This window comes from Mucilaginibacter sp. PAMC 26640, from assembly GCA_001596135.1.
Taxonomy (GTDB): Bacteria; Bacteroidota; Bacteroidia; order Sphingobacteriales; family Sphingobacteriaceae; genus Mucilaginibacter.
The window spans coordinates 3344943-3402613 of record CP014773.1; the positions used below are offsets into that span (position 1 = coordinate 3344943).

Here is a 57671-nt window from a genome sequence, read left to right on the forward strand (position 1 = left end):
CTTCGATGAGCAGATTAAGCCCCGTATGAGGGATAATGACACCTATCTTGGTCACTTAAAGCAAGCTGAGATTCAGTCATATATGCAAGGTGCAGCGGCAATGGTCAATGCCGTTCGTTGGGAAGAGCCATTTGGTCTTACTAACATAGAAGCCATGTCCTCTGGAGTGCCCGTCGCCGGTTTCAACCGCGGCGCCTTTGTTGAATTGGCAGATGTTGAGAGCGGAGTTGTTGCCGTGCAAAAAAACGTACCGGCCCTTGCAAAAGCGATTGAAGCTGCAATGCTACTTGATAGTGCCAAAGTGAGGCGCCGCGCAGATACATTTTCTTTACGATCGATGACTGAGCACTACCTAAATCATTTTGAGAGATTACTATGAAAATACTTTTAGTTGCCGGGCCATCCGTTTCCCTGCGCGAACCCTACAATGGAGGTACGGAAGCCTTTATAGTTGAGCACGCGAACGAGTTAGTACGGCTCGGTCATATCGTCGATGTAATAGCAAAGGATGCCGATGAAAAAAATCTTTTTCAAGTAATTACGTTTCCTGAAAGTCCGCTCAGTATGAAAGATAGTTCGTATCGGCCGTGTACAGAAGCGCTTGGGCAGCAACACTATCAAACCCTACAGTTTGGCATGTTTGACGTTAGTGTTTACGACGTTATTCATTATAATTCATACATACCGGAGATTTACGCTATCGGTGCGCTTTTTAAAACGCCTGGCGTACTCACATTACATTTGCCGCCGACAGAGCGGTTTATACTGATGTATAAGTTTTTTATTCAGCATGCGCCCGTTATGCCGATCGGTATTTCAGGCCGAATGAGTGAACAATGGAAGGCATTTCTTGGTCAGGATGTGGAAGTAATATTAAATGGAATAGCTATAGAAAAGTGGAAGCTCAATCCCCGTAACACTGACGGATATCTGCTTTGGAGCGGGCGTATTGCAAAAGAAAAGAATGTTGAAGCGGCTATCCATTTGGCTAATCATTTAAAGCAGCCACTTAAAATAGTTGGTGCCATTTTCGACCAGAAATATTTTGATGCTCATATTCAGCCACAGCTAAACGAACGTATTGAATACATCTCCCACATCACTCAGCTGCAATTAACGCATGTAATTGCTGGTGCTTCATCATATCTGGCAACCGCTACCTGGGAAGAGCCTTTCGGGTTGAGCACAGTAGAGATGCTTGCAAGTGGTTTACCTGTAGTAGGTTTTACTTCTGCTATACCGCCGGAGCTGAGGGACGGTAATGTGGCTATAGCCGTCGATTCAGATAACTGGCGTGATTTGATAAAGCCCTTAGCTATTGCAAAACAAGCAACACCTGAAGCGTGCCGTGCCTTTGCAGCGCGTTTCGATATGGCGAAAACTTCCGCTGCTTATGTAAGCGTCTATCAACGCGTCGCAAAAAACATCGGGAAATGATGAAATCCAGTATATTTTATTTCGTACATGCACACGGTAATGGCCATAAGGCAACATTCCATATGTTGTATCCGGTGTTGTCAGCCTTTTTTGAGGTGATCGTGATCACAACTAATAATGAAATAACCAGTTACCTGCATGAAAGGTATGATGTTCGTGTGCTGGAACTTCCCCCGAAGTATCCGGAGGGCTACAAAATACCAGAGCATACGTTCTCCAAAGCTTTTGAAGTTACGCCGTATGCGATTGAACCCGCAGCGCGGGGTTTAACGGTTGCTCAGGCGATAGCGCGCTACAAGCCAAAAGCTTTCTACTGCGACGGTGTTCCGGAGTTGGCGATCATGGTGCGGGGCATGGGTGTCCCGGTAGTACTAGTGCACCTGCCCGGAAATATCATGACCGATCCCACCCAGGTCTTTGCTCATGAACTGGCGGATCATATCGTAGCTCATTTTCCTTCATTTTTGGAACAGGGAAGCTATAAATATACTTCCAAAACCTACTACAGCGGTTATATGTCACAGTATGCTGAAAAAGGTTGGGGCCAAACCCGCTGTACACCCGATCGGCATGTAACCATTGTTTTGGGTTACGATAATTATGAGGAATCGGTACTGCAACGGATTACAAAAGACCAGGACACGGAGTTTACGATCATCGGTAATAAAAGGGAATATGATTTAAATAAAAACTGTAAGATGCTTGGCCGGATCAAAGACATTCGGGAAGTGATCACTGGAAAGGTAGTGATCTCTGCAGCTGGTCAAAACACGATCGCAGAACTTTTGTCTCTCGGAAAAAGTATTATCATGCTCCCGGAAGATAGGCCGTATGACGAGCAGGTTGTACATGCAAATGTGCTGGCTGAACGAAATGTGGCCTTGCTGGCGCATGAAAATTTTAGCGCTGAGCAGTGGCAACAAGTTGTGCAGCAAGCGAAAGAATTTAGGCCTTTATACGAAAATTTAGTCAATGCGTCTGCCCCCGAGCAAATAGCGCAAAAAATGAAACATTGGTATGCCTGAATTTAGTGTCGTAACAATCGTAAAAAAAAGGCGAAAGCAATTAGCCAATCTTCTTGAATCTATAAGCGCATCAACAATACTCCCCTGCGATGTACAGGTTGTTTGCATGGACGAACCGGATAGGATCGCAACTCCTGCCGGTTTAAATTTGAACATCCAGTCTATTGAAGATACCCCACAGCTACCGCTAGCTGCTGCGCGAAATAGGGGGATAGGCGCTACCCAAACCGATAACGTCATATTTATAGATGTAGATTGCATCGTATCGCCTACGTTATTTGCTAATTTACTGGCAGGTTTGCAAGCGGACAAAATAATTGCTGCCTATCCATTATATCTGCCTGCGGTGCCAGAAATAGTAAATTACGCAGCGCTTAAGCGCCAGGCAGTGAGCCATCCCGCCAGAGAGCACATACCTGCCGGACAGGCCGTTGAACATTTAAAATTCTGGTCGCTGATATTTGCTATCCAAAAGCAAACTTTTAAAAAAATTGGTGGCTTCGATGAATCGTTTTTAGGATATGGGGCAGAAGATACAGATTTTGCCATGATGTTTGATCGGGTAGGCGTTAAGCAGATTTTTGTACGCGATTACATTCTACATCAATATCATAATAAGCATGATCCACCGCTAAATTACTTTGAGTCAATTATTAAAAACGCTATCCGATATCAACAAAAATGGGGTGTTTTGCCGATGATGCGCTGGTTGAAAGCATTTGAAAAAATGGGACTGATAAAAATTGATGAGGCAGAAAACATCACTGTATTTCAAAAACCTACAGACGATCAGATAAAAAACAGTCTTTCGCTTTATCCTTATTGATTCCTGACCATTTTTTTCGAAAGCTTATTCATAAGCTTGGTATCAGGTAATGATGTGTGACTGCATCAATGCTATACCGAGCTATATAGAGCAGGTGGTTTTTGCAGGCTATAGTTCGAAAGTAATTTTCAGGAGTTGATGACAGTGTTTCTACCCTCACAATTACCTATTGTAGTTTTTGTTAAATATGCTAATTGTTATCTTCTAAATCTGCTATCTGTTGTTCCAATTTTGGGATGTTAATTACGCGAAGATTTAGTACGCATAAAACCATCATCACAGCGAAAAACGTAAAGGAGATTTCCCAGCTGAAACTATTTTTTACAGGGCCGATCAGCGCTGCACCCACCATAGAACCCACCGCGCCAATGGTCATGTAGAACGTAAATTGGCTGGCAGAGACGCGCTTGGAGCAGCATTGCATGGCAATTGCAAAAACACCGATCTTGGCAAACGCGTTCACCCAGCGGTAGATGATAATGTAGCCATATAAATAATTTGTGTTGTGCCAGTACTGATGTAGAAAGCTCAGCAACAACGTTTGCGCGCCAATAAAAAAGAAATAGATATAAATCATCCGCTTCATACCGAAACGCTCAATTAGCCAGCCGCCCAGCAAAATACCTGCAACGCCGCCGGTTAAGTCTGCCACTGCAAATGCGTTTGAATAGTATACATGCGTCCATCCGGCAACTTTAACAGCAAATATGGGTAGCAGCTTTTCGAAGTAGTTGTAGGATCCCTGTGACAGAAACAGCAGCAGTGCAAGTAAGAAAGCGTTCCTCAGGCTAAATGCAGCGTAGAGTGAACGATACATATCCATCCAGCTGTTTATCTGGATTTGCTCATTGCTTTTGTTCGCCTTCCCCTCCGACCAGGGAAATAGCCGCTCCTCCTGATGTTCCCTTATAAGAATCGGCACAATTGTAATTAAACCTACTATAGAAGCAATAACGGCTGTAGAAATAAAGAAACTATAACGTTCCAGCAGCCATGTGCTTAGCGCCAGTGCAAAGGAACTGCCGATCATCCGAGCGCCGCCCATAAAGGCGTTTGCACGGGCTTGTTCCTCTGCAGGTATATTATCTACTGCTAAGCCGTCTGTTGCGGCATCTTGGGCCGCCCCGAAAATTGATACCAAAAACCCGCCGGCTATGAGTAAAGATAAATGATTCAATGGGTCTTTTACAGAAGCCATAACCAGCAAGCTTAAACACAAGCCTGTTTGGCATATTATTACCCAGGGCCGCTTGCGGCCCATGGGTAGAAAGGTATACCGATCCATCATCGGTGCAATAAAGAACTTAAATGTCCAGGGCATGGCGCAGGCTACATCGAAGGCGCCAATTTCTGTGACGGATTTATTGTTCATAGCCATCCAGGCCGGTATGCCGATGAATAAAATCCCCATAGGCAGCCCTTCAGCAAAATAAAGGGCTATGAAGGTAAAATATCTTAACGAAACACGCTCCGCTAGAGAAGACAATCGGATGTTTAATTTCATAAGCAGTAGCTAAATTTTCCTGTCCTGTTAAGGGAATATGGAAAGTTTGGTAAATTGGTCAGCAAGTGGTTTGGGCACATTCGGATTGGTATTAATTTCAACCTGCGGATAGATAAACCGCTGTGGTTTTTGTGTGCCTGTATGTAGCGGGATTGGCAACTGTACCACAGGAACAGCAGTAGCTAAGCGCCGATAATCATTGAACGCCTCATACTGCATCAGGAAACAGATATACCGTTGTGAAATAATTTCGTACAGCATGGCTCCCTGCAAGTCAACAGGATTAGTGTTGTTGGCTAATCCGCCAGGGCCAAAATCAGCCAATGTATAGGCATCATATCTGCGGCCGGTGCTACCAAACGTACGGCCGTTATATATGCCGCTATTGAGGCTTGCTCTTACCGTATTGAGTGCGATCAAAGCATCATTATATTGACCAAGGCGCGCCTGTGCCTCTGCCAAAATCAATTGGTTCTCGTAATAGGTTAGCAGCGGCTGCGGGGCGCTGGCTACAAAGGCGCCATCAACCGTATTGGCGTCAAGGTTATCGGTGCCAGTGACGCCGGTTTTAAAAAAGTAATTGTATAGCGCCGTTTCGTCTGTTTTAGTGTTGGCAGAGTGGATGCGTGATTGCAGGAGGGTTGGTAAGTAAGCGCCATTAAATCCGGCATCGCCGATGCGTGACACGGCAAAAAAATCATAGTTCTGGTTAATATCAACACCTATACCTGTACCATGAGGTATCAGCGCATCCGCATCCGCTCCGGCGATGCCCTGCTGTGCGTATTTAACAGCCTGTGCGTAATCGCCGGTATGCAGGTACAAGCGTGATTTTAGCGTATTTGCCGCAGCTTTCCACTTTTTTACATCTCCTTTGTAAATAAAATCTTTGGTTGGATAGGCAGAGCCGGTGTTGGCAGAAAGATTCATAACCGCATTGTCCAGCGTAGTTTGCAATGCTGCATATACGTTCAACTGTTTATCAAATACAGGGGTAGGGTACCGGGCGGCATCAAAAGCCTGGCTATAGGGCACATCGCCATATAAGTCGGTAGCTTTGGCTATCACTAAGGCCTCCAGCACCTGTCCTATACCTTTACCCCAGGCATTCCCCGCAGAGTCTGCCTTTAACTGCATCAGCCGTGCCTGTCCGGCTACCGGATACAACGGGCTCCAGGTAAAGTTTTGGGCCGACACAATGTATTGCGCATAACCCAAGTGTGCACGGGCTAACCCGTTCAGTTCTCCGGCCCACATCGAGGCGATGCGCACATCAGTGTCCTCGTGCAGCAGGCCCACACCCAATAAAGTGCCCCCCATCAGTGTGGGCAGGTCGACATTGGTAACCGCATTGGGATTACTATCGATGTCGGGATTGTTAAATAGTTTTTTGCAACTGGTTAGCACGCTAACGGTGAAAGCAGCACAAAATATCATTATAGTAGTTAAAGTTTTCATATAACAGCAGGGAGGCAGATTAAATGTGATTAATATCTGATTTGTATCGAGAATAATAAAGAACGGGTGTTGGGGTTATTGAACCAATCCTGCCCGCGCGACAAACCAGCGCCGGTAACATTGGTTTCCGGGTCAACACCGGTATACTTTGTCCATAGCGCCAGGTTCCTTCCTGTAAGGCTGAAATCTACAGCAAAAAGGTGTGTGAAATGTTGAAAGCCAGTTGAGTTTAAGGTATAGGTAAGCGTTACCTCACGCAGGCGGGTGGCGCTGCCATCTTCCACAAACTGTTTGTAAGATGCGGTGTTGCTGGCTGAGCCACGGCCCTGCCACCATGCCTGATTAATGGCTACCGGACCGGCACCAAAATCAGTTAGGTAGCCTTGGAAAGAGGTGCCTGCCGGAATTAAACTACCATTTACATCGCGCACACCGCCAGCAGGCGCAATGGTTGTACGCCCCTGATCTCCATGCGTACCTATGCTATATAGCGAACCGCGGGTTCCGTTAAATACGGCATTGCCGGCTACCCGGCTGAACAGTACATACAGCGACAGTTTTTTATAGGACAATGTAGTACCCAAACCGCCCTGCCATTTTGGATTAGGGTTCCCCACAATTTCATTGCTGATACCCGGCTGCGGAAATCCATTCTTATCCAGAACATACTTGCCCGATCCGTCCTTGAGGAAATCGGTAGAATAAAATACACCGAAAGGCTGACCAGGTATGAGAGAAGCCAGTTGCAAAAATGCATCGGGTAGGGTGTACACCGTGGCGCCGGCCAAAGAGTTCACTTTATTGCGGTTGGCTGAAAAGTTAGCCGATATATTCCACTTAAACGCGTTATGATTTATAATATCGGCTCCGGCATCCAGCTCAATACCCTTATTCGATAGAACCGCGGCGTTGGTATTCCGAACGGTAAAACCAGTTTCGTTGGGTACGTTAAGGGATAGGATGGCATCCTTTGTTTTATTGGTGTACACCGTACCCGAGAAAGTCACCCGGTTATTAAACATCCGCAGATCAAGGCCCAGTTCGGTTTCAGTTTTACGCTCCGGTTTTAAATAATCGTTACCTTCAACAAGGCTTCGGCTGTAACCACCACCATAAAGTGCGCTGGTAGATGCCAGGCCGCGGGTAAATGTATCCCCGTATACCGCAGGGTTAAATACGGTAAAGTTTTGGTAGGGTTGGGGCTGTATACCTACCTGCCCCCAGGTAAAACGCAGCTTTGCAAAGTCAAGAAAGGGAAGCCTGCTAAAGGCCTTTAACTTGGTCAACTGCCAGGCCAGCGCTGCTGATGGGAAAAAGAAGCTACTTTTGGTTTTGTTTCCGAAAGTAGATGCGCTTTCATCGCGACCGGTAAGCGTAAGGTAAAACATGTCCAGTGCCTCCAGGTCTGTTTGCAGATAGTAGGCATAGGTTCTGATCAACGACGTGCTGTTTCCGGCAATCAAATTCGAATTGAGGGCATTGGTTAATATATCTGGTGCCGTAGGCACAATTAAATTTGTAATAGCATCCGAGCGTGTGCTGCGGCGCCTGTTATTATAGTTGAAGCCTGCGAGCAGTGTACCCTTAAGCTTGTCGCTCCAGGTCTTTTTGGCACTTGCAAATACATCGGTATTGAACTGATTTTCCATCAGCAGGTTTTTAGACAAGTAACCATTTAGAAAAGTGGCTGAGTTCCGCGCAAAGCGCTCTGTACGGTCATCACTAAAATTATCAATGCCCGTTCGTCCGGTGATATTCAACCAGGTAGCAGGCGTGACATTTAATTCCAGTGTTCCGGTAATGCGGTCTACATCACTGCTGTTGCGGTTATTGTACAGATTCCAGATAGGGTTTGCGTAGATCGTTCCCAAATCTTTACCTAAAGGATTGCGGTAGGATACGTGCGCATTTTGGAACACTTCGCCGGTAGTGCTGGTATAGGTTCCCGTATAATAACGCTTGTCAAAATCAGCTGGAGTGCGGGTAGCGCCCAGCATGAGCCCGTCCACATTGTCACCTTCTTGATTACGCAGAGAATTGATGTTGGCATATCCGATATTAGCTGATCCCCGCAGCCAGCTATTAAATTTAGTCGTAGCATTAATACGGGCGTTATTGCGCACATAACGGCTGAATGCTTTGGTAATTCCATTTTGAGTAAGGTTGCCATAGCTCATCAAAAATGTTGATTTGCTGTCGCCGCCACTCAGGGTCAAATTGTTCTCCCAAAAATGACCGGTTTGAAATATATCTTTATAATGGTTATAGGTATCCGTAGCGTTCTTACCGCCATGTGGGTTACCCGCGCTGCCCGGTGCGATGGCATACCGCTGCGATCCATCCGGAAATGCAACAAAACCCTGATAGCCTGCTGTGCCGGGCGCATTAATGTAAGTATCACCACCACCGGTGCGTGAAGAAATTAAATCTCCAAAGCTCACCTTATTACCTTGGTTATAAAAGCCACCCGACCCTTGCCCGTACAGGGACTGCAAGGGCGGCAATTTATTAGCCCGGTCAAACGAAACGGTAGATTTATAGGTAATGTTCAATTTCCCATTAGTGTTTCTGCCGCCTTTGGTTTTAATAATGATAACGCCATTAGCGGCTCTTGTACCCCACAGGGCAGCGGCCGAAGCACCCTTTAGCACTTCCATGCTTTCGATATCTTCAGGATTGATATCATTGATGCGTGATTGCTGAACAATACCGTTTGCCGCTGCGGCGCCAAAATTATCGTTTGCGTTGCTTACTGGCATACCATCTATAATGAATAGCGGCTGTGCGTTACCGTTGATGGTATTTTGGCCGCGTACCTGTATATATCCACCAGAGCCGGGATCGCCGCCGTTCCGTGTTATCAGAACGCCTGAAAGTTTGTTGCTCAGGCCTAATAACAAATTAGCCTCGCCACTCTGCGCTACGCTTTTACCCTTTACCGTAGAAACAGACGAGGCAAATTTATCGCGCTGCGTTTCAATGCCGATAGCATTAACAACCACTTCATTCAACTGCTTATTACTCGCCGTTAATTGAATATTTATTGTTGTTTGTGTGCCAATAGTTAGCTCTGCAGCCTGCATGCCTACCTGTGAAAATACCAGTATGCTTGCGCTGGACGGAGCACTTATTGAATAACGTCCCTCAGCATCTGTCATAGTGCCGGCAGTAGTTCCTTTTACCTGGACCGAAACACCTGGTAATATTGCACTTGTTTCCAAGTCTGTAACCTTTCCGGTAACCATAATGCCTTGTGCATGGATCTTTGAGAATGAAAAGAAGACGACGATACTTATTAGTAAAGTTTTAATCATAAATAGTAATCAGAAATAAATAAAATAGAGATGACTGTTGTTTTTGGTGTACCTATGATATAGCTTTTATATATATAGATAGATTTGAAAAAAAAGGTCAAATGTAAAAATTTTAATTTAAAGTTGCCCTATAGACTTTATTGCGAATAAAAATTAATTTGTTTTTAAATAAATTTCAGCGTTACGCATAAATCGGTGTATTGATCTATGGTTTTTATCAAAGCATTGCATACAGGCGAAACCATTAAGCTTAAGCTTTTTAGGTGTGGGTTGGAACATTATAAGCAAACCACCCATATTTTGAGAAAATATTTGATTACTTTTAGGCATGAGTATGGTAGGTAATTTACTTAGGGTAACAAATTCTGAGCTGCAGGAATACTTAAAAGACAGTTCGTTATTGGAAGATCGAATCTATAACGATGAAATTGACGATATAAAATTAACGGACATTGATACGGCCTGGGAAGGCATTGTATTTTTATTAACGGGCCAGTGCATGGCCGAGGCTGACCACCCTCTCTTAGCTGTTCTATTTAGCGGTCGGGTTATTAATGAGGACCAGGATTTAGGCTATGGGCCCGCCCATTATGTGACGCCTGAACATGTAAAAAATCTCCACGATCAAATTTCAAATTTTACCATTGCTGATTTGAAACAAAGGTTTGATCCGTTAAAAATGACTGGATTAGGTGTTTATCCGGAAATTTGGGAGGAAGGAGAAGAAGCGTTTAATTATTTAAACGAATATTTCGTGACCGTACAGCGAGTTTACCATAAAGCGTCAAGTAACAACGAAGCGATCATTACATTTTTAAGCTAAGGCAGGAGAGCCAGGTTGAGCGCTTTAACCACGGGTCTTGCTTTGAATAAAATTTAAAAAGTAGTTTCCTATTGGGGTGTAGAAAAAGGTCAAGAGACTTTTGACAGACTTTTTTAATTAGGAGCGATAAAAAATGAAAAGCCATACGATATTGCCCGAGAGCTAATAACGACATCTATTAAATTCTCAATTGTAAATATTATTGGCGATTGGTTAAGTGAACTAGTCAGCATTGCATTCAAAGAATTACCATTACCAAAACCCCAAGAGAAAAAATAAACCCGAAATAAAATGGGCTGCAGCTAATATGGCACTTGCGCCCCTTGACTTGTGCGAGTGGGCAGCTCCGGGTAAGATCATGTCGCATTCATGAATTTCGCCCACATTACTAGCGGATCAAACGGTTTACATTAATCAAACATGGCAAACGATAATATTTGGAGCTTTGCTTTGCAGGTAGCTTCCGGCTTTTCTAACATCCCGGCTATTTCGAGTTGATTGGTTAGGCACGAGTACGCCGCCCAACAGGTCTGCGTTGCACAATAGCGCCAGGATGTTTCTGCACCATGATAGGGCATTTGGCACTCCGGTTCAAACTTCTCTAATACCAAAAGTTCTTTCCGGCCCCTTGGCACTAAACTTTTCAAATGCTGTGGGGCTTAAACAGGTAAACTCCTTAAAATCTTTCGCTAAGTGCTGGTAGTCATAATAACCAAGGTCTATTGCTATTTTGAACCAGTCTCTTTTGGGTTGAGCATTTTTAATCTTCATGGCATTTTCAAACCGCGCTATCCGTCCGTATAATTTAGGGCTTATACCTTCCCGTTCTAAAAATTGACGGTAGAACTGTCGTTGACTTAAACAGGCCTGCCCCGCAAGCCAATCCAGTGATGAAGCATTGGGGTTTTTTAATAAATACCGACTCACTTTATCGATAGGCAATGCGACTTTCTTCGACCTGCCGACCAGGTAATGTAAAAAGCCTTCTACAACACCGATCATCTCTTCGTGATGTAAGGTGTTGGCCAACCGTTCATTCACAAGTCTAATTTCTTTGGAAAAGACAGCCTCCGCATCTATCAAAGTATTAGTTAGTTCGTATGAGGGGATACCTGTAAGCCTAAATAAAGCTCCCGGCTGAAAAACCACTTGAAACACGAAGAAATTGCGTCCTACGTGCCTGTTGGTTGCGATTAAATGCTGGCTGTTAATTCTTGATCGTGGCGTATCTATCAGTTTACCATTAAATCCATATTCTACTCTTTCAGGGTCACGCGGTGTAAATGACAGGGAGTTTTCTGCCCTTGGCCAGTAAGCTTTAATGGGCAACTCGGCCATGCTGGCCGGGAAATGACAGCCAAGGATCTGGTAGAGCCTGACATATTCACCTAATGATGGGCTGGGCAGCCGATAATCGTAAGTTGACATGAGTGCATATTTTACTTAATAGCTAATGGTGGCCCCACGATTCTCATGTCGTGACTTTCGAATATTCTTACGGCTTCCGCCGACGTAGCATTTTGTTTTAACGCACTTAAAGCTCGGAAAAAATCTTCCATTTTTCCGGCTGGGGTGAAAAAATATAAATACCGTCCCTTTTCGCTCAACTGCGCGGGGGCATGTGATGTATTCCGGGGAATAAAGATGGTATCGCCGGGGAATAAGTGAAATTGCTTGTCGCCCAACTGAAAAAGAAGCTCGCCCTCAAGGATATAAAAAGCCTCATCCTGCGCAGGGTGGATGTGAAGTGGCGGGCCGCCTTTTACGTAGCCAGTGTACTCACCAACCGTTAATACCCCACCGGTATCTTTGCCGGACAACTTGATATCTATTGGACTGTTGCCTACAAGCATGGTGTGCTCGTTAAAGCGATTTTTGCCTTTTTTTAATACAAAGCCTAATCTGCTCGTCGAAGTTGCAAATAAATTTCGTACAGACGATAATAATAAGGTTATGATACTGGTTGTAATTAAAAATTTTCTGCGTTTCATATTTTTTAGAAGTTTAATATCAAAGATGACGATCGGACACAGCATATTACTGGTACACAATGGCCGTAATTGCCGTTTAAAGTACCGAGCCTGCCCAAAACCTGATCGAAATATGGTTTAAAGAAGCCATCAATATTACAAGCACCGCCGCCAGTCAGATGCTTACTTAGAAATCGACACACAGCCTTAAAGCGTTTTTGCAATGCGGAAACCAAGCCCGCTGCTCCTGTAATTAGCAATGGTTGATCCAACTGCCGGTGCCCAGTTCCTGGACGAAGATCTGATCATCGCTGGTGGATCGCCCCAGTCGCCACCCCGGCATACCCGGTATGCATCCGATACGGTACCGTTCATAAAAGCCAGTTCCCCGGTAAACTTCAACTTTGATTTTATTTGATAGGCAGAACCATCCAAGGCTTCACCATAGTAGGAAGGTGTTAAAAAATCTTGTACATATTGCAGCACATTGCCGTGCATATCATAAAGGCCGAAGGCATTAGGCGGAAAAGCGCCTGCAGGCGACGTTCCAAGCCATTTATCCCTACCTGCGATACGGCCGGTACCGCAGCAGGCGTCTGATCCAAAATTAGCATGGTCATGACTTGCAGTTGGTCCCCATGGATACGCTGTAGCGGTTCCTGCCCGCGCGGCATATTCCCATTCTGACTCTGTTAAAAGGCGGTATTTTCCGCCGGTCTGCCTGCTAAGCCATTGCACATAATCAATAGCATCCTTCCAGGTTACACAAACTACAGGGTGATTGTTGTCCTGAGGAAAGTTTACTTTTCTCCACGAAACGGATGAGTCAATGATCATGCCTGTTTTGCCTGCAATAGCGCAGCCCGCGGTAGTTTGCCGGTGAGTGGCAGATACGAACTTCGCCCATTGTCCACGGGTTTTATCGAACTTGCTCACGGCAAATTGGCGGATTGTGACCTTCCTTTGAGGCATTTCTTCCGGGTAAGCTCCTGGCTCATTTGCCGGTGCGCCCATCATAAAACTTCCGGATGGGATGACCACCATTTCCGCATAATCTTTTCCGTCATTGAAAATTTGGCCAGGGATGTCATGATTTTGAGTGCATGATAACAAGGGTAATAAAAGCAGGGCCAGTAATTTGTCTTTTCTCATGATAATGGTTTATTGCTATTAATGGAATATGCCTGTAGGCAATCAATTTAACAAGCCTGATTTTTGTTGGTTCTTTTCAACTTTTCGCTTGAATATTTCCTTCCAGTTCAGTAGTAATTCCGGAACAATAAGAGCGAAAAGCATCAATGACCAAAGAATGATACTGAAATTATCGGGAGTTATTCTGCTGTAAAAAGGAAATGGGTTCGGCACCCGTGATAAGACAAAGATCAAGGTGATTCCATAACTTCGGCTCATCCACACTTTGTGTGTGGAGATTTGCCGGTTAACAGCGGTCACATAAGCGATCACTGTCGTCAAAAACCAGAGAACAGCCTGAGCTGCTCCTGCGGATTCGAGGTAAATTCCGCTGCCGGGCACCGGATATTTCTCTTGTATAATGATCGCCAATATGGATGCCGGCAAAACAGCACACACATATATTGTTCCCAACTTGCGGTGTAGCGCAGGGTAAGCTCTGCGCATCCTCGACGAGAATTGTAAAGGCCCGATGACAAGGGCAGCCATCCCGCATAAAGCATGAGGGAAAATGAGCCATAGCATTTCTGCCATGCGCTTGTGAAAAATATTGTTTATGCTAATAAGTGGCCACTCCGTAAAGTAAAGTACAGATAAAAACAGTACGCCAATAAAGATATATAACCTGGTTTTACTACTTAAAGGTAATATCAGTCCGCGAAGTGAACTTGTTGGTGGATTGGATTTGTACCTCATGGTTAACTTTTGAGCACCGTAATAGTGTTTAACAAAAACTGTTACTAAGGGGGTATTGACGTGATTAGTGAAGTAATTTATCAGCCATTGAGCCCGTATCGCGCTATTAATGGTTGTCTTTTTTCAGGGTAAGTCGTTATGCCGAACCGTGCATCAAGCTCGGCCGTCCGTTTGGCAACACACGGATCAGCCGGTGTCAAATTATTTTTGCGCATTTCAGGAATGATCCGGTGAAACAGTTCTTCAAGAAAATCCTCAAAGTTTTGGTTAAAATACATATCAATAAAACGAAGTGGTTTATCCGAGGCATTCCAAAAAGTATGCTCAATCAACCGGGGCCGGAAGTGCCAGCCTCCGGCCATTATTTCTTCCGCTTTACCATTTAACCAAACTGTTGCTGTACCTTCCAGTACCAGCATAAGTTCATCAAGTTCTGCATGCACGTGAGGTGCTGGCCCCATTTGCCGTGGTGCTACCGCGGCTTCTACACAGGAAAATTGCTTGTTGGTTTTTGAGCTTCTAATCCAAGTGCGAATGTCCAGACCACCCGGCCCGGGCTTCAACGGCGCAAGGGGCGGTAAATAAAAAGGTTGCCCTAACTGCGATATATTTGTGACTGATGTTCCCACTGCGTTCGAGGGTACGCCTCCAAATCCTAAAATAGCGCCTACAAGTGCCATTTTTTTAAGACTCTCCCGTCGGCTTTTGTTGATCTGCTCTTTCCTGTTTTCCATGAATGGTTATTTGAATAAAAATCCGCTTTTGATTGATTGGATGTCTATTGTAAATTTATGGAAGATAAAAGTGACGGAGTGGTATAGAATGGACATTCTTCATTTAACTATCTAAAGTTCTGGTATTTAAATGCAGGTGTTTGTGACAAGATCTAAGACTCATTCAAATTCCCTTCGTTCCCCATGCTGGCGCAAGCGTAGGCTAAACCTAAATAATCAGTCTCACCGTCGCTTCAATCCTCTGGCTTCACCCTTGCATCCGTCATTGTATCCCGCCTGTTCACACTTAGACAGCCGAAAGCTAACACGCCAACTGTTAAAAACCATTTATAGATATTATTGTCTTATTTTACAATCCTCAATTCAACTAAAAACCTAACCAATGGCTTCCGATCAAAATTTTGTGGACTTTGCTATCGACCAAATCAAAAATGCAGGAGAAATAACCGCTAAAAAAATGTTTGGCGAATATGGCATTTACGCTGACGGAAAAATATTCGGACTGATATGCGACAACAAATTATTTATAAAACCGACCATTTCGGGGCGAGAATTTATTGGTGATGTGATTGAAGCACCACCATACGAAGGCGCAAAATCAAGTTTCCTGATAGAAGAAAAAATTGAAAACAGTGATTGGTTGAGTGAACTAGTCAGCATTTCCCTCAAGGAATTACCATCACCAAAACCGAAAAAGAAAAAATAAACCCCTTGACTGTCGCGAGTATGCAGCGCAGCGCCGGGAAAGAACGTGGTGTACTCGTGAATTTCGCCTACATAACCAGCGGGTCAAATGAATTACTTTAATTAAACCCAGCAAACGAGGATAACTCGAACGTTGCTTTGCAGGTAGCTTCCGGCTTTTCTACAAACCAGGCTATTACGAGTTGATAGTCTAGACACTAGTACGCCGCCCACCGGCCTGCGCTGCATCCTAGCCCCAGCAGGGATTGGCCATCTGCCATGCCCAAAAGGCATGAATAACCTTATGCAATTTTTTTTCCTGATTTTTCCTACTCGGCTTGAGTGAAAATTTCTAAAGTTTCATCGCTGTAGTTTAAATATAAAGCATTTTTATTAGCAAATAAACTGTAACGTAATCGTACGGACTGTTCGTTAATGAACAGTCTATTGACTAATAATTCGTTAACACGTAACACTTTAGCTTGTTGGCTCAAAATGTGAGCGTAAAAAGGTTAACTGCTTTCCACTACTAACTTTAATAAACTACGACATGAATAGCATCGACATGAAAATCGCCTTTCGTACATTCTTAAACGGTAAGTGGTATAATTTTTTGAATATTGCCGGATTAGCACTTGGTTTGGCGGCATTTATTTTTGTAACCCTTTATGTTGATTATGAAACAGGGTATGATAAGTGGAATAAAAATGCCGACCGGGTATTTTTAGTGGAAAGGGAAATGCCCAATGGCCCATCGCCGTACACACCAGGGAAATTGGCTCAAGCTATAAAAAGCCAGTGCCCCGAAGTTGAAGAAACCGGGCGTACCAATACAGCATTGTTTCAGATCCCATTCTTTACCCCATCGGGAAGGTTTTTGATCAGGAAATGGGTGGGTGCCGACTATTCTATCGCTAAAATATTAGGGATCAAAGGGGAGGGGATAAATTTAGCCCCCAAAGGTGCAATGCCTACAGTTTTACTCTCGAAACAAACAGCCGGCGCACTTTTCCCCGGCAACGTTTCTTATCAAAATAGAACAGTAAATATGATGTCGAGATCCGGTATGCCAATGACGGTTGCCGGCGTAGCACAAGTAACACCCGGCAACACAAATTTAGTTTTTGATTGCATTGGCTTTAGCGAAGATATTACCCAGGGCAAAGACCAAAGCTATGCTAACCAGATTTATCAAACCTATTTATTGGTAAAGCCCAATACAAATTTAGCGCAGCTATCTAAAAAAATAGATAAGATTTATAAAGAGGCGGCGCTTGCAGATACCAGCCAAGTTGCAAGGCAAGGGCTGAGCCTTGGCGGTACACCCGCTATTTATCTAGACGCTTTAACAGATCTTCACTTAAGGCCTCACTACAGCTCTCATGTAAACGACCAGATAGTTAAGGGACTGATGGCTCTGGCCATTATTATTTTGCTGGTAACAGGTGTTAACTTTACCAATTTATATATATCGCAAGCAAACAAACGCGCTAAAGAAGTAGGTATAAAAAAAGTAAACGGAATTCTTAAGGGGCGGATTATCTTACAATTCCTGACAGAAATTTTTTTGCAGTGCCTTTTCTCATTATTTATCGCATTAGGGCTGGTAGTTATTGGCCTGCCGTATTTTAACAGCTTATTAGGGGTGAATCTGTTCATATCCGGCATAACTGTCAGCATTATCGCTCAGCTGGCGCTAACATTAATTTCGCTTACTTTACTGGCTGGGGTTTACCCGGCACTTGTAATGGGCGGATTTAAACCTGTTGATGTGCTTAGGGGCAACCAGTTTACTAATGGCAATACCTTCTCGTGGATCCGTGGCGGTATAACGGTGCTTCAGTTTACCTTTGCCATAAGTTTTATAATCATCCTGTTTGTTATTAACCAACAGGTTACGTTTATGAGGTCAGCAGACCCCGGATTTACCGCCAGGCAGGTAGTATATGTAGATAACCTTGGTATTTATAACGACCCTGGTAAGTTTGAATCGGTTAGAAGTCGCATTAAAGCTATTCCCGGTGTGAAAAATGTAACTGTTGCGACCACGGTCCCGGGGGGAATCATCCCCGCAACTTATGAATTTACTGTACAAAGCAAGGCTTATGCCATGCATACCATCGGAGTTGATTACGACTATTTTCAAACCTTAAACATTGCGGTAAAAGAAGGCCAGGTATTTTCTTCTTCGTTTCACGTTGATTCCTTAAATGCAGTAATAAACGAAACGGCAGCAAATGCGATAGGTTTAGCAAACCCTATTGGTACTACCGTAAGCGGATGTGGGGGTAATTACAGGGTTATCGGCGTAATTAAAGATGTAAAATCCAATGGGTTCGAACAGAATGTACAACCCACTGTGTATTTGATGAATGCCGGTGGTGGATTAACCAAAACACAAATCATGATAAGTGCTAACGCTAATGCTGTACCTGCTATGCTGGCAACTTTAAACCACCAATGGAGTAACATTAACAAACTTGACGGAGACAATTTTAATTATCATTTTTTAGACGAACTATACGGTCAGCTTTTTACAAAACAAGAGCAGTTACGCGCTGTGCTGATCTTTTTTTCGTCCCTTTCGGTTTTCATTGCTTCGCTGGGCTTTTTTGCTTCGGCAGCACAAGCTATCAGACTTCGCATGAAAGAAATCGCTATCAGAAAAGTATTTGGTGCAAACGGAAAGCAATTAACGGCAACATTAAGTAAGCCTTTTTTATACATTGTTTTAATTGCTAATGTGTTAGCTTGGGTTATCGCCTTTTTGATAGCAGAAAAATGGCTGGAAACATTCGCCTACCGCATTAACCTTTCAGTTGTTCCGTTTATCATAGCCCTGCTTATTTCGCTATTGATAGTTGCTATTACAGTATGTTTGCAAATTTTGCGCGCAATAGGGTTCAACCCGGCAATAAAGTTAAAGATGTAATCATTTTTTTGGGGAAATGGTCTAATCTTCGTTAGAATCAACAGGTCGAAATTATTTGTTTTTACAATAAATATTCAGCCTTTGGTCGGAGTCGTCACCGTACTGTAGGGCTCTCCATCTTCCGGCTGTCCAAGTGTAGAATTTAGACAGCCGGAGAACTAATAACGCAACTATTAAAAACCCATTTGTAAATATTATTGGCTTAATTTACACTAAACAATTCAACTAAAAACCTAACCAATGGCTTCCGATCAAAATTTTGTGGACTTTGTTATCGACCAAATCAAAAATGCAGGAGAAATAACCGCTAAAAAAATGTTTGGCGAATATGGCATTTACGCTGACGGAAAAATATTCGGACTGATATGCGACAACAAATTATTTATAAAACCGACCATTTCGGGGCGAGAATTTATTGGTGATGTGATTGAAGCACCACCATACGAAGGAGCAAAATCAAGTTTCCTGATAGAAGAAAAAATTGAAAATAGCGATTGGTTAAGTGAACTAGTCAGCATTTCCCTCAACGAATTACCTTCACCAAAACCCAAAAAGAAAAAATAAACCCGAAATGGAATGGGCTGCAGCTAACACGACACTGGCGCCCCTTGACTCGCGCGAGTATGCAGCGTCGGAACGAGCTTGGAGTACTCGTGAATTCCGCCTGCATAACCAGAGGATCAAACTATTTACTTTAATTAAACCCGGCAAACGGGGATAACTGGAGAGTTGCTATGCAAATAGCTTCCTGCTTTTCTACAATCCCGTATATTACGAGTTGATTGGTCAGGCACGAGTACGCCGCCCACGGTCTGTGCTGCATACTCGCGCCAGGATGGGAGTTGCTATGCAGGTAGCTTCCGGCTTTTCTACAATCCCGGCTATTACGAGTTGATTGGTTAGGCCCGAGTACGCCGCCCACTGGCCTGCGCTGCATACTCGCGCCAGGATGGGTATAATAATTAATACTTCCGGTATGAATTATTGATAGAAAATAAAAAGTTGTCTTATATTAGCTTAAACCTTTTCGCATGAGCAAATTACATATTAACCAAATAAAAAGTAAGATCACAGCATTATTTGAAGAACATTTAGACCTTTCCGATTTAAAAGCGACTGATAAAGAGCGGGAACATAAGATTGCAACGAGATGTTTGGCTGCTTTCGCGGTTTATTCAAATGTTGAATGTACGGCAAAAGAGGCGGCTGAAGCTGTTACAGATGGCGGAGATGATAATGGTATCGATGCATTCTATTACTCGCCTATTGAGAAACAAGTTTTAATTGTTCAATCCAAATTAAGTCAGGAAGGAACCGGTGAACCAAATTCTACTGAAATTGCAAGCTTCACTAAAGGAATTAGAGATTTGTTTGAATCAAGTTTTGATCGCTTTAATAATAAAATAAAGAAGAAGCAAAGACTTATTGAAAGTGCTCTAAACGCATATGATGTCAAATGTAGAATTGTATTTATCGATACATTCTTAGCACAAAGTCTTGGTGTGCACGCTCTTAGGCATATAGATGACTTACTAAACGAAATGAACAATATTGGCGATGACAATTCGGAACAAATAGTAACCTTTGTACGAATGAACCAATCAAAAGTGTACAACACATTAGGCAAGAGTGCTGCCGATCAGAGAGTTGACATTGAAATAAGTTTATCTAACTGGGGGCAGGTAACGGAGCCTTATAAAGCTTACTATGGTATGGCATCTGGTACAGAAATAGGCAATTGGTGGGCAACACATAATAAATTGTTATTTACCAGCAATCTCAGGCAATCTCTTGGAGTAACTGACGTCAATGAAGAAATTCAAAAAACGCTTAAAGAAAATCAAAGCCTTTTTTGGTATTATAATAATGGGATCACAATAACTTGTGATCGAATTGACAAAACAATGGCAGGCGGCGGTTCGCGCGAGTTTGGATCTTTTAAACTCATTAACGCAAGGATTGTAAACGGGGCTCAAACCGTAAGCACAATCGGAAGATTTTTCTCAAGCCATTCACCTTCAGTTACATTAGACGAAGTCAAAATTAGTGCCCGAGTTATCCAACTATCGGAAGCTCCTTTAGACTTCGGGAAAGACGTAACCCGTACAAATAACCGTCAAAATAGAATTGAAAATCGAGATTTTGTTTCTCAGGATCCAGAACAAACTAGAATAAAAATGGAGCTTGCTATGGATGGCATAGAGTATAACGTAATGCGATCGGAAAGTTATGCTTCGGGTAAGAAGTCGTTCGATCTTTCTGAAGCTACTGTCTCTCTAGCTTGCGCGTCAGGAATATCCACTTTGGCAGTGCAAGCCAAAAGCGGGATTGGTAGATTTTGGGAAAATATCGATAAAGGAATTTATAAACAAATTTTTAACCCGAATATTTCTGGCTATTACGTTTACAATTCAGTTAAACTAGTCAGAATTATTGAGGAAGTCATTAATAAAGAGATTCAGCAACTTCCAAAACGATCAGGCCGAAGTTATGGGCTATTAGTGCAAGGGAATAGAATGATTGAGATGCTAACAATTACTAAACTAGGAGTCCGTCCCTCTCTGGAAAAAATAGACTTTGAACCTAATTTGATTAATGTTGAAATCGTAACCAAAGAAGTCATAAGGGTAATTCGTACTTATATCGATCAAGAATATCCAGATAGTTTCCTCGCAACCTTATTTAAAAACTCTGGGAAGTGTGCGAAAATTGTAACTCACGTGAGAGCAACGCTAATTTAACCCCATAGGATTAGATTCTATTTACCCCCGACTTCTCATGCTGGCGCGGTTTGCGGCCGATTGATAAAGTGAGGCGCACTCGTGCTTATTCGCCATTGACAAGATGATATTGAAATTCCTCTCATCAGTTGGGAGGTTTACTAGCGCCAGTTAAGAGCTAATACGAGAAATTTTCGGAGTTCTGGAGTTTAAATTTTAAGTGCAAATCTGTAAGTTTGTAAATGATTACGAAAGATGAATTAATTGATAGAGGGTTTGACAATTCTAAATTATTTGACTATTTGGAATTGACTTTAAGGACTGTAGAAGTAAAAGCTATTGAAAAGAATAACACTTACGAGATACAAATAGCAGAAGCAAGTAAAAATAAATTCCTTGTACCAAATTGTAAAACTATTGAAGATTTGGATAAGTTAATTTATCTTTTTAATATTTGATATTTGGACAGCCTCTCGCTGGCGGCATCCGTGCTACGGGTCCGGCCCCCGTACCCCCCCACTAAACCCGATAGCAGTGTTAAGCCCGCACTAATGAGGCCTTGCAGCCGATAGCGGGGCAGAACCTAACCGAAGTACTCCTGCGCCTACTTTACAAAACAACGAATTACATGGTGGAGATGGCAAACCCGTCTCTGCCACTACGCTCTTTTTCAGCACCGCTCCCCGGGTAGGAATTTAGCTGCAGCCTGACAACCGCGAACTGCCATACGCTATTTCAATCCTCCGGCCTTTCCCTCGCATCCGCCATCCTTACAATCCTCGGCTCAAACTTAGCCAGTACTTCTACCAAATCGTGCTGTGCTGCCATTACGGTGTGGATATCCTTGTAAGCCATTGGCGCTTCGTCCATGTCGCTGCCCATCAGGGTGATGCGTTTATCAATTAAATTGGCAGCAATAGCGGCTTTGTCCAGCCTCTTAAACGCTGCGCTTCGGCTCATGGCCCTGCCTGCACCGTGGCTCGCAGAATTGATAGAAGAAGCGTCGCCTTTGCCGCGGACTAAAAAGCCTGGCGTGCTCATGCTGCCGGGGATAATGCCTAATACACCTTCGCCGGCCGGGGTTGCGCCTTTACGGTGTACCATTACTTCGGTACCATCGGCCAGTTGCTCTTTCCAGGCAAAGTTGTGGTGGTTCTCAATCCTGCTCATCGGCTTTACACCCAGGGCGCGGGCAATTTTGTTATGGATCTCGTGGTGGTTGGCGCTGGCATATTCGCCGGCCAGGTTCATGGCTATCCAGTATTCCTGTCCTTCGTCCTTATCCAGATCTAACCAGGCCAAATGTTTGGCTTCGGCAGGGAGCTTGGTTTTGGTCATGGCAATTTTGCTGTAATGGTCGGCCACGGTACCGCCAAACCCACGGGAGCCGGAATGGGAGAGGAGTGCCAGGTATTTGCCGGCAGGGATGTTTTCCAACGCACCTTCGGCTATAGTTAATTCGCCCCATTCCACAAAGTGGTTACCGGTACCGCTGGTACCCAACTGCGCATAAGCCTTATCTTTTAAAGAACGGATCACTTTGGTTTCGTTCCATGTTTTGCTATCGAACAAGGAACTGTCAAAGTAAGATTTGGTGGTACACCCCATCCCGAAGTAGGTGTTATCCACCAGCATATTCTTCAGCTTGTCCGTTTCGGTATCGATGGCTTCGGCAGGCAGATCGAATATGCTCAAACACATCCGGCAGGCAATATCCACACCCACAGCAAAGGGGATAATGGTATTGGCCGTGGTAGCCAGCACGCCGCCAATAGGCAGGCCGTAGCCCTGGTGGGCATCGGGCATCAAAGCCCCTGCCACGGCAATAGGCAACTGTATGGCGGTACGCATTTGCGCTAAGGCACCCACCTCAATGTTTTGCAGTCCCCACACCGGGAACTCGGCAATCTCCTCTTTCAGCTTAAAGTTGTTGCGTTCCTGCTTTACAAACTTGCCTTCCTTACGCAAGGCAATCACGTCATCGGCCAGGTTTTTAAACTTGCCGCCTTTCTTCAGGGCGTAGGGCATCGGGTCGTCTATCAGGGCTTCCAGGTTAGCGAGTATTTCAGCCTTCGGCATTACGCCGTGTTTAAGTAAACCGCTGGCCACCCGGCCAAAGTTCACCAGTATCTCCACATCGTTAATACCTAATGCCTTTAACTCGTTGTTGCCTATTTTAAGCCCCCCGGCCCCCTGAAGGGGGAGTGTTTTGGTGATATTTTCTTTTCTCATTATATTGAGTTTGTAATTTAAAAATTTAAATTCTCCGGGCCAAAAACCCTCTCCCCAGATCAGGAGAGGGGCGTTCGTGAACGCGTTCAGCCTTTCGACAGTACAAAGAGAAACATCAAGTGCGCAGTGTATTTGCGTAGTTAAAAATAAATTGTAAATTGTCGGAATCAGAATTTACAGAATGAACCCTGGAAGCTAAATTCTGTTCATTTTTGAATTCTGAAAATTCTGATTCAGACAACCATGCCTGTTAACCGCAACGCTCTCATCCGTTACCGCACTATTGACCAGTGCCTGCAAAACCGTTTTAAGAAATGGACGCTGGATGATCTGATAGACGCCTGCAGCGCTGCTATTTACGAATACCAGGGGATTGATACGGGTGTAAGCCGCCGTACCGTCCAAGCCGATATGGAGATGATGCGCAGCAATAAGCTGGGGTACGAAGCGCCCATTATTGTGGTTAATAAAAAATATTATACCTATAGCGATAAGGACTACAGCATTACCAACAGTCCGTTAAACCAGCAGGATATGCAGGTGCTGAGCGAAGTTTCGGGCTTATTAAAGCAGTTTAAAGGCTTAAACCACTTTACCGATCTGAACGAGATGGTGAGCAAGCTGGAGGATAAGATCTACAGCCAGAAAACACAAAGCACCCCGGTTATCGACTTTGAGAAGAATGATAACCTAAAGGGTTTGGAGTGGCTGGAAGTGATTCGCAAGTATATCGTAGCTAAGAAAACAATGTGCGTAACGTACCAATCTTTCAAGGCGCGCGAGGCCAGCACTTTTTGTTTTAGCGGATACCTGCTGAAAGAGTACCGAAACCGTTGGTTTGTGTTAGGCATCTCGCACCAGCGGTATAAACCCCTGCTTAACCTGGCGCTGGACAGGATCCAAGCCATCACCGCGCATGATGATGATTATATCGAAAATACAATAATCGATTTTTCCACTTATTATAATGACGTAATCGGGGTAACCAAAACACCCGGCCAGCGTGATGTGAAGGTAGTTTTTTGGGTTGATGCAAAAAATGCACCTTACGTAATCACCAAGCCCTTGCATAACACACAACAGTTATTAAGCGAGGACGAAAAAGGCAAAATATTCAGCATCCGTGTAATTATTAATTTTGAGCTGGAGCGGGAGCTACTTGGATTCGGATCAAAGCTGCGCGTGCTTGGACCAAAGATATTAGTGAAACAGATTAAAAAACAGCTGTACGAAACTTTGGAAAGTTATAAAGTCCCGGAAATAGAAAGTCCGCAGGAATGAAATCATGTTACTATAATCAAGATGCCTGCCCGACTTATCTTTTTTGATATCAGGAGCAAGTTTTCTCTACTGTCGTTGGCGTAAATATCTAGAAAATCCTAAAATTAAAATGATTTTGTGTTTAAATCTCTTCAGGGAGTAGCTGGATTCGTGTCATATAGCTCATCTATTTTATTGATCGCCCTAATATTGGTATCAAAATGAGAACAATAGTCGTAAACTTAAACTCATTTGCTATTTTTGTTTAAATGACCGAGCTGAACGAATACGAATGTGAAATGCTGGATGCAATGCTCGAAGCTTTCGGCATCCCCGATAGCCTGACGCGAAATCAATTGCTTACCCTGTTCGATCAGGACGAGGCCTCGGCTTTTGCCTTGGTTCAGATCCTCATTCGCGAAGGTTTGGTAGCAGAAACCGGCAAACACGGCGATTACGACCTGCCCGAAAAACTGGTGCTGAAACCTAAAGGCGATAAATTTTTAAAAGCTGGCGGTTTTTTAGGCCAATTCCACAAGGAGCTGGAAAAACCAGTAGAGGTAAATAGTACCCTAACCAAATTGCAGCAGCAAAATATGCGGCTGCAAAATGATAAACTATCTCACCAATCAGATCTGCTTGCGCTTGAAAAAAAGGTAGCAATGCTAAAAACATTGCAATATATCTGGTGGGGCCTGATCTTTATCGCGCTTGTTATTGGCTACTTGATGGGCAAACACAAATAAAAATGCAGCGGAATACTGCTCATCTTCAACCAAATTAATCTTCCAATCCTTTACCATTCAAAATTCGCGGAATACATTTCTCCACCCTGGCCTCACGGGTTTTAGCCTGTTTGGCGGCAGCAAAATAAAGATAATACCCGCGTTGACGCCCGGGAGTTAAAGCCTCAAATGCGGTTTTTAATAATGGCAGCTCATCCAATTTCGTCCGGAACTCATCGGCGACTGCAAATTCTGTGGTTTTCTTTAACGCTACCTGTAAACCGGCTTTTTCCACTTCTATCGCCTCGTAGATATAGGCTTTTATCACTGTTTCCACCTCCTGTATTTCGCTTATCCCCGTAAACCGGATCTGGCGCGCCGCCTGTACATTCTCCGTTTGTTGAATAAGAATTTTATGGACATCAAGCAGCAAAGCTCCCTTAAAAAATAAAAAGGCACAGTAATCTTTAAAGGTGTGGATCAAAACGATGTTATTATCACCGTAAGTATAGCAAGGGCAACCCCATTTCAACTCTTCGGTAAGCTGGCAGCTAAGGGCAATTGATCGCATCAGCTTAATTTCCTCCTGCCATTTTTTGGCCTTTGCAAAGTAAAAGTCAACTTTTAAATTCATGAACCTATTGCTTAAAGAGTTTAGTACAAACAGCAGTTGCGAATCATCATAAAGCTGATTCATGTTATAGTGGCATCGGAAATTTAAGCAATTTTTTGGTTTTTAGCATAAACAATGCTCGGTTGCCATATCAACTCCAAATGGGCAGGGAATTGGGATGATAAGCTAATTAAATATCCGTTTACAAACCTTAGATCAAACAAAAAAAGCGCTGAATTTTCAACGCTTTTTTTGTTTAAAGGGTAAAACTAACCGCCATCCTCAACTGAATTTTTCATGGCAGAGAGAATAGAAAAAGCGCCTTTTAGTACAAATTGGCGATCTTTTAATTCCGGCTTGTTGAAGTGGACTTCGTTCCAGCCATTTTCTTTAATGCCAATGGTAACCGGCACCATGCTGAATATGGTGTTCTTTCCTTTTTTATCTGCAAGGAAAGCGTACATTTTCCCCTCGAAGCTAGTCAATGCAGCGTCGGGTAACGCGGTGATGTTTTGCGGATTAGTTTCTATTGATGCCTGCAAGAACATATTTGGCAATAAATTCTTGTCGGTTTTTAAAAAGTGGCAATGCACAATAACACTGTGAGTGGTATCCAGCGCCTGACCAATTAAAATCACTTTGCCCGGGTATACCTTATCCGGCAGGCTGGGTAAACTGATACTTACTCCATTGCCTATAGAGATCTTTGGCATGTCCTGCTCAAAAACCGTTAGTGCGGCGTGGATGTCGCTGGTGTTCACCAGCTCCATCAATACGTCGGTTGGGTTAACGTAGCGGCCCACACTAACATTTACCTTGGAAACGAACCCGGAAATAGGAGAAACGATCCCTATAACCGACCGGATATTAGCCGCGGTAAGTTTATGCGGATCGATCCCAATCATCCGTAGTTTTTGCGCTAGTCCGGCGGCCTGTGCCTGTTCGCTGTTATATTCCGACTGCGATTGCTGGTACAACTTTAGCGGACTAGCCTGCTGCTGGCTCAGCACCCGCTGCCTTTCCAGTTCCTGCTTCAGAAAGGTTATTTTACTCATACTGGTTAAATAATCCTGCTGCATGGTAATATATTCCTGGTTGGCAACTTCTGCCACCACCTGCCCTTTATGAACAGGTTCGCCGGGGAGCATGGTGGTACGTTTTAGGAAACCACCCATAGGCACGTTTACAGCAATCAGGTTCTCCGGTGGTACATCCACCTGTCCGTTAACGTGAATGGTGCTTGATAAACGGTGCATAGGCAAGGCGCCGATATCTATACCGCCATTTTTAACTTGATCTGGTGAAAATAAAATGGTGTTACCCTTAGCCTTGTTTTGTTCCGGCGCGGGGCGTTCCTTATCTTTCTTATCCTCCTTAGATCCGCAGGAGCTTAGCAGGATTAATGCAATGACTATATGGTGAATTTTCATGGTTTTTCTTTTTGTGCCTGGTAATACCAAAGCGTATTGATGGTTTGATCTAATTGCAGCAGCGCTTCCAGGCGGTCGGTTCTTAGTTGAACGGACTGGTTATAAAGGTTAGCCCATTCCAGGTAGCTAATCTGCCCGTTTGTGAACGAAAGATTAGCGGTCCTTACCAATTCGGCCGCTTGCTTGGAGGCGAAGTTTTCATAGTAGCTCAGGGCTTGCAATTGCTGGCGGTAGTGCTGTATGTTTTGCTTCCATTGGCCCAGCCATTCGGCTTGCTTTTGCGTAAGGGAGAATTCGGCCGCCTTTTTCTGGTACGTTGCCGATCGGGTGGCTGCACGGTACTGCCCGTAAAATAGCGGAATGTGCAGGCCAAGCATGTACGAAGAAAACCGGTTACCCTGGGTTAAGCTTCGCGCGGCGTTGTTGATATCCGGGCCAACAAAGCTTTGGTTACTGTAGCTCAAACTTATTTCTGGCAGCGCCTTACTTCGGTTGAGCTGTACTTTGCGGTCGTAAATTTCAACTTTTTGCTTTACCTGTTTTATTTCCGGGTTTTGTAAAGTAGATGCGGAATCGGGAACAAAATCCGACTGCCAGGCCGGTACATTGCTATCCGCAGGCAAATATAATTCAGTGGTGTTCATCAGCAACTGTAGCTTATTTTGCAAAATGCCCAGTTCTGTTTGTACCACCTGGCGCTGGTTGCGCAGCATACCAGCTTTGGCCTGTGCACTGGTGAGGTTGATCTTAGAAGTTTCTCCGATGTTAAACCTCAGCTGTTCCAGCTTAATCACCTGGGTAAAAACAGAATCCTGCTCGGCCAGCAGCGCCAGTTTGGCTATGGCGGCGGTCATTTGTACATAAGTGTCCCTTACCTGGTAGGCCAGCTGGTTTTTTATTACCTCCTCCTGTAAGGCGGTATAACCGGTTTCTGCATTCAGGTATTTTTTTTGTGATGCATAGTAGCCCGGTAAGGCAAACGTTTGGGTAGCAGCAAAGCGGTTATCGTTGTTTGGGCTATTAATATTGCCCGCATCAAAGGTGATCTGCGTTTTGGCCATATCATAAGCACTGCCCAGGTTTGCCCGTGACGATAGCGTTTGATTTTGTGCCGCCTTTACCGTTGTATTATTGGCGATTGCCTGGCTAACCGCTTCATTAACGGTAACCGGTTTGCCAGGGGGCAACTGTGCGCGTGCAGTCAAAGCAGTCAGGATCAATAAAACAGGTAATATCAGTTTGATCGGGTTCTTTTTGTTTTTCTCTGTTCCTTCCGGATCAGGTTTGGACGCAAATTGTTTATACAAGGCCGGCAATACCACCAGTGTTAAAAGCGTAGCCGTAATTAAACCGCCAATTACCACTGTTGCCAGCGGGCGCTGCACCTCTGCACCGGCATGGGTGGAAATCGCCATCGGGAAAAAACCTAAAGATGCCACGGTAGCCGTCATTAAAACGGGTCGTAACCGGTTTGAGGTTCCCTGCTTTATCCGCTCGTCAGGGTCATCAATTCCATCTTTTCTCAGTCGGTTGAATTCACTGATCAAAACTATCCCGTTTAAAACAGCTACCCCAAACAAGGCAATAAAGCCAATGCCTGCCGAGATACTGAAGGCCATCCCGCGCATCCACAATGCGAATACACCCCCCGTGGCAGCCAGCGGAATTGCCGAAAATACGATCAGCGCCTCCTTGAACTGATTAAAAGCGAAGTAGAGCAATATGAAAATAAAAAGGAGCGAAGCCGGAACGGCTATTGCCAGCCGCTTTTTTGCCGAGTTGAGATTTTCAAATTGGCCGCCATATGCTACGTGGTAACCGGCTGGCAGTTTTAGTTTTTGCTGAACCGCTGCCTGCAGTTCGGTTACTACACCTTCAACATCCCGACCGCGGATGTTAAACGAAACCGAGATCCTACGCTCGGCATTCTCGCGCTGGATCTGATTTGGTCCATCTTTTATTTCGATGGTGGCCAGCTGACTAAGCGGCACCTGGTTGCCGCCCGGGGTATTCACCAAAAGGGTGCCGATATTAGCCAGGCTGCTGCGGGCTGTATCGGCAATGCGCAGCACCACGTCAAATTGTTTCTCTTCCTCGTAAATACTGCCGGCTTTAATACCCGCAAAGGTTGCATTAACAATATGGTTCACCTGGCTTACCGTAACGTTATACTGCGATAATGCCGCACGGTTATAATGCACCACAATTTGCGGTAAACCGGTTATCTTCTCGGTATAAACATCTGCGGTGCCTTTTACCTTGCTCACCAGGCTACTTAACTTGCCAGATAGGGTAGACAGCTGCTGCAAATCGTCGCCAAAGATCTTTACGACCACATCTTGCTTGGCGCCTGATATCAGCTCGTTAAATCGCATCTGTACAGGGTACTCGAAACCTACGTTTAAACCTGGGATCAGCGCCAGCCGCTTACCAATGGTATCCTGAAGCCCCTGATAATCGTTAGCAGTTTTCCAGGTGGATTTATCGTTAAGGGTAATAAACATGTCGCATTGTTCCAGCGACATCGGGTCGGTCGGAATCTCTGCAGAGCCGATGCGGCAGGTAATTTGCTGCACTTCCGGGAAGCGCTCCAGCTCCTTGCAGGCCATCTCCATTCCTTTAATCGTCTGTGTTAAGGATGTGCCCGGTAAAAACCGTGCATCCAGGGCAAAATCGCCCTCTTCCAGCTGCGGAATAAATTCGCCCCCAAGCCCTTTAAACACAAAGTAAGAGGAGCCTACCAGCAATAAAGCAATTAAAATGACTGTTTTTGGATGGCCGGTAGCTTTTGCCAGCAGCGGTGAATACCGCTTTTGGATAGCCGCCATCATTTTATCCGAGAAGCCATTCTTCTTTTCTGCCTTTTTCTTCATCGTCAGGGCGGTCATCATCGGAACATAGGTAAGCGATAAGATGAATGCACCAACAAGGGCAAAGGCTACGGTCTCCGCCATCGGCCTGAACATTTTTCCTTCTATACCTTCCAGGCTTAAAATTGGCAGATAAACCACCAGGATAATCACCTGGCCAAAAATGGCACTGCTCATCAAACGGGATGCTGAACTTTTTACTTCTACATCCACTTCGTCCTGAGAAAATTCCGGGTTGGCATGTTCGCTGATCTTCTCTTTAAAACGGTGCATTACACCTTCTACAATGATAACGGCACCGTCTACTATCAAACCAAAATCCAACGCGCCGAGGCTCATTAAATTGGCAGATACATGGAAGAGATTCATCACGATAAGCGCGAAGAGCATGGCCAGCGGAATCACTGATGCCACCACCAGGCCCGACCGGATGTTACCCAGGAATAGCACCAGCACAAAAATCACGATCAAAGCTCCTTCTATTAAATTGCGCTTTACGGTAGATATCGAGTTATCCACCATTTTGCTCCTTTCATAATAAGGGAGGATGGTAACGCCTTCGGGCAGTCGTTTCTTGATCTCCTCTATCCGCAGCTTAACCTCTTTTACTACCGAAAGCGCATTGGCTCCCTTAAGCATCAGTACTACGGCACCGGATACTTCACCATATTTGTTATTGTACATCGCCCCGAAACGGATGGCGCTGCCTTCGGCAACATTAGCCACATCGCCCAGCTTCAGTGGTACGCCGTTAACCATTTTTACGGGCATTGCCCGCAGGTCGGCAACCGAGGTAGCTAAGCCCTCTGTGCGAATGTAGTAGGCATTAGGGCCATGCTCAATGTAAGCACCACCTGTATTTTCATTATTTTGCTGTACGGCGTAGTAAACTTCATCTAAAGTAAGGCCCAGGCTTTTGATGCGCATCGGGTCTATCACTACTTCATATTGCTTCAGTTTACCGCCAAGGCTGCTTACATCAGCCACACCGGGTACACCCAGCAGCTGCCGTCTTACAATCCACTCCTGCATGGTCCGCAGGTCGGTAAGGGAGTATTTGTTTTCATAGCCCGGTTTCGGCACCACATAATATTGGTAAACCTCACCAAGGCCTGTAGTTACCGGGCCCATATCCGGTTCGCCAATGCCCGGCGGTATCATGCCTTTCAACTGGTTCAGCCTTTCGCTTACCTGCTGGCGGGCTTTAGTTATATCCACATTATCGTCAAACACCACGGTGACGTTGGAGAGGCCAAAACGCGATATCGAACGCATTTCTTTCAGCTGCGGCATCGACGCCATTAGCCTTTCGGTTGGCATTGTTATCAGGCGTTCCACCTCCGGTGCTGCCAGCGAGGGCGAAACCGTGATGATCAACACCTGGTTGTTGGTAATGTCAGGAACTGCATCCACAGGGAGTTTGCTGGCAGAAAATATTCCGCCGGCTATCAATAACAGGACAAATAACCCCACTATAAGCTTATTCCTGACCGAGAATTCTATAATTCGGTCAATCATATTTATTTGCTTAATATTAATAAAATATGCACAGCTTAAAACTGTTGTAAATTAAAGTATTAAACGGCTTTTGGAGGCTGGAAAAAATCTGACGGGTAGGCGGAAGGCATACCAAAGTCATGTATGGGCGGGTTGTTCTTAGGAACATAATTAGCCGTAGCGGCTAACCGGATACATAAAGGCGGCAATGATAAATGGAGCGACAGGAAATGCGTGTCAACTGTTTTAAAGGGTAACTGCATATCCTGCGCATAATCTGCATCTACAACAGTTTTGTCAAAATAGTGCATTTTAATAAAACCGTAGGCAGTGGTATCAGGGTATAATTGTTTATGCTGGATAAAATGTGCTACGAGCAAGGGTACTTTAAGCACCTCTCCAAATTGGGTACTCTGCACCATAAATATAAACAGTAAAAATTTAGCCATCCGTATTTTCATCAGCTGCACTTACCGTTTGTTTGTTGTTGATAGTTTAAAAATACGTTTGATGGGGTTTTGCAACATAATAACCTGCTTTGCATCTATATCAATATCAGCATTCAAAACAATTACGGTAAATATAGTAAGGATCGTTATTATTTACGCTGATTGTTCTAATTTGATATTACGAACACAAATTTAGCATATTAGTTTATTGTTTTAGTGAAGAGAGACGGGGTGTTCTACACACTGTAGTTTTAAACACTACAGTGAAATAATTTATTATTTTAGCCAATCATCCGGGCTTAAAAAGCCGATCGCTTTTTAGGGGTCCATAATAATTGCCTATTTGTATAACTTAGAATTCAAAATGAGATCAGTACTAATCGTCGCATTCATTTGCTTAAACGCCATTGCCGGGGTAGCCCAATCAAAAAAAGCCGCCGCAGAACCTTTTTGCAGTGCTTACTTATTCACCTACTTTACGGGTGACAAGGGTGGGGAAGCCATAAGGTTTGCGCTGAGCAGCGATGGTTATAAGTTTAAAGCGCTCAATCACAATCAACCGGTTATAAAATCTGCAGAAATTAGTTCAACAGGTGGCGTACGCGATCCCCACATCCTGCGGGGTGCTGATGGCAAAACATTTTTTATGGTTGCTACCGATATGAATACCGATAAATTTGGATGGGGCCCGGATTCTGCCATGGTGCTGCTAAAATCCACCGACTTAATTCACTGGCAATCGCATGTGGTGAACGTGCCCAAAGTCTTTAAAGAATTTGCCGGTGTAAACCGTGTTTGGGCACCGCAAACTATTTATGACCCTAAGGTTAATAAATATATGATCTATTGGTCTATGCGGTTTGGTGAAGGACCAGATAAAATCTATTATGCCTATGCCAACAAGGATTTTACAGGCCTTGCAACCGTTCCCAAACAACTGTATTTCAAACCGGATGGCGGTTCGTGCATAGACGGCGATATTGTAAAAAAAGATGGCAAGTATTACCTGTTCTTCAAAACCGAAGACAAAGGGAAAGGGATAAAAATAGCGGTATCAAATCAACTGACAACAGGGTATTTGCTGAATGATAAATATGTGCAACAGACCACATCGCCGGTTGAAGGCGCCGGCGTTTTCAAACTCAACAACAGTGCCGACTATATACTGATGTATGACCGGTACACCGAGGGCAAATACCAGTTTACCCGCAGCACCAACCTGGAGGATTTTAAGGTAATAGATAATGATGTTACGATGGATTTCCACCCGAGGCACGGCACGGTTATGCCTATCACGGCCGCCGAAGTGGAAACCTTAAAAAGCGCCTGGGGAGAATGAGCCTTTGATACCCTAACTCATTAACAATATTATTGTATGCTGTCTGCTCGTATTTTTGGAGCTGCGCGTTGCTCCGGCCCCTTGTGCTAAACGCTTCCAATTCCCTTTTGTAGTATCAGGCAGGTAAGAGCAAAACTTTTATTTTTTCACCACTATTATCTTTCTGATCAGGGCATCATTTGCTCCATTGGTAAGTGTTACCGCCTTACCATTTTTCCAATAAGTAGCTGTTGATCCGTTTGATGTTTCCGTGTATCCTCCTACATATATATCATTATCTGATAGTGCAATACTTAGTGCAAATGCGCCATTTGTATCATTATTAAGCATAACCGGGTTGCCGTTTTTCCAGTATTTGGCAGCAATTGATTGGCCGTTAGCACCCGGTCCAGATCCTGCCACATACACATCATTGCCGGCCGCAGCTATGGCGTATCCCCGTGCATCTTGTGTTCCGTCATTGATTGTAACGGGTGTCCCGAAGTTTTTCGAATAGCTGGTTTGAAGCTTGCCGGATGTATTATACGTTGCAGACCACGCCGCATAAACATCGCTGCCCGATACCGCTATAGACTGGTCGGTAGCGTAAGTGCTCCGGTCGGTAAGATCTGTCAGCTGGCCATTTTTCCAATAACAAACAATCGGCGAAGACACGTCAAGCGATCTTGTACCAATTACATATACATCATTATTAACTACGGCAATTGCGCTGGCAACGGCCCCAACGTTACCACTGGGCAAAGACATGGCAATTCCGTTTTTCCAGTATTTTGCAATGTAGTTGGAACTTCCATTTTGCGCCTCAGCGCCGGCGATATAAACATCATTACCTGCTATTAAAATATCATTCGCCATGGCATACTTGGTTCCGTCGGTAAGGTTAACACTCACACCATTCTTCCAGTATTTCGCTATAGATTTCCCATCACCAACAGACTGCGATCCCGCAACATACACGTCGCCGCCCAATATTGCCATACCATGTGCGTCAGACCCTGCTGAGCCCAATGTTATGGCATCGCCATTTTTCCAATAAGTAGCCATGAAGTTGATCCGTCCGGCTGCGTATACATCTGCCGTTGAGGCATCCCCTCCAGGCTGCGGAGAAGGGGTGTCACCTCCTTTTTTGTGACAAGCCGTAAAAGCCAGCGAAATAATTAATGAGGCCGCAAGGTAGTTAAGTAAACTTTTCTTTTTCATATTTCGTAAGGTAATCGTCAGTAAATCTGAATTGACATTACATGTTTAGTCGTAATTTGTTTTAATTTTTAGTTAATCATATTTGTTTTTATAGTTAAGCCTTTTTAACTATATATGGAATTGAAATTAACAAGGAGTATGGTCACCCCTGCAATTCTAACCAAACGATGATCTATTAACCCGCTTGAATGCTTCGGTGCGCCTAAAAAGGCAATCATTTGTGCAATGCCTGCGGCCCGCGCTTTCCAGGGCTTCGCGTTGCTCCGGCCCTTCGGGCTAAACCCTTCCAATCGCTATTGCGATGCTGCCGGGGGGGTGATTGATTGGCGTGGTACTCATAAGGGGTAGTGTGATAGCGGATTAAACAACAAGCCAAGCGCTACGTAGGAGGCACTTCTGACGGAAACCTTTATTGTAATAGTCTACCGATCTACTCAACAAACCACTCCACCAATTCTTCCCATTCCTTTTCCAAACTCACCTCCGGGCGCTTTTTTCCGGCTTTTCTGTACCAGTAGTCGGCGTTCCAGTTGTCGCCTTCTTTGCGGTGCAGATAGGCATGTACCCACGCCGATGCCTGGTCGTTCAGTTGATCTACCTGGGCATGGGCCTGGTGCCAATTGCCTTTGCCATCATACCAGAGGCTTTTTAGCTGTACCGAAAGTTGGCTATTTGGTTGGTCAGCGGTGAGCGACGATTTAAAATCGGCTAAAGTTTTCATGTTTTGCGTTAAATCCTGCAAGCAATATTAATAAAACATAGGTTTATACGGTAATTTATAATCGCTTATAGGATCTATTTTTAAACCTTGTGCGGATCGCCCAGCGGGTTTTCGGCCTGCCTGTACAAATCTGCCTCGCCTTCGGCTAATTTCGGCGGGATGCCTGGTGAGGGTACAGGTGTGTTAGTGCCATCATTTAGCGGCGGTGTTTTAACGGTTGTTCTTTTTCTCTTGGGTTTCGGCTCTTTCATACTTGTACAAGCATCGTGCTACCTTATTGTTTCAATAGGTGGCAGATGAACCACGTGCCAATCGGGCAGGGCCGTGATCTCCGCGTTAGGGGTAGTAGCGGATACCGGCCAGGTGGTTAAGGCCCGTGCAGTATGAGCGGATGACCCGGGCCGAAGGCAACGCCCTCAGTGTGAAGCCATTTTATTACCGTTTTTGATCCAATTTACCTACAGGTGTTTCACCATACGAATGTGAATCACCTGAAACAGCATATTGCCTGATAATCAGGTTTTTAGAGTTTTTGGTGAATCACCATTTTCAGCAATCGGATCATTAAATATTTAATCTTCAGTCAGTTAGATAAATGTATAATATACTTTAAAACGGAGTGAATCACCCTGCACCCTTGCCGCTAGTCTATAAGTATAATCCTGAATGGGGTTTACTTGTTGCAAACAAAATTCTCCAAAATACGCTGATTCATAAGTTAACGTTACTTATATAGTTTTCATTGAACATTATGTTTAATTTTGATTTTTCTAAAGTTTAGGTTCGTATAACCGAAAAGTCGTATTTTTATTCGGATTTAATTGACCACACCGGGTTACCGGAACACAAAAGCTAAGCGTATGAGTACCGTCCACAACAGAGATATCGGAACCAAGCAAAAAGCGCTTGCCATTAACCTGGATCCCACTATTTACGGTTCCTTTGCCGAAATAGGAGCAGGCCAGGATGTTGCTGCCAATTTTTTTAAGGCAGGTGCATCGTCGGGAACTATAGCTAAAACCATGTCGGCCTACGATATGCTATTTTCTGATGCTATTTATGGCGCCCAACAGGTGAAACGCTATGTAAGTGAAAACAGGCTGATAGCTATGCTGGAGCGTGAATATGGGCTGCTGATTGAGCGCCTGGCCGAGCAACGCGGCAATACCACTACTTTTTTTGCTTTTTCTGATACGGCCTCCGCACTTAATTACCACAAAACAAATGATGGTCACGGCTGGATGGGCGTACGTTTTCAACTGAAACCAAACGGCGAATACAACGATGTGGTGCTGCATGTTAAAATGCTGGATAACGACAATAACCTGCAGCAGCAGGCAGTGGGTATATTGGGGGTTAACCTTATATACGCTTGTTTTTACTATAACCAAAACCCGCCGGTTTTTTTGGCCTCGTTGATGGATGACCTGTCTAAAGACCGGATCCAGATTGATATGATCCGCTTTGAAGGGCCTGATTTTGTGAAGGTGGATAACCGACTGATGAGCCTGCACCTGGTAAAATATGGTTTTTCTGATGCAGCGGTTTTTGGCCCGGATGGCAATAACCTGCAGCCATCTGAAGTGCTTTATAAAAAGCATATCGTAGTGATCCGCGGGCGGTTCCGGCCGATTATCAACGTGCACCTGGATATGCTGAACACCGGCGTAAAGCAATTTATGCAGGAGCCGGATGTAGATAAGGATAACGTGATTGTAGTAACGGAGCTAACCCTGCAGTCGCTAAAGGAGCGCAACGCGGATGAAGCTGCGGAGATTGACGAAAAAGACTTCCTGGATAGGGTGGATATCCTTTGTTCGCTGGGGCAAACGGTGCTGATCTCCAACTTCCACGAATACTATAAGCTGGTCGCCTATCTGTCTAAGATCACCAAGCTTAAACTGGGCGTGGTGCTGGGTTATCCCAACCTGGAATATATATTTTCTGAAGAGCATTACAAGGACCTTGCCGGCGGGATCCTGGAGTCGTTTGCAACGTTATTTAGCCGGAAGGTGAAGCTGTTTATCTATCCAACCCTGCGCGATGGGGTGATTTGGAACTGCCTGCGTTTTTACCCGCCGCCACATTTGATAGATCTGTACCGATACCTGATTGCCAATAATAAAATTGAGGACATCAGGCACTACAAAGAAAGCAACCTGCATGTACAAACAGATAAGGTATTGGAGCTGATTAAGCAAGGGGCGCCGGGCTGGGAGGAGTTTGTGCCACCAGAGGTTGCCGAAATGATAAAGAGCCGATGCCTTTTTGGTTACCATTGCGAAGTGCCGGTAAACGAGGCAGATACCAACGATGATGCCGTTGTTAATGTAGGCTAAATTAAACCTGCTGATTCGATACCGCCTGGCTACATGGCTGATTTTAACGGCGCAGCCGTATGAAATTCTGTAATTCAAAAACTAAATGCTACTTTAGTTTATCATTTATCTATTTGAATTACATTATGCTTTCAACACCTTCAAAAACGTTTCTTTTAGGGGCTTTGCTTTCGGTGAGTATCGTTGGTACAGTTTCGGCACAGCAAAATACGGGGTTGCCGCCTGTGGAAACTCAAAAGCCTAACAGCGATTATAAATCGGCATTTGCGGGCCAAACCCGCGCGCCGGGTGTGAAAACCGCAACGGCCATCTCAGCAACCGTCATCAGCACCGATTTAAAACAACCATGGGGCCTTCGGGTACTGCCCGACGGTCGTTTTTTGATCACCGAGAAACGCGGCACCATGCGCATCCTCAAAGCCAACGGGCAAGCTGATAAAACCATCACTAATCTCCCCGCTGTTGTAAACGAGGGGCAGGGCGGCCTGCTTGATGTTAACATCGACCCTGCTTTTGCTACCAACCGCATGATCTACTGGGATTATGCCGAGTCGGTAGCCGATGGCTACATCCTGGCGGTAGCCAAGGGTAAATTAGCGGCCAACGAAAGTTCTATAGAAAATATTAAAGTGATCTACCGCGCCATCCCGGCTTACAAGGGATCCGGGCAGTATGGTTCGCGGATTTTGTTTGATAAGCAGGGTAACCTGTTTGTAAGCACCGGCGAGCGATCCGGCAATGACATCCGGGTAAAGGCGCAGGATCTGGGTGCCGCTATCGGCAAAGTGATCCATATTACCAAAGAAGGTAAACCGGTTGCAGATGGTCCGTTTGCGGGTAAGGCAGGTGCATTGCCCGAGATCTTTGCCTACGGTTTTCGTAATCCTGAGGGCATGACCTGGAACCCAGCCACAGGCGAGCTTTGGGAAGCAGAATTTGGCCCCCGTGGCGGCGACGAGATCAATATCGTACGTGCCGGCAAAAACTATGGCTGGCCCGTAGTAACGTACGGCATTGAATACAGCGGAAGCAAAGTAGGAGAAGGTATTCAGCAAAAAGAGGGCGTTACCCAGCCAATTTACTATTGGGACCCGAGTATTTCTCCGGCAGGTATCACCTTTTATACCAGTAACGTAATCCCCGAATGGAAAGGCAACCTTTTCGTAGGCGGATTAAGCGGCTCGCATATTGCCCGGCTGGTGATCAAAAACAATAAGGTAGTAGGCGAGGAACGCCTGGTTAGGGATAAAAATGAACGCTGGCGTGCCCTTGCCACCGGTAAAGACGGCGCCCTTTATGGTGTTACCGATGGCGGTAAACTATACAGGATAGGCAAATAGCTTAACGGGTAGCACATGCCATCTGGTACAAATAGCAAAGGCAGGGACTTTAGTCCCTGCCTTTGCTATTTGCTAGTCTACCCAGCAAACGAGATCTATCTCTGATTGGATCTCTGGGGGCAGCGACTGGTTGACCACATGTACGCTCACCAGTTTTTTACCCCTTATTTTTACGCAGTCCATAATATGGAGTGCACGCTCTTTGAAAAAAGCATGGTACCTTATTTCAATTGCTGCCAAATTTTTGACAGCATGTTCCCTGCTTTCCATTTTAATGAATTTTAATTTGTGGGGTGAAAATTTGTTAGTGCAGGATGTAGGAAAAATAGAGAGGGAACGGTAATTATTGCAGCACTTCGTCGACCTATATAATTGAAATATTTGCAGTTTGTTTGGCGATAAGGTAAAAAAATACAGTGGGGTGGATAGTTTTTAGCAGGGTAGAGGCTTCGGTTTTGTTACAAGGAATGAGTTGCAAACTTTTGATTTTGGCATAATTGTATTTTTGGAATCGTAGCCTCTTCTTCCGGCTAGGCTGTTGAGTAGTAGTATGCAATTCAGCAGCGTTTTTATTTGCATTCGTATGAGCTGTATGCGGGCCACAAGCGAGGACGCTTGCGGCAGCGGGGGGGGGCAGTGGGCGACATCCGGCGGCAGAATACTTGTTTAGTTATTACTTCTGCTTGTAAGTCACTTTAATATGCTACAGCATACGTTCTCGCTTGTGGTCGCATGCAAATCGGATGTTGCTGTTAAATCTGGTATTTATTATTTTTAAACCATGAGCCGTAATTATAAATTTCATAACCCCGAAGGATTATACTTTGTAAGTTTTGCTACTATTTTTTGGATGGATGTTTTTGTAAGGCGGTTATATTTCGATTGCCTGGTAGACAATTTGAATCACTGCGTCGATGAAAAAGGCATGGAAATTTATGCCTGGTGCATTATGCCCAGTCACGTTCACTTGGTTTTTAAATCCACCATTGAAAAGCCGGATACGTTGATAGGCGGCTTTAAATCTTTTACTTCCCGCAAATTGACTAAGCTGATAGAAGAAAATATACAGGAAAGCCGCCGCGAATGGCTATTAAACGCTTTTAAAAAAGCAGGCGCAGCCAACTCAAATAATACGAATTACCAATTTTGGCAGCAGCACAATCAACCCATCGAATTGTGGAGCAATGCCGTTATTCAGCAAAAGATCGACTATACGCACAACAATCCTGTAGAAGCAGGCTTTGTTGAAAACGACTACGAATATTTGTACAGCAGCGCCCGCAATTACTGCGGCATACCCGGTCGCGTAAAAGTCATCGTGGATTAATAAGAATCCGTTGAGTTGCATGCGGGCCACAAGCGGGGACGCTTGCGGCAGCGGGCGCAGCGGTATACCTGTGTAATTTTCACTCCCGGCTGTAATATTACGTTAATATGCTACCGCAAGCGTCCTCGCTTGTGGCCGCGCGCTAAGTAGCCGATGTATTGTCCTAAAATAAGTTTACAGGTTAGGCAGGAACGCTTGCGGCAGCGGGGTTGAGTGTTCGCTTGGTGGTATCAATTCAATTATGCCAATAGGTTTTACATATGGAGAGTTCGGATTCAAGTCATGACGCTCAGAATATTCATTTATCAGAAAGCCGCAAAGAATTTTGTTTCTTGCGGCCGTCGTGTTATTGCGTAAGTAGCATATGGTTACCAGTCCATTGCCCTGTCATTAAAATGCATCCTGGTATTACAGCGTTTTTTTAATCACTCTTATTGCACCGTAGTAGTCAGTTACAAAGATACCATATGGTTTTACCGTGATGCCACTTAAAAGGGTAAACTCAGCTTTGTCCGCAGGCCCGTCCAGGATACCGTAACCGCCTGTATAAGAGGTAAGGGCTGTTTCCACTCCGGTGCTGCTAATGTGACTCACCATATTATACAGGTCAGTTGTCGCCAATGGGTTTTTAACTTTGATAATAAAAAAATTTTCCTGGCTGGTTTCGTTAAAATTCTTATCGCGCTTGGCTGGTCCAAAATCTCTGATGTAAGTATCAGCTTCATTAAGTTTAAATATGGTGCTTACCGTACCGCCAACGGTAACTCTTCGCAATTTTTGGCCGTTATAGTCATATGGGTCGCTGCTGTTATTATCCAGGATGTATAGGTTGCCGTCGGCAGCAAACTTAATCGCTATGATCCGGTTAAACCGCGCTGTAGCGGCTGGTCCGTCGGCAGTGCCGCTCACGCCGGTCTGGCCAGCCAGTACGGTTGCTATACCGGCAGGGCTCACCTTCACAATGCGGCGGTTCTGCGAATCTGCAATATAGAGGCTACTATCAGGCCCTATTGCCACATCGGTCGGTCCGTTAAGACTCAAACTCAACGGCACATAACTTAAATGCTTATTGCGGTCTATTTTATAAATTTTATTGGCTCTTGTAAGCGTTCCGTAAACGGTACCGTTACTACCGGCCTTAAGGCCGCCTTCGCCAAGTAGGCCAGTATTATCACTCGGTAAGGTTACGAGTAGTTTTCCCACGCCTGCTTGCGTATAGCTAAAAACCTGGTGAGTGTAGGAGGATGTAAAATAAAGGGTGCCATTAGCATCGCTGCAAATTCTTGCCGGCGTTGTTTGTTTGTAAATGGTGGCCACTTCATACTGGCTGCTTACGCTCGGCAAGTTAGCCGCCAGTCTGTTTGCTGCCGAAATTGATTTTCCTTCGGTAAGAGGCGATAAAGGATTATCTTTTTTGCAATTGCTTAGCAACGATGCAACGCAAAGCCCCCAAGCCAGCAACGCTGTCTTTTGTTGTAATGTTTTCATAGTGTAATGGTTATGATGGTTTAATAAAGTACCAGGGGTGGGTACAAATCAAATGTAGGCAGATGCCCGGCACTAAGGGCGGCCTTGACGGAACTTGTGCTGAAATTGTATAAAGGTATGACCTACTAATCCCCTTTAACTTGAAGATGCCGGCCCGGTCTACACATAAAAAAGGCATATGAAAATGGATTTGATCTGAGACCAGTTTGCATGTCTGTTGATGATCTTGCTGATGACTAAACGTATCGATGACCGCTTGGGCGTAAGATATCAATAAGCGAATTGGCTTTTTGCGGTTCCCGGATCACGGGACTCTATAGTTACTGCAAAGGTCAATGCTTTAGACGGTATACTAGTGGCTACAGTAATTGTTGTTTTAAATCAGCAACCTCTATTTTTATCAGCACAGCAAGCGGCTTCCCTGTGGCCGTTTACAAAGAAATCATCTTGTTAATATCCAAAGGGCACTACAACAGATAAGCAGCTTTAGCAATAGGGATGGTCGCGGATACCGGCCCTGTGCGTAATGCCTGCAGGCGTATGAGCAGACAGCCCGGGCCGAAGGCATTGCCAAAATATATATCTATCCCCCTTTCCTAAATCCTTCCCAATCCCAAACCACTTTGTCCGAAATCGAACAAAAACCAATCTTTAAAATCTCATAAACTTCAGTAAATCAACAAACTAAGTTTGGTATGTCCCTTGCAAACCCCTATGCATTACAACGCATAGCAAATGGATCAGATTATAGAACAGGAAGTAACCGCCCGCAAACGCAAGAAGGGTATCATCATAGGGGCCGTAGCCGTTTTGGCACTCGTGGCTGCCGTGTGGCTGCTGCGCAGTACGCTGAAGGGCAGCATTAAACGCAGCGAGATCACTACTGCCGTAGTGCAGCAAGGCAGCGTGGAAAATACGCTTAACGCCACCGGCGAGGTGCTGCCCGAGTTTGAAGAGATCCTCACCAGTCCCATCAACGCCTCCATTAAAGTTGTACTGAAAGACGCGGGTACCAAAGTAATTGCCGGGAGTTCGATCCTCACGCTGGATAAGTCGGCCGCGAAAACGGAGTTTGACAAGATCAACTTCCAAATGCAGAGCAAGCGCAACGAGATCAGCAAGCTGAAACTCGACCTCAACAAAAGCTTTTTCGATATCCAAAGCAACAACGACATTAAGCAGCTCCGCATCACCAACCTGGCCGATGCTGTTGAAAATGCCAAAAGACTGTTCAAAGCCGGCGGCGGCACCCGTGAAGGCATTGAGCAGGCCGAACTGAACCTGAAAGTGGCCCAGCTGGAAAAGAAACAGCTGGAGAACGAGATCAAAAGCAAACAGCAAACCATGCAGATAGAGATCAAAGAGGCGGAAATTGCTTTGGCGATCCAGGAAAACGACCAAAGCGCCTTACAGCGCAAACTCCAGTTAGCCAATATCATTGCCACCCGTGGCGGTGTAGTCACCTATGTAAATAAAAACATCGGCGCCACCGTTCGCGAAGGTGATGCGCTTGCCCGCATTGCCGACCTGGGCAGCTTTAAGGTGAACGGCAGCATCAGCGATAGCTATATGGATCAGCTGCGCAACGGCATGCCGGTGGTTGTGCGGATCAATGATAGTCAGCTGAAGGGGCACATTGTTAACGTGTACCCCTCGGTTCAAAATAGCATCGTTAGCTTCGATGTACAGCTGGACGAGCGTAACAGCAAACTGCTGCGACCGAATATGAAGGTGGATGTGTACCCGGTTACCGCCGTGCACGCCAAAACCATGCGGGTAACCAACGGTGCGGCCTTTAAGGGCCCGGCCAGCCAGGAGATCTTTGTGATCAACGGCAACAAAGCGGAGCGCAGGTCGGTGCATATCGGGCTCATCAATTTTGATTATGTAGAGATCATGGACGGTGTAAAACCAGGAGATATGGTGATTACATCGGATATGAGCGAGTACAAGAATGTAAAGGAACTCACCATTAAAGATTGATGCTATGAAATACCTGTACATCATCTTTTTTATCAGTCTTTGCACGTCAGCCTTTGCCCGCGGCGGGGGAGATACCGTATTACTAAGTCTGCAGGACGTGGTGGATATGGCTAAGCGCAATTCTATTGCCGCGAAACAAGCCGTAACCCAGCGCGAGAATAAGTATTGGCAGTATCGTACCTTTAAGTCGAATTACCAGCCGCAGTTATCGTTAAGCGGCAATTTGCCGGGCTATAGCAAAACTACCCAGCAGGTGCTGCAGCCGGACGGTACCATATTGTTCCAGCCGGTGCATAACGATAATTCTTCGCTGCAGCTGAATTTTAGCCAGAGCATTACCGCCACCGGTGGTTCGGTTTACGGTACCACCTCCATGCAGCGCTTTTACGACTTCGACCGGCATAACCAGCTCTATAATGGCGTGCCCTATGCCATAGGGTACAGCCAACCGCTGTTTCAGTTTAACCAGCTGCGCTGGGATAAAAAGATAGAGCCGCTGAAGTTTAACGAGAGCAAGCAGGCGTATATCGAATCGCAGGAGCAGATAGCGATCACGGTGAGCGGCTATTTTTTCGATCTGCTGCTGGCACAGGAAAATCTGAAGATAGCGGAAACCAACTTTACCAATACCGAAAAGATCCTGAAGATCGCCAACGTGAAGTTCGATTTGGGGAAGATCTCCAAAAACGAGATCCTGCAATTGCAGCTGGAACGCCTCAACGCGCAAAAGGCTGTAGGTACGGCCAAAAGGGATATGGAAATTGCTACTTTGAACCTGCGCACCTATACCGGTACGGAAGGGGAGCAGAAGATAGCGCTGGCCCTGCCGTCAACCATTATCAACATGACGGTATCGGCAGATAAGGTTTTGGAAGAGGCCTTTGCCAACCGCAGCGATGCCATTGCCTTTGTGCGCCGCATTGCCGAAGCCAAACGGGACGTAGCGAAAGCCAAAGGGCAAAACGGATTGATTGCTACCTTAACGGCCAACATCGGTTACAGCAATACGGCCCGCAACATCCCGGATGTGTACCGCAATCCGCAGAACCAGCAGTTACTGCAGCTGCAATTCGCCATCCCGGTGCTGGATTGGGGGCGGTCCAAATCCCGCGAGAAGACCGCACAAGCCAATGAGCAGTTTGTGGAATACGCCGTGGAGCAGGACAAACAAACCTTCAAACAGCAGATCGTAACGCAGGTTACACTGTTCAATATGATGAAAGATCAGCTGGTGTTTACCGCCCAGGCGGATAGTATTGCATCGGAAAAGTACAAAATAGCCCGCGACCGCTATGTGCTCGGCGACCTCAGCATTACCGATCTTAGCATCGCCTTTCAGGAAAACGACCAGGCCAAACGCGACTACGTAGCCGCCCTTCGCGATTTTTGGGGAGCCTATTACCAGTTAAGATATTTAAGCTTGTACGATTTTGAAAGAAAAGAAAAGATAAGTTATAAATGAGTCGGGAAGATAGAAAGTCTGAAAGAAAGTCCGAAAGTCCGAAAGTCCGGAAGTCTGAAAGTCCGAAAGTCCGAAAGACGGAGCTTCACCCTCTTTGCGTAGCAGAGAGGGTCGGGCAGCGAAGCGAACCCGGGGTGAGTTAACTAATGAACTATAAAATTAATATAATCAATAAATCACTAAATCAATAAATCACAAATCACTATGATACAATTACAAAACATCGAAAAAGTTTACCGAACCGACACTATACAAACACTTGCCTTAAACAGTATTAATCTGGAAATAGAGAAAGGAGAGTTTCTGTCTATCATGGGTCCTTCGGGCTGCGGCAAGAGTACGTTACTAAATATAATGGGCCTGCTGGATCAGCCATCGGGCGGCAGCATCCGGATAGACGACCAAACTACCGACAAATTCAGCGATAAGCAGCTGGCGGCATTCCGTAATAAAAAGTTGGGTTTTATTTTCCAGAGTTACCATTTGATCAACGATCTGCAGGTGCTGGACAATGTGGAGCTGCCTTTGCTTTACCGCGACACCACCGCAAAAGAACGCCGTGAATTGGCAACCGAGGCTTTAGAGAAAGTGGGGTTGAGTAACCGCATCAAGCATTTCCCAAAGCAGCTTTCGGGCGGGCAGCGGCAGCGCGTGGCTATTGCCCGGGCAATAGTGGGCAGGCCGGAGATCATCCTGGCGGATGAGCCTACGGGTAACCTGGATAGTGCTATGGGTAACGAGATAATGGATATTCTGCTTAACCTTAACCGTAACGATGGTACCACCATTGTAATGGTTACCCACGATGAAAACATGGCCCAAAAAACGCACCGTTTGGTGAGGTTGTTTGATGGTTCGCAGGTTCAATAGTTCATCAGCCTAAACAGAAAAGATCATGCTAAAAAATTATTTTAAAATAGCTATTGCCGTGCTGAGGCGGCGCAAGTTCTTCACGTTCATCAGCTTATTCGGTATTAGTTTTACGCTAACCATTTTGCTGGTGATGACGGCTTTTATAGACAAAGTTATCAATGACAATTACCCGGATAAAAAACGCGACCGCTCCCTTTATATCGGGAAGATGGAGTTAAAGGGCAAGGAATCCATGAATTCAAGCGCGCTGAGTTATTATTATATCGATCACTATATCACCAAAATGAAAACACCGGTTAAGGTGGCGATATCGTCCGGATATGGGTCTACCAATACGTATGTAAATAACCGCAAAATTGTTATTGATTATAAATACACCAACGCTGCTTTCTGGGAGGTGCTTGACTTTGAATTTGTAGAGGGTAAATCCATCAGTAAGCAGCAGGTGGAAAATGCGGAGCGGGTGACCGTTATCTCTGAAGATATGAAAAAAGAGTACTTTGGAGATGACAACAGTACGGCGGTTGGCAAATATATAGAGGCTGACAATATCAAATACCGTGTTTGCGGGGTGGTGAGAAGCCTGCCGATTACGTCCTATGTGCTGTATGCCGATATTTACCTGCCCATTACTACATCCAAAACAAAGCTTGATGCGGATAAAGGCTATATGGGTAATTTCAACGCTATCATACTGGCCAAAGATGCCGGCGATGTGCCTGCAATGAAAAAGGAATACGCCGGAATTGTAGCCAAACTACCTAGTCCCGGCAAAGAATGGGATCATGTTTATAGCCATGCTGATAGTTATATAGAGGGATATGTGCGTACAGGCAACGAAACTAGTTCGGGGATGGTGTATGCGTTTACCGCGATAGGTTTGTTTGCCCTTTTTGTAATGCTGCTGCCAACTTTAAACCTTGTAAACGTCAACATCACCCGCATTATGGAGCGCTCATCAGAGATCGGGGTACGCAAGGCATTTGGCGCGTCGTCCAGAACGCTGGTGTACCAGTTTATTGTCGAGAACCTCATTCTAACTTTCCTGGGCGGGATGATCGGAGTGCTGCTATCGGTAGGGGTAATGTATTTCATCAACCAGGCCCGTTTTATCGCAAACCTGAACCTCAGCTTAAACTTTACTGTGCTGTTTTATGCGCTTTTTACCTGTTTGTTTTTCGGCTTGCTCTCGGGTGTTTACCCGGCCTGGCGCATGAGTAAACTAAACATTGTTGAAGCCTTAAAGGCTTGATTGCTATTTATTAATACTTAAAATAAAAATATTATGTTCAAGCATCTGTTTAAAATGATCTGGAATAAAAAGAAGCAAAACTCCCTGCTTATAGTGGAGATCCTGCTGTCGTTCCTGGTAATCTTCGCTGTATTTACATTCGCACTCAACTCTTATAGCAACTACGCCAAACCCATGGGCTTTGAATATAAGCGGGTTTGGGCCATCAGCTATAACCACACACTGGAAACCACCAATGCCGATTCGGTTACGCTGGTTTATCAAACCCTGCTGCGTAATATTAAAAGTATGCCACAAGTAGTTGATGCCTGTTACGCCAGTAGTAATATTCCGTTCGCAAACAATCAGATGAGTACTACAATTACTAATAACGGGCAAAAAGTTAATCGGGTTAACAACTTCTTCATGGACGATAATTACGTGAACACGATGGGCGTAAAAATGCTTGCCGGCCGCTGGTATACTAAGGATGATCCGATCGTCAAATCCGATCTGATTGTTATTAATAAAACATTAAAGGAAAAACTATTTGGAAAAACCGACCCCGTGGGCAAACCTTTTGGTGACGACCCCAAAAATAAACGTAAAATCATCGGTGTAATAGATGATATCAAAACCAATGGCGATTACCAGTCACCCACTTATGGTATTTATAACCGTAGTGATACCGGTGCGTATAAGTGGATGGGAAAAATTCTTGTAAAAGTAAGTCCGGATGCTGATGCAGCCTTTGAAGGGAAACTCTATAAATTAATGGCCGGCACCCTCAAAAAATCCAATATTGAAATAGAGCACCTGGATAATAAATTGGTGGAGTATAACAAGTTTACGCTGGTGCCGCTCATCATCCTTTCAATTGTTGCCACTTTCCTTATTATAAATGTGGCGCTGGGCATTTTCGGTGTGCTTTGGTATAATATTAACAAGCGACGCGGTGAGATAGGTCTGCGCCGGGCTGTTGGCGCGGCAGGCAGCGCAGTATCGGGCCAATTGGTTTACGAGGCCATGATCCTGGCTACTTTGTCGCTAATCATAGGCGCATTCTTCGCGGTGCAGTTCCCGCTGCTCAACGTTTTTGATCTGCCCGCGAGTGTTTACCTGTTCGCCATGGTATTGGCAATCATTTTTATCTATCTGCTGGTATTGGTTTGTTCGTTTTATCCGGGCAGGCAGGCTGCGGCAATTTACCCGGCAGTTGCTTTACATGAGGAATAAAAATTTAGCTTTGAAGTATGATATTGGTTATTGATGATGACATTGCCGTTCGCACCTCCCTGCAACTTTTGCTTAGAAGCGAACGGTACGATGTTACCGGTGCAGAAACGCCGACGGAGGCACTGCGGATCATCAAAACGGACAGCCCGGAACTGATCATCCTCGACCTGAATTTCTCCATTAGCACAACTGGCGAGGAAGGCATGCAACTGTTGGGCGAAATTAAAAAGGTTAATCCGGTGATTCCGGTGATCCTAATCACCGGCTGGGGGAGCATTGCCCTGGCCGTGCAGGGGATGAAGATGGGTGCTAATGACTTTATCAATAAGCCCTGGGATAACGGCCACCTGCTGCAGTCGGTAAAAACACTGCTGGATCTGCGGGAGGAAAATCCGGTGCAGCATACCCGTAAACAGCTGGATAAAGAATATAATTTTCAGCACATTATTGGCGAAGACCCGCAGATGCTACATATCCTGGAGACCATTGGGAGGGTAGCCACCACGGATGCCTCCATCCTCATTATGGGCGAAAGCGGTACGGGCAAAGAGCTGATTGCCGAAGCGGTGCACCAGAATAGTCTTCGAAGAAATAAGCCATTCATCAAAGTGAATTTGGGTGGTATCTCTACCTCGCTATTTGAAAGTGAAATGTTTGGCCATATCCGCGGCGCTTTTACCGATGCCCGGTTTGACAGGGCCGGCAGGTTTGAAATGGCTAATAAAGGCACCATCTTTTTAGATGAGATTGGCGATTTGGATGCCGGCAGCCAGGTTAAGCTGCTGCGCGTACTACAGGACCGTACCTATGAGGTGCTCGGCAGCAGCCGCACCAAAACCGTGGATGTGCGCGTTGTGTGCGCAACCAATAAAAACCTCACGGCAATGGCCAATAATGGCACCTTCCGGGAGGATTTATTATATCGTATCAACCTGATCACCGTAACGCTGCCTGCTTTGCGCGAGCGCCCAAAAGATATCCCGCTGCTTGTAGATTTTTTTATCAACAACCTGAAACAGATCTACAACCGGCCCGAACTAACGGTGGCTAAAAGCGCTATGAAATGGCTGCAGCAATTACCATTGCCCGGTAATATCCGCCAGTTAAAAAATTTAGTGGAGCGATCTATCCTCGTCACCAAAAAGAACTTGCTGGAGATAGATGATTTTAAAACACAACTGGAACTTTCGCCGCAGAAGCAGGGTAACGCCAAGTGGCCGGGGGTGGGCACCGTTACGCTGGAGGAAATGGAGATAGAAATGATTAAGCGGGCCATGGCTTTCCACAAAAATAAGGTAAGTAAAGCGGCAACGGCGCTTGGGCTAACCCGGAGCGCACTCTACCGCAGGTTGGATAAATTTGAAATTCCTTACGATGAGGCTGAGGACTAAGTACATCCTGTTCGTCGTGATTTTGCACCTGCTTACACTGGGGCTGAGTTTCTATATTTTTAATAAAGACAGGATTTTCTTTATCGTATCCGAGGTTTTTGTGATCATCTCGGTAGTGATCGCTGTACAGCTTTACCGGCAGCTCATCAGCCCTATAAAGATGCTTTTGCAGGGTATAGAGGCCATTAAAGACCAGGATTTTAATGTAAAATTTTTGCCTACCGGGAAGCACGAGGTTGATGAACTGATTAACGTTTATAATCATATGATAGACGAATTGAGAAATGAACGCACCCGCCAGGAAGAACAGCATTTCTTTTTAGAGAAACTGATCCATACCTCGCCAACAGGAATCGTTATTCTGGATCATGATGATAATATTCAGCAGCTGAATCCAAAAGCGGCTCTTGTGCTGGGTTTAACATTAAAACAACTTACCGGGCAAAATCTTGGCAGTATTGCCCAGCCCTTGCTTCAGCAGGCCGCAGGCCTTAAGACAGGTGATACCATTACCGTAAAACCCGACGGCATCAATACCTATAAAATTCAACGTTCAAATTTTGTAGACAGGGGTTTTCAGCGGGGATTTTTGATGATAGAGGAGTTAACTGCCGAGATCCTGGCCGCAGAGAAAAATGCATATGGTAAGGTGATCCGTATGATGGCGCACGAGGTAAATAATACCATTGGTCCCGTCAACTCTATCCTGCAATCTGCCTTAAAAACAGAAACCCTCTGGCAGTCGCAGCCAGATCATATGCTGAGCAATGCGCTGCAGGTAGCGTTTGACCGAAACCAAAACCTCAACCATTTTATGCGCAATTTTGCGGATTTGGTAAAGCTGCCGCCGGCCAATAAAAAGCCAACCGACCTGCATCACTTGGTATCTTCCGTCATCGAACTGATGCAGCTAAAAGCACAGGAGCGCAATGTAGAACTTCTCTACCAGCCACCCGCAAAGGCTATTTTGATCAGCGCCGATGTACAACAAATGGAGCAAGCACTAATCAATATTGTGAAAAATGCCATTGAGGCAATTGAAACCGAAGGCAAGGTTGAGTTGAACATCAATCCAAAAACAAAATGCCTTACCATTACCGATAGTGGACAAGGGATTAGCGAGGAAGCCAGCGCCCAGCTATTTTCGCCATTTTTCAGCACTAAAAAGGACGGGCAGGGGATAGGCCTCACCTTGGTGCGCGAAATTTTGCTAAACCATGGATATGAATTTTCATTAAAATCCATCGACCGTAACCGCACGGTATTTTCCATAGCGTTAAGCTAATTGTTGTATTAAACTGGCGTAATTTTCATTCTTAGCAGGGGCAAACTTGGCCGTTCACATCATCAAGGGTATTTACCGGAAATTTCAATGGGTAACATATACGTTACAATTAATCACTTGAAGGATTTCTCTCGCTAATGTGTTGATTTTTAACTAAAAGTATGTAGATTCAGAATTCAAATACCTATCATTTGATGAAGCATACTTTTTACCTGAACCTTGCCGCCTTTATGAGCTTCTTTTTGCTCAGTAAAAATAACTATGCCCAACCCAGTTATGTTGATACGGTTTCCAGGCAGCCGGTAATCGACAATATCATCGCAAACTATACTATTGCCATTGGTCATCAGTCACGGTTGTATAACGGGCCGGAGTACGATTTTTACGATCGCTTGATAAAGGGAAGCGCCTATTTTAAAGATACGCCTGATTTTGTTATAGCTGACGTTGAGTATGACGGTTTTGTTTTTAAAGGATTATCTGTTTTATATGATCTAAACAAGGATGCGGTGGTCATGCAATTGCCCAGCAAAATAGCAAGTATTGAGCTTTTGAGCCCGATGGTGCAGCGTTTTGATATCCTTGGGCATCATTTTAAGCGCATGGATCCTGCGTACAACTCCAATATGCAGGGTTTAGTAGCAGGCTTTTATGATCAGCTTTATACTGGTAAAACAACCTTCATTGCGAAACGCGAGAAGGTAATCCAGAATAACACATCAGGCGTTTTGGATAGATACTTTACATCCGAATTGATGAGAATGTATCTATTTTACAATGGCGCGTACCGAAGTTTCACGAATAAAAATTCAATGCTTGATATTTTGCGGGACAAGCAAACTGAATTGAAGCAATTTATAAAACAGAACCACCTTAAGTTTAGGCAGACCAGGGAAGATTCCATGATAAAGGTAGTAGCCTACTACGATCAAATAACAAAATAGTGTATGAAGAAAATTTACTTTTTGTGTTTCTTTTGCTTACATATACTCCAGGTTTCAGCCCAGCAGGCGAACAAAAAGCTATTCTCTGTAAATTTCCAGCAAGCCGATATCCACACGGTAATAACTGATCTGGAAAGTAAAAGTAATTATCATTTTTATTTTGATCCCTCCATATTTGATAGCCTGCGGGTTACTCTGCAGGGGAATGATCAACCGCTAAGCGAAATCCTGGAGACCGCGTTTAAAGGTACCGACTACCGTTTTGCAATTACCACCGCCAACCAGGTTTTTTTAAGCAAAGGCAGGGCACTGCAGCCCAATCTTGCTGCTGGCTATTTCAGCAACCCGGCTAAACCGGGTGAGGTTGTAGTTAATCAGCCAGCAGCGCCAGAGTATATTGATGACCGGGACAAAAAGATTCCGGAGGCCACTACGGAAAATAAACTCTATGAAATTGGTATAAAGACCAATATCATACAAAAAGGCAGGGCTACACTATCGGGCTACGTGCGCGATAGCAAATCGGGCGAATCTATCATTGGAGCGTCTGTGTACGAACCCGAAAGTAAGGCCGGTGTTGCTACCGATCAGTTTGGCTATTTTACACTCACTTTACCGCGTGGTAAACATACCTTCCTGGTGCGTGGTTTGGGTATGCGGGATACCCGGCGGCAAATCGTATTGTATTCTGACGGTAAACTAATTATCGAAATGCAGGAGCAAGTTACCAGCCTTAAAGAAGTAAAGATATCTGCGGATAAAATAGCTAATGTGCGCAGCGTGGAACTTGGGGTAACCCGGCTGGATATTAAAAATATTAAGCAAGTGCCAACTGTATTTGGCGAAGCCGATGTATTGCGGGTAGTATTAACACTGCCCGGTGTGCAAACGGTGGGTGAAGCCACAACTGGATTTAATGTGAGGGGAGGCTCTGCTGATCAGAATTTGATTTTACTTAACGATGCCACTATTTACAACCCGGCGCACTTTTTTGGTTTTTTCTCCGCCTTTAATCCGGATATTGTAAAAAGCGTGGAGTTGTATAAAAGCAGTATACCCGAAAAATTTGGTGGGAGGCTCTCATCTATCTTAGATGTTACCGACCGCGAGGGCAACAAAAAGAAATTTACCGGTACTGCAGGCATAGGTTTGCTTACCAGCAGGCTGAATCTGGAAGGGCCCATTATTAAAGATAAGACTTCATTTATATTTGGCGGACGTATTACTTACAGCGATTGGTTACTAAACCTGCTGCCAAGCGAGTACAAGAACAGCCAGGCATCTTTTTATGATTTCAACCTGGATATCAGCCACCAGATCGACGATAAAAACAATGTTTACATCAGCAGCTACATCAGCCGGGATAAATTTAAGCTAAACAGCGACACCGGCTACAGTTATGCAAACCGAAACGTAAACATTAAATGGAAGCATAATTTTAACAATAAGCTTTTTGGCTTGTTCACAGTTGGCGGCGACAGGTACCAATATGATATTGCGAGTACCGATAATCCGGTAACTGCTTACAAGCTAAAGTTCGATATCAATCAAGCCAATTTTAAAACTGATTTCACCTATTATCTTGATCGTAATCATACTATCGATTTTGGCCTGAACAGTATTTATTACACTTTGCATCCTGGTAGTTTGAGTGCTAATTCTACTTTATCGTTAATTACACCCGATGATGTTCCAACTCAACAAGCCTTGGAAAGCGCCCTGTATGTAGGCGATAAATATGATGTAACCCCCGATCTGTCGCTCAGCTATGGTTTAAGATATTCCATCTATAATTTTCTCGGGCCCCAAACAGTCAATAATTATGCACCCGGGTTGCCACGCTCTGGCAGTACTTTGCTAGACAGTACGGTGTATACTGGCAGGAAATTTATAAAGACCTACACCGGGCCCGAAATAAGATTATCCGCCCGTTACAATGTGGGCGATAATTTTTCAGTTAAGGCAGGGTACAACACCCTGCGGCAGTACATTCATTTGCTATCCAACACAACAGCTATTGCCCCTACAGATGTTTGGCAACTAAGTAACCCCAATATTAAACCACAGTACGGCGACCAGGTATCGCTCGGTATTTACAAAAACCTTCAGTCAAATACGATCGAAACTTCGGTGGAGGTTTACTACAAACGGTTAAAGGATTATCTCGATTACCGTAGCGGAGCAACCCTGGTACTCAACCATCATATTGAAACCGATGTGATTAATACAAGAGGAAAGGCCTACGGTGTAGAATTTTTCATCCGTAAAAATGCAGGGGCCGCCAATGGGTGGATCAGTTACGCTTATTCACGCACATTCTTAAAACAAGACGATCCGACTGTAGGGCAGCCGGTGAATAACGGCAACTATTATCCTGCTAATTATGATAAGCCACATGCTTTCAATTTTGTGGGCAATTATAAATTTTCTCATAGGTTCAGTATTTCGCTCAATGTAACTTATAGTACTGGCCGGCCAATTACGCTGCCGGTTGCCAAGTACTACTATGCAGGATCTGAAAGAGTGTATTATTCCGACAGGAATGCTAATCGGATTCCTGATTACTTCAGGAGCGATTTTTCACTGAATATAGAAGGGAACCACAGAGTACACCAGGCAACGCATAATTCATTTACTATCGGGGTTTATAACCTTACAGGCAGGCAAAATGCTTACTCTACTTATTTTACCCAGCAAAGCGGGGTGATAAACGGGTACCAGCTTTCTATTTTTGCGAAGCCTATCCCTTTCATCAATTATAATATCAGGTTTTAAAACAGGAAAAGCATTTACATAAACGGCTATGTTTAAAAAAATAAAATATTTGAGTTTACCCTTATTGCTAATTGGGGTAATTAGTTGTAAAAAACCATTTCAGCCCGCTATCATATCATCTGCTAATAATTACCTGGTTGTAGAAGGACTGATCAATAGCGGCTCAGATTCAACTTTCATAAAACTAAGCAGAACTGTAAAGTTATCAGATTCGGTACGTACCAATATTGAGAAAGGCGCCACCGTTACTGTAGAGGGCGCGGGTTTTTCCAGATCACTTAACGAAATAACCCCGGGGGTTTACGCTACCGCAGCTATGAATTTAAACCCCGCAAATAAATATCATTTGCTGCTTAAATTGAGCAATGGGCAGCAATATGTGTCGGATGATGCGGAAGTGAAGATTAGTCCGCCGGTAGATACTATTTCTTACACTAAAAATTCCGAAGGCATCCAGATTAATGCTTCCTCTCATGATCCGGGTAATAACACCCGTTATTACCGTTATGATTATGATGAAACATGGAAATTTCATGCTAAATACCTGGTTGAATATGAAGCTGTTGGAGATGATATTGTACCGAGACCTATCGAAAACCAGATTTATATTTGCTTCGGTCACCGCGCTTCAAGTGTAGTGTTGCTGGCATCAACTGTTAAGCTTGCCAATGATGTTGCGTCCAATATACCCATAACGCAAATTCTATCCAGTTCCGAAAAGATAAGCATGCGCTATAGTATTTTAGTAAGGCAATACGCGCTAACCCGGGAAGCATATGAATTTTGGGAAAATTTAAAAAAAAATACAGAGCAATTAGGAAGCATATTTGATGCCTTGCCATCAGAATTGAAAGGCAATATTCACAATGTAGCCAATGCCGGCGAGCCAGTAATTGGATATATTAGTGTAGGGACGGTGCAAACAAAAAGGCTATTTATAGATAGAGACGAACTGCCGGATAGTTATTTATTAAAATACCCTTACGAAGGATGTACACAAGATACAACGCTGTTTTATAACCCTCAAACAAGAGTTGAAGAAGTGAAAGAGTACCTGCTCACAAAATTGTTTTTACCCACTTTCAGCATCCCCGGGCCAAGGGCAATACCGATAGGGTATGGCAGAACAAGCTACGAGTGCGGCGACTGTACAATTCGCGGCACTAAAAAGCAACCAGCCTTTTGGAAAGATAAATAAGCTTGATACACCTACAGTTATTATTTGAAAATGAACCATAAAGAATTATTAGTACCGCTTAAGTATATGTTGTTGGTGCTGGAATTTCTGCTGACGGGCCTTCCGCGAACTGATGCGCAAGGCATACAGCAGGTGCAAAGCAACTTTGATAGATATGGCCAAAATATAGTGCAGGAAAAGGTCTTTGTACACACCAGTAAAAGCGAATATTTAACAGGCGAGATTATTTGGTTTAAGGTATACTGTGTAGATGCCACCCTGAATAAGCCAATTAACCTGAGCAAAGTTGCTTACGTGGAAGTGTTGGATAACATGCAGGTGCCCATTTTGCAGGCGAAGATAGCGGTAGCTAACGGCATGGGAAGTGGATCGTTTGTTATCCCAGGCACAATAATGAATGGAAATTATAAGCTCAGGGCCTATACCAGCTGGATGAAAAATTTTGGTCCGGATTATTTTTTCGAGAAGAAGATCACCATCATCAATCCATTGCGTTCACCGGTATTCGCTAAATCAAAGCCTGCCACTTACGATGTTCAATTTTTCCCTGAAGGGGGCAACCTTGTAAGCGGAATTGTGGCCAATGTTGGTTTCAAAGCGATAGGTAGCGATGGTTTGGGCATTGGCTTTAAAGGTGCAATAGTAAATAATAGAAATGATACGGTAGTAAGGTTTCAGCCTTTAAAATTCGGGATGGGCCAATTTATGTTTACGCCGCAAGCCGGCTATACCTATAAGGCCGTAATTAAGGTTGCTGCAGAAAAAACAATTTCAAAAGAGTTGCCGGTAATAAATAGCAGTGGCTACACCATGCATTTGACAGATACGGGTAACGGTGAGCTGGTTATAAAGGTGAACAGTAATGTTGCTGATGAGCAGATATCCCTGTTGGCCCATACGCGGGGGGTGACCAAAGCGGTTCAAAACACTGTAACGGCAGGTGGTACCGCACAGTTCACCATCGGCAAGAATTTATTGGGCGAAGGAATATCGCACTTAACCATATTCGGTACTGGCGGGCAGCCTCTATGCGAGCGTTTGTATTTTAAAAGACCTAACCAAACTGCCTTTGTAGCCGCGGCTGCAGATTTGCCGCAGTATGCTGCCCGCAAAAAAGTGAATCTTATGGTTGCTGCTAAAGATGCTGCC

44 protein-coding genes (2 of these 44 cut by a window edge) are annotated in these 57671 nt (G+C 44.7%); 27 read left to right on the plus strand and 17 right to left on the minus strand.

Features of this window, described 5'->3' with window-relative positions:
• The 4 genes from A0256_14565 to A0256_14580 all read left to right on the plus strand — a co-directional run.
• On the plus strand, positions 1-379 hold the end of the coding sequence (locus A0256_14565) for a hypothetical protein (GenBank protein AMR32559.1). The gene continues 644 nt to the left of window position 1, outside the view; only the last 379 of its 1023 coding nucleotides appear in the window; the start codon falls outside the window, past its left edge; the stop codon is at positions 377-379.
• A complete protein-coding gene (locus A0256_14570) occupies positions 376-1437 on the plus strand; it encodes a hypothetical protein (GenBank protein ID AMR32560.1) in 1062 nt (353 codons plus the stop codon). The genes A0256_14565 and A0256_14570 overlap by 4 nt, the downstream gene beginning before the upstream one ends.
• Positions 1437-2462 carry a hypothetical protein gene (locus A0256_14575; protein AMR32561.1) on the plus strand — a complete coding sequence of 342 codons (1026 nt, stop codon included), beginning with the start codon at positions 1437-1439 and terminating at the stop codon, positions 2460-2462. Before A0256_14570 ends, A0256_14575 begins: the two co-directional genes overlap by 1 nt.
• 106 nt (positions 2463-2568) lie before the next feature.
• Positions 2569-3288, plus strand: coding sequence for a hypothetical protein (locus tag A0256_14580; GenBank protein ID AMR32562.1), 720 nt, complete (start codon positions 2569-2571; stop codon positions 3286-3288).
• Between the two features lie 190 nt (positions 3289-3478).
• Here A0256_14580 and A0256_14585 read toward each other — a convergent pair whose 3' ends face one another.
• The 3 genes from A0256_14585 to A0256_14595 all read right to left on the minus strand — a co-directional run bounded on the left by A0256_14585 (position 3479) and on the right by A0256_14595 (position 9564).
• Positions 3479-4699, minus strand: coding sequence for a hypothetical protein (locus tag A0256_14585; GenBank protein AMR32563.1), 1221 nt, complete (start codon positions 4697-4699; stop codon positions 3479-3481).
• Positions 4700-4819: 120 nt separating this feature from the next.
• The gene (locus A0256_14590; GenBank protein AMR32564.1) at positions 4820-6250 is read right to left on the minus strand and encodes a hypothetical protein; all 1431 of its coding nucleotides are present in this window, start codon (positions 6248-6250) and stop codon (positions 4820-4822) included.
• A 29-nt stretch (positions 6251-6279) separates the two neighbouring features.
• On the minus strand, positions 6280-9564 hold the full coding sequence (locus tag A0256_14595) for a SusC/RagA family TonB-linked outer membrane protein (GenBank protein ID AMR32565.1): 3285 nt from the start codon (positions 9562-9564) through the stop codon (positions 6280-6282).
• A 334-nt stretch (positions 9565-9898) separates the two neighbouring features.
• On the opposite strand from A0256_14595, the gene A0256_14600 reads away from it, so the two are divergent.
• The gene (locus tag A0256_14600; GenBank protein ID AMR34557.1) at positions 9899-10387 is read left to right on the plus strand and encodes a hypothetical protein; all 489 of its coding nucleotides are present in this window, start codon (positions 9899-9901) and stop codon (positions 10385-10387) included.
• Between the two features lie 591 nt (positions 10388-10978).
• On the opposite strand, the gene A0256_14605 is transcribed toward A0256_14600, so the two are convergent.
• The 5 genes from A0256_14605 to A0256_14625 all read right to left on the minus strand — a co-directional run bounded on the left by A0256_14605 (position 10979) and on the right by A0256_14625 (position 14924).
• Positions 10979-11815 carry an AraC family transcriptional regulator gene (locus A0256_14605; protein AMR32566.1) on the minus strand — a complete coding sequence of 279 codons (837 nt, stop codon included), beginning with the start codon at positions 11813-11815 and terminating at the stop codon, positions 10979-10981.
• Positions 11816-11826: 11 nt separating this feature from the next.
• Positions 11827-12378: a hypothetical protein gene (locus A0256_14610; GenBank protein ID AMR32567.1), complete on the minus strand. Its 552-nt coding sequence runs from the start codon at positions 12376-12378 to the stop codon at positions 11827-11829.
• A 186-nt stretch (positions 12379-12564) separates the two neighbouring features.
• Positions 12565-13509, minus strand: a complete 945-nt coding sequence (locus A0256_14615) for a hypothetical protein (GenBank protein AMR32568.1) — start codon at positions 13507-13509, stop codon at positions 12565-12567.
• A gap of 42 nt (positions 13510-13551) precedes the next feature.
• The gene (locus tag A0256_14620) at positions 13552-14244 is read right to left on the minus strand and encodes a hypothetical protein (GenBank protein AMR32569.1); all 693 of its coding nucleotides are present in this window, start codon (positions 14242-14244) and stop codon (positions 13552-13554) included.
• 80 nt (positions 14245-14324) lie between these two features.
• A complete protein-coding gene (locus A0256_14625) occupies positions 14325-14924 on the minus strand; it encodes a cupin (protein AMR34558.1) in 600 nt (199 codons plus the stop codon).
• Between the two features lie 436 nt (positions 14925-15360).
• Between A0256_14625 and A0256_14630 the strand changes: the two genes are divergently transcribed.
• The 5 genes from A0256_14630 to A0256_14650 all read left to right on the plus strand — a co-directional run bounded on the left by A0256_14630 (position 15361) and on the right by A0256_14650 (position 21772).
• Positions 15361-15684 carry a competence protein TfoX gene (locus A0256_14630; protein AMR32570.1) on the plus strand — a complete coding sequence of 108 codons (324 nt, stop codon included), beginning with the start codon at positions 15361-15363 and terminating at the stop codon, positions 15682-15684.
• Between the two features lie 543 nt (positions 15685-16227).
• Positions 16228-18594 carry a hypothetical protein gene (locus A0256_14635; protein AMR32571.1) on the plus strand — a complete coding sequence of 789 codons (2367 nt, stop codon included), beginning with the start codon at positions 16228-16230 and terminating at the stop codon, positions 18592-18594.
• 240 nt (positions 18595-18834) lie between these two features.
• Positions 18835-19158 (plus strand): competence protein TfoX, encoded by a 324-nt coding sequence (locus A0256_14640; GenBank protein ID AMR32572.1) that lies wholly within the window; start codon positions 18835-18837, stop codon positions 19156-19158.
• 467 nt (positions 19159-19625) lie between these two features.
• Entirely contained in the window at positions 19626-21335 is a 1710-nt protein-coding gene (locus A0256_14645) for a hypothetical protein (protein AMR32573.1), read from the plus strand.
• A 221-nt stretch (positions 21336-21556) separates the two neighbouring features.
• Positions 21557-21772 (plus strand): hypothetical protein, encoded by a 216-nt coding sequence (locus tag A0256_14650; GenBank protein AMR32574.1) that lies wholly within the window; start codon positions 21557-21559, stop codon positions 21770-21772.
• Between the two features lie 277 nt (positions 21773-22049).
• Here the strand turns inward: A0256_14650 and A0256_14655 are convergent, their stop codons facing one another.
• On the minus strand, positions 22050-23546 hold the full coding sequence (locus A0256_14655; protein ID AMR32575.1) for an RNA-splicing ligase RtcB: 1497 nt from the start codon (positions 23544-23546) through the stop codon (positions 22050-22052).
• Between the two features lie 243 nt (positions 23547-23789).
• On the opposite strand from A0256_14655, the gene A0256_14660 reads away from it, so the two are divergent.
• Both A0256_14660 and A0256_14665 read left to right on the plus strand, forming a co-directional pair.
• Entirely contained in the window at positions 23790-24827 is a 1038-nt protein-coding gene (locus A0256_14660; GenBank protein AMR32576.1) for a WYL domain-containing protein, read from the plus strand.
• 248 nt (positions 24828-25075) lie between these two features.
• Complete coding sequence (locus A0256_14665) at positions 25076-25552, plus strand: hypothetical protein (protein ID AMR32577.1); 477 nt, start codon at positions 25076-25078, stop codon at positions 25550-25552.
• 34 nt (positions 25553-25586) lie between these two features.
• Here A0256_14665 and A0256_14670 read toward each other — a convergent pair whose 3' ends face one another.
• The 4 genes from A0256_14670 to A0256_14685 form a co-directional block, all read right to left on the minus strand.
• Positions 25587-26228, minus strand: coding sequence for a hypothetical protein (locus A0256_14670; protein ID AMR32578.1), 642 nt, complete (start codon positions 26226-26228; stop codon positions 25587-25589).
• A 185-nt stretch (positions 26229-26413) separates the two neighbouring features.
• On the minus strand, positions 26414-27574 hold the full coding sequence (locus A0256_14675) for a hypothetical protein (protein ID AMR32579.1): 1161 nt from the start codon (positions 27572-27574) through the stop codon (positions 26414-26416).
• Positions 27571-31962, minus strand: coding sequence for an acriflavine resistance protein B (locus tag A0256_14680; protein ID AMR32580.1), 4392 nt, complete (start codon positions 31960-31962; stop codon positions 27571-27573). The genes A0256_14675 and A0256_14680 overlap by 4 nt, the downstream gene beginning before the upstream one ends.
• A gap of 59 nt (positions 31963-32021) precedes the next feature.
• The gene (locus tag A0256_14685) at positions 32022-32411 is read right to left on the minus strand and encodes a hypothetical protein (GenBank protein AMR32581.1); all 390 of its coding nucleotides are present in this window, start codon (positions 32409-32411) and stop codon (positions 32022-32024) included.
• A 370-nt stretch (positions 32412-32781) separates the two neighbouring features.
• Here A0256_14685 and A0256_14690 point away from each other — a divergent pair, with 370 nt between their 5' ends.
• Complete coding sequence (locus tag A0256_14690) at positions 32782-33729, plus strand: arabinosidase (protein ID AMR34559.1); 948 nt, start codon at positions 32782-32784, stop codon at positions 33727-33729.
• Between the two features lie 138 nt (positions 33730-33867).
• On the opposite strand, the gene A0256_14695 is transcribed toward A0256_14690, so the two are convergent.
• Entirely contained in the window at positions 33868-34929 is a 1062-nt protein-coding gene (locus tag A0256_14695; protein ID AMR32582.1) for a hypothetical protein, read from the minus strand.
• Positions 34930-35359: 430 nt separating this feature from the next.
• The gene (locus A0256_14700) at positions 35360-35650 is read right to left on the minus strand and encodes a hypothetical protein (GenBank protein AMR32583.1); all 291 of its coding nucleotides are present in this window, start codon (positions 35648-35650) and stop codon (positions 35360-35362) included.
• Between the two features lie 860 nt (positions 35651-36510).
• Between A0256_14700 and A0256_14705 the strand changes: the two genes are divergently transcribed.
• Positions 36511-37989 (plus strand): nicotinate-nucleotide adenylyltransferase, encoded by a 1479-nt coding sequence (locus A0256_14705; GenBank protein AMR34560.1) that lies wholly within the window; start codon positions 36511-36513, stop codon positions 37987-37989.
• A gap of 125 nt (positions 37990-38114) precedes the next feature.
• Positions 38115-39329: a glucose dehydrogenase gene (locus A0256_14710; protein ID AMR32584.1), complete on the plus strand. Its 1215-nt coding sequence runs from the start codon at positions 38115-38117 to the stop codon at positions 39327-39329.
• Between the two features lie 72 nt (positions 39330-39401).
• On the opposite strand, the gene A0256_14715 is transcribed toward A0256_14710, so the two are convergent.
• Entirely contained in the window at positions 39402-39599 is a 198-nt protein-coding gene (locus tag A0256_14715; GenBank protein AMR32585.1) for a hypothetical protein, read from the minus strand.
• A 511-nt stretch (positions 39600-40110) separates the two neighbouring features.
• Here A0256_14715 and A0256_14720 point away from each other — a divergent pair.
• Complete coding sequence (locus A0256_14720) at positions 40111-40656, plus strand: transposase (protein AMR32586.1); 546 nt, start codon at positions 40111-40113, stop codon at positions 40654-40656.
• Between the two features lie 408 nt (positions 40657-41064).
• On the opposite strand, the gene A0256_14725 is transcribed toward A0256_14720, so the two are convergent.
• A complete protein-coding gene (locus A0256_14725) occupies positions 41065-42144 on the minus strand; it encodes a hypothetical protein (GenBank protein AMR32587.1) in 1080 nt (359 codons plus the stop codon).
• Between the two features lie 735 nt (positions 42145-42879).
• Between A0256_14725 and A0256_14730 the strand changes: the two genes are divergently transcribed.
• The 11 genes from A0256_14730 to A0256_14780 all read left to right on the plus strand — a co-directional run.
• Complete coding sequence (locus tag A0256_14730) at positions 42880-44127, plus strand: efflux transporter periplasmic adaptor subunit (GenBank protein AMR32588.1); 1248 nt, start codon at positions 42880-42882, stop codon at positions 44125-44127.
• Between the two features lie 4 nt (positions 44128-44131).
• Positions 44132-45589, plus strand: coding sequence for a hypothetical protein (locus A0256_14735; protein AMR32589.1), 1458 nt, complete (start codon positions 44132-44134; stop codon positions 45587-45589).
• Between the two features lie 204 nt (positions 45590-45793).
• Entirely contained in the window at positions 45794-46459 is a 666-nt protein-coding gene (locus A0256_14740) for a macrolide ABC transporter ATP-binding protein (GenBank protein AMR32590.1), read from the plus strand.
• A 25-nt stretch (positions 46460-46484) separates the two neighbouring features.
• The gene (locus A0256_14745; protein AMR32591.1) at positions 46485-47714 is read left to right on the plus strand and encodes an ABC transporter permease; all 1230 of its coding nucleotides are present in this window, start codon (positions 46485-46487) and stop codon (positions 47712-47714) included.
• A gap of 33 nt (positions 47715-47747) precedes the next feature.
• Positions 47748-48929 (plus strand): ABC transporter permease, encoded by a 1182-nt coding sequence (locus A0256_14750; GenBank protein ID AMR32592.1) that lies wholly within the window; start codon positions 47748-47750, stop codon positions 48927-48929.
• 17 nt (positions 48930-48946) lie between these two features.
• Positions 48947-50320, plus strand: a complete 1374-nt coding sequence (locus A0256_14755) for a sigma-54-dependent Fis family transcriptional regulator (protein ID AMR32593.1) — start codon at positions 48947-48949, stop codon at positions 50318-50320.
• Positions 50304-51605, plus strand: a complete 1302-nt coding sequence (locus A0256_14760) for a histidine kinase (protein AMR32594.1) — start codon at positions 50304-50306, stop codon at positions 51603-51605. The genes A0256_14755 and A0256_14760 overlap by 17 nt, the downstream gene beginning before the upstream one ends.
• 194 nt (positions 51606-51799) lie before the next feature.
• Positions 51800-52549, plus strand: a complete 750-nt coding sequence (locus A0256_14765) for a hypothetical protein (protein ID AMR32595.1) — start codon at positions 51800-51802, stop codon at positions 52547-52549.
• A gap of 3 nt (positions 52550-52552) precedes the next feature.
• The gene (locus tag A0256_14770; protein AMR32596.1) at positions 52553-55324 is read left to right on the plus strand and encodes a TonB-dependent receptor; all 2772 of its coding nucleotides are present in this window, start codon (positions 52553-52555) and stop codon (positions 55322-55324) included.
• A gap of 28 nt (positions 55325-55352) precedes the next feature.
• A complete protein-coding gene (locus tag A0256_14775) occupies positions 55353-56522 on the plus strand; it encodes a hypothetical protein (GenBank protein ID AMR32597.1) in 1170 nt (389 codons plus the stop codon).
• Between the two features lie 30 nt (positions 56523-56552).
• Positions 56553-57671: the 5' end (the start) of a hypothetical protein gene (locus tag A0256_14780; protein AMR32598.1), read on the plus strand. 1266 nt of this gene lie beyond the right edge of the window; the window shows 1119 of its 2385 coding nt (coding positions 1-1119); its start codon is at positions 56553-56555; the stop codon falls past the right edge of the window.

Coding starts and splice junctions, on each gene's coding strand:
- A0256_14745 (AMR32591.1), top strand. CDS start 46,485: ATGCTAAAAAATTATTTTAAAATAGCTATTGCCGTGCTGAGGCGGCGC.
- A0256_14610 (AMR32567.1), bottom strand. CDS start 12,378: ATGAAACGCAGAAAATTTTTAATTACAACCAGTATCATAACCTTATTA.
- A0256_14615 (AMR32568.1), bottom strand. CDS start 13,509: ATGAGAAAAGACAAATTACTGGCCCTGCTTTTATTACCCTTGTTATCA.
- A0256_14760 (AMR32594.1), top strand. CDS start 50,304: ATGAGGCTGAGGACTAAGTACATCCTGTTCGTCGTGATTTTGCACCTG.
- A0256_14600 (AMR34557.1), top strand. CDS start 9,899: ATGGTAGGTAATTTACTTAGGGTAACAAATTCTGAGCTGCAGGAATAC.
- A0256_14640 (AMR32572.1), top strand. CDS start 18,835: ATGGCTTCCGATCAAAATTTTGTGGACTTTGTTATCGACCAAATCAAA.
- A0256_14645 (AMR32573.1), top strand. CDS start 19,626: ATGAGCAAATTACATATTAACCAAATAAAAAGTAAGATCACAGCATTA.
- A0256_14680 (AMR32580.1), bottom strand. CDS start 31,962: ATGATTGACCGAATTATAGAATTCTCGGTCAGGAATAAGCTTATAGTG.
- A0256_14655 (AMR32575.1), bottom strand. CDS start 23,546: ATGAGAAAAGAAAATATCACCAAAACACTCCCCCTTCAGGGGGCCGGG.
- A0256_14700 (AMR32583.1), bottom strand. CDS start 35,650: ATGAAAACTTTAGCCGATTTTAAATCGTCGCTCACCGCTGACCAACCA.
- A0256_14735 (AMR32589.1), top strand. CDS start 44,132: ATGAAATACCTGTACATCATCTTTTTTATCAGTCTTTGCACGTCAGCC.
- A0256_14660 (AMR32576.1), top strand. CDS start 23,790: ATGCCTGTTAACCGCAACGCTCTCATCCGTTACCGCACTATTGACCAG.
- A0256_14765 (AMR32595.1), top strand. CDS start 51,800: ATGAAGCATACTTTTTACCTGAACCTTGCCGCCTTTATGAGCTTCTTT.
- A0256_14605 (AMR32566.1), bottom strand. CDS start 11,815: ATGTCAACTTACGATTATCGGCTGCCCAGCCCATCATTAGGTGAATAT.
- A0256_14575 (AMR32561.1), top strand. CDS start 1,437: ATGAAATCCAGTATATTTTATTTCGTACATGCACACGGTAATGGCCAT.
- A0256_14775 (AMR32597.1), top strand. CDS start 55,353: ATGTTTAAAAAAATAAAATATTTGAGTTTACCCTTATTGCTAATTGGG.
- A0256_14710 (AMR32584.1), top strand. CDS start 38,115: ATGCTTTCAACACCTTCAAAAACGTTTCTTTTAGGGGCTTTGCTTTCG.
- A0256_14620 (AMR32569.1), bottom strand. CDS start 14,244: ATGAGGTACAAATCCAATCCACCAACAAGTTCACTTCGCGGACTGATA.
- A0256_14580 (AMR32562.1), top strand. CDS start 2,569: ATGGACGAACCGGATAGGATCGCAACTCCTGCCGGTTTAAATTTGAAC.
- A0256_14585 (AMR32563.1), bottom strand. CDS start 4,699: ATGGGGATTTTATTCATCGGCATACCGGCCTGGATGGCTATGAACAAT.
- A0256_14630 (AMR32570.1), top strand. CDS start 15,361: ATGGCTTCCGATCAAAATTTTGTGGACTTTGCTATCGACCAAATCAAA.
- A0256_14715 (AMR32585.1), bottom strand. CDS start 39,599: ATGGAAAGCAGGGAACATGCTGTCAAAAATTTGGCAGCAATTGAAATA.
- A0256_14720 (AMR32586.1), top strand. CDS start 40,111: ATGAGCCGTAATTATAAATTTCATAACCCCGAAGGATTATACTTTGTA.
- A0256_14590 (AMR32564.1), bottom strand. CDS start 6,250: ATGAAAACTTTAACTACTATAATGATATTTTGTGCTGCTTTCACCGTT.
- A0256_14770 (AMR32596.1), top strand. CDS start 52,553: ATGAAGAAAATTTACTTTTTGTGTTTCTTTTGCTTACATATACTCCAG.
- A0256_14695 (AMR32582.1), bottom strand. CDS start 34,929: ATGAAAAAGAAAAGTTTACTTAACTACCTTGCGGCCTCATTAATTATT.
- A0256_14725 (AMR32587.1), bottom strand. CDS start 42,144: ATGAAAACATTACAACAAAAGACAGCGTTGCTGGCTTGGGGGCTTTGC.
- A0256_14595 (AMR32565.1), bottom strand. CDS start 9,564: ATGATTAAAACTTTACTAATAAGTATCGTCGTCTTCTTTTCATTCTCA.
- A0256_14675 (AMR32579.1), bottom strand. CDS start 27,574: ATGAAAATTCACCATATAGTCATTGCATTAATCCTGCTAAGCTCCTGC.
- A0256_14750 (AMR32592.1), top strand. CDS start 47,748: ATGTTCAAGCATCTGTTTAAAATGATCTGGAATAAAAAGAAGCAAAAC.
- A0256_14570 (AMR32560.1), top strand. CDS start 376: ATGAAAATACTTTTAGTTGCCGGGCCATCCGTTTCCCTGCGCGAACCC.
- A0256_14670 (AMR32578.1), bottom strand. CDS start 26,228: ATGAATCAGCTTTATGATGATTCGCAACTGCTGTTTGTACTAAACTCT.
- A0256_14650 (AMR32574.1), top strand. CDS start 21,557: ATGATTACGAAAGATGAATTAATTGATAGAGGGTTTGACAATTCTAAA.
- A0256_14705 (AMR34560.1), top strand. CDS start 36,511: ATGAGTACCGTCCACAACAGAGATATCGGAACCAAGCAAAAAGCGCTT.
- A0256_14635 (AMR32571.1), top strand. CDS start 16,228: ATGAAAATCGCCTTTCGTACATTCTTAAACGGTAAGTGGTATAATTTT.
- A0256_14625 (AMR34558.1), bottom strand. CDS start 14,924: ATGGCACTTGTAGGCGCTATTTTAGGATTTGGAGGCGTACCCTCGAAC.
- A0256_14730 (AMR32588.1), top strand. CDS start 42,880: ATGGATCAGATTATAGAACAGGAAGTAACCGCCCGCAAACGCAAGAAG.
- A0256_14755 (AMR32593.1), top strand. CDS start 48,947: ATGATATTGGTTATTGATGATGACATTGCCGTTCGCACCTCCCTGCAA.
- A0256_14665 (AMR32577.1), top strand. CDS start 25,076: ATGACCGAGCTGAACGAATACGAATGTGAAATGCTGGATGCAATGCTC.
- A0256_14740 (AMR32590.1), top strand. CDS start 45,794: ATGATACAATTACAAAACATCGAAAAAGTTTACCGAACCGACACTATA.